Origin of the sequence: Mesorhizobium sp. CAU 1741 (genome assembly GCF_039839275.1) — a bacterium.
In the GTDB taxonomy this organism is placed as follows: domain Bacteria; phylum Pseudomonadota; class Alphaproteobacteria; order Rhizobiales; family Rhizobiaceae; genus Aerobium.
In genome coordinates, this window is the sequence record NZ_JBDOQP010000001.1 from 675,432 (window position 1) to 732,758 (window position 57,327).

The following is a 57,327-nucleotide window of genomic DNA, read 5'->3' on the forward strand; positions in this document are numbered from 1 at the left end:
CGGTGGAAAGTTCTCCGATCAGCCCGCCGAAGTCGAGGCCGGGGCACGACGCTGCCTGCAGCCTCTTGCTGCCGATGCCGCCGATAGCTCGGACATCGTGATGCCGGCGTTCTCCTCCGGCCAGTGGGCCGGCACGTTGCCAGTGACGGCGCAGGCGACCGGGTCGGGAGACTTCATGTTCATGGCCGGAGGCGGAATTCTGGCGCACCCCGATGGTCCGGCAGCCGGCGTAAAGAGCCTGCGCCAGGCGTGGGAGGCGGTATCGGAAGGGCGCGACCTGGCGGAGGCCGCGGCCGCGCGGCCGGAACTTCAGGCAGCGCTTGCCTTCTTCGGGCGATGAGATGGCCGACTACGTCTTCATAGGAGACGATTTTACCGGAGCGTCGGACACGTTGGCGACGCTTTCCGAGCGCGGCGTGCCTTCCCGGTTGTTCATGGTTCACCCGACGCCGGGAGACGCAGCCGGGTTGGACGCCGTAGGTATAGCAACCGATTTAAGGGCACGTACGCCCGGCGAGATCGCGGAGCGGCTCGCGGTTCTGGGGCCGGTCGTTTCGGCCCTGTCGCCGCGTATCGTGCACTACAAGGTGTGCTCAACATTCGATTCCGCGCCGCATGTCGGCAGCATCGGGCAGGCAGTGCTTGCGCTTGAGGCGGCGCTGTCGCCGAGCCGGACGATCGTGCTCGGCGGCCAGCCAAGCCTTGGCCGGTATTGTTTCGAGGGGACACTGTTCGCAAGAGCGCCTGACGGCGGCGTCCACCGCATCGACCGCCACCCTATCATGAGCCGCCATCCCGTGACGCCGATGGCGGAAGCAGACCTTCGCCGGCATCTCGCCAACCAGGGACTGGAAGGGATGGCGCTGCTGCCACATCGCGCGCTGGGCCAGCCGCTCGACGAAATCGCGCGGAGCCTTCAGGAGCATGCCCGCATCCTTGCCGACGCGGCTGACGGTGACGATATCGATCGGCTGGGGCAAGCCCTGCGCGGCCTTGCACGGACTGAAAGACCGCTGCTTGTCGTCGGAGCCAGCAGCGTCGCCGAGGCGGTTTACCCTGCGCCGCCACGCCACGTCGACATCGGCGATGCGGCAATCCAGCCGGTGCCCGGGCCGCGGCTGGTGATCGCCGGCAGCCGATCCGCCGCGACGGCGACACAGGTGGAGCGGGCGCGCAGCTTTGCCAAGGTGCCGCTCGATCGTGCCTCGCTCGCCGTCGCCGATGCGCTTGCCGGGCAATGTGCGTCAATGCTTGCCAACGGGACCAACGTTCTGGTGCATCTGCAGCCCGACGCCGACTACGGCCTTTCCGCCACCGAACTCTCCGAATGGATCGCTGCGCTGGCTGCGGACATTCTCACGCGGCAGCCTGTCGGTGCCATCGCTGTCGCCGGCGGCGACACGTCGAGCGCGGTGGTCCAGAAGCTCGGTTTCCGCAGCCTTTCGTTCGAGACACGCGCCGGCAGTGGTGTCGCGATCTGCAGGGGGCATGCGCCCGGCAGCACGCTCGACAGAGCGCGCCTACTTCTCAAGGGCGGGCAGGTCGGGGAAGCAGACCTGTTCGAACGCTTCGCGACAGGCTGACATCTCAGCGTCATGCCGATAGGCTTTGCTGCATCACGATTCCAAAAACGGGCGATCGATGCGCGCTTCTTCACTCTCATGCCGGAAACGTCGCCCATGACTTTGGCGTCCGAAACACGCCAGCGGGGCAGTGTTGGAGAGGTGTTCATCGCCTTTCTCGGCCTCGGGCTGACCTCATTCGGCGGCCCTATCGCCCATCTGGGCTATTTTCGCGACGCCTTCGTCGTACGGCGCAAATGGCTGAGCGAGCAGGCCTATGCCGACCTCGTCGCATTGTGCCAATTCCTGCCCGGTCCCGCATCGAGCCAGGTTGGCATGGCGCTCGGCCTGCAGCGGGCGGGCCATGCCGGAATGCTGGCGGCGTGGATCGGGTTCACGCTGCCGTCCGCGATGCTGCTGATCGCGTTTGCATATGGGGCGTCGGCGCTCGGCGGCGAGGGCGGCAGCGGTTGGATCGCGGGACTGAAGGCAGCGGCGGTCGCGGTTGTCGCGCATGCCGTGCTGGGCATGGCAAGAAGCCTAGCACCGGACCGTGAACGCGCCACCATCGCCGTTCTCGGCATGGTTGTGGCAATGCTGATGCCGACAGCGGTCGGTCAGGTCGCCGTATTGGTGGCCGGAGGCTTGATCGGCCTGGCGTGGTTGCCGGCCAGCGACACTGGAAACGGGGCGCATGACGACCTTGCCGTTCCCGTTGGCCGTAGGGCCGGCGCGATCTATCTGCTGATCTTCTTCGTGCTGCTTGCCGGCCTGCCGATGCTGGCTGCCGCCACCGACGATGGCATGCTGCGCATGGTCGATGGCTTCTATCGCGCCGGCGCGCTCGTCTTCGGCGGCGGCCATGTGGTGCTGCCGCTTCTGCAGGCCGAAACGGTCGAAACCGGGTTGGTGGGGCGAGAGGCGTTTCTTGCGGGATACGGCGCTGCACAGGCGGTTCCCGGTCCGCTCTTCACCTTTGCCGCCTATCTCGGCGCCGTTCAGCAGACACCGCCGAATGAGGTTGTGGGAGGCGTGATCGCGCTGATCGCGATTTTCGTGCCGTCGGCGCTGCTGATACTGGGTGGGCTGCCTTTCTGGGACGGATTGAGAAAATCGTCTACCGCCCGCAAGGCGCTCATGGGCATAAACGCGGCCGTCGTCGGGCTGCTGGCCGCCGCGCTCTACGATCCGGTCTTCACGCAGGGTATCGCCTCGCCAACCGCGATGGCGATCGCGGCAGCGGCGTTCGTCGCGCTGGCCGCCTGGCAGGTGCCGTCATGGGCGGTGGTGGTTGCCGCCGGTCTCGTTGGTTTCGTGACGCTGTAACGCGCCGCGTCTCAAGGCGAGGCTTGAAACATCTGCGCAAGAACTCAATCATGATCCGTGCGTTGATGTTCCGGAGCATCTGAAGGGAACCGATCCATGAAAGTCACCTATCATATCGTCGAACATGACGGCGGCTGGGCCTACAAGCTTGGCGACGTCTATTCCGAGACCTTTCCAAGCCACGATGCGGCATTGGCTGCGGCGCGGCGCGTCGCCGTGGAGCAACAGCAGCCGGGGCATTCGGCAGGCATTACCTGGGAAGACGCCAAAGGTGAGTGGCACGAGGAAGTGGCCCGTGGCGACGACAGGCCACAAGTCGACGTCGAGGATGGTTGATATCGCGATTCCGGTTTCGCGGACCTGTGCAAGAAAGGCGCCGCGCCGCCAGTAGGCGACCGCAAGATGCTCGCCCTTGGACAGGCCGCACGCTTCTCGCCAATGGCGGTGAATCGCTTGGACATCGATAAATTCGGCGGTGGTTCATACGCAAGCCTCGGGCCGGAGATCTCATCCAGCCCTAAAACTTGACTAACATGATCATGTTTGGCTTATAGGGTGGGCGAGGGGGCGGCAATGAAGGCCCCCGCCAGGAGATCCGCCCGGTGCAGACCAAACCTTTCGGCCCCCGCATGCACAGCGAGATCGAAGGCTTCGTTGTCGTCGGCGAACTGAAATGGCGCGCGTGGGCGGGTATCGTCGCCGACATCTGGGAGGTCGAATGCAGCGCGAGCGCCAACGGCACCTATCTGTCGCCCGACCCGCGCCTCTTCATCCCGATGGACCTGAAAGGGCACGGACGCTTCCTGCTTCGCATGGACGAAGGCGCGCGAAGCTACGCGCATGAGCTTCCCTACTCGATGAGCTACATTCCGGCGGACCAGGAGGTACGCGGCGAGGCGTTGGGGCTGACGCGCATCAAGCATCTCGACCTGCACATGAGCGAAGTCTCCATCAGGCGTCGGTTCGGACGTGCGCTGAGGCGAGAGAACCTGGTCGAACCGCGCCTTGGCCTCGAAGACGAACGGATTGCGACGCTGGCGCGCCTCATTGCCGCGACGCTCGAGGCGGATGAGCCTTGCCACGACCTTTACCTCGACGGGCTGACGAATGCGCTACTTGCAGTGCTCTTCGACGTGCGGCCAGAGACGCGAAAGCGCCGGCCAGCGCTGTCGCGCGCGCAATTGCGGTTGGTCATGGACCATGTCGACGCTCATTGCCTGGAGACGATCCGGCTGAGCGACCTGGCGCGGCTGATCGGCCTTTCGGACACCTACTTTAGTCATGCTTTCAAGGCGGCTGCCGGCGTGCCGCCGCATCGCTGGGTGATGCAGGTCCGGATCGCCAAGGCCCAGGAGATGCTGGCGCGGTCCGACCAGCCTGTCAGTGCCGTGGCGGCGCAATGCGGATTTGCCGACCAGGCACATTTCAACCGCGTGTTTCGATCGGTGGCGGGCACGACCCCGGCGTCGTGGAAGCGCGAAAATCGAGGCGACGGAGAGTGACAATCCTGCATCACTCAACGCTGCAAGCTACAATTGGGACCAAGAATGCTCAATTTTGCCAAGACTGTACAAGCCGTCGCCCTTAAGTGGAAATAAGCAGTCAAGTTTGAAGCCGGTGGGTGCCGGTATCGACTTGATCTGGGGGTAACATGACCATCGGTTTCCATCTTCGCTCCGGACTGGCGGGCAGTGTCGCGGCCGTCGCCATCATCGCGTCGTCCATTGCGCAGGCCCAGGACGGCAACGTGACGCAACTCGAGAGGCTCGTGGTCGAGGGGCAGGGCGGCGAGGCTGAGGAAGCGGGTGGCGTCGGCCCGGTCGAGGGCGTCGTCGCCAAGACGTCGCGCGTCGGTGCCAAGAGCGCGACCGCGCTGCAGGAAATCCCGCAATCCGTTTCCGTCATCGGCCGTGAGGAGATCGACGATCAGGGCGCCCAGAAGGTCGATGAGGCGCTTCGCTACACCGCCGGTGTCTTCTCTCAGCCCTTCGGTCCGGACAGCGACACGAACTGGATGTTCATTCGCGGCTTCCAGGCGACGGCGACGGGCGCGTACATGGACGGGCTGCAGCTCTTCAGCTACGGCTTCGGCGGCTTCTATGTCGACAGCTTCGGCCTGGAGCGCATCGAGGTGCTGAAAGGGCCGGCGTCGGTCCTATATGGCGGTTCCAACCCCGGCGGCATGGTCAATTACGTCAGCAAGCGTCCGGAATTTGCCCGCAAGCGCTATGTGGAAACCGGCGTCAACGATGCCGGCAACGCCTATCTCGGCTTCGACATCGGCGACGTCGTCGATGACACCATCGCGATGCGCATGACCGGCCGGATCGCCGGCGGCGATACATACAGCGACTACCAGGACGGATGGCGCGGCTTTATCTCGCCGTCGATCACCTGGAAGCGCGACGAGGAGACCAGCCTGACGCTGCTGGGCAACTACACGCACATCGACGAGAACCACAATGGCGGCAGCTTCCTGCCCTATGAAGGAACCGTCGTCGACCGTATCTTCGGCGGCGTGAATTACGGTCGCATCGACCGCGATGCCAATTTCACCGAGCCGTCCGTCGATCTTTACGAGCGCGAGCAGGCGTCGATTGGCTATGAATTCGAGCATACGCTGGACAATGACTGGAAGGTGCGTTCGCTGGCCCGCTTCGGCGTGGCGAATGTCGACGAGGTCAGCATCTATCCGGACGGCTGGGCCGATGCGACAAGCCTCAACCGTATCAATTTCGGCCACGACACCACGTCGACGACGTTCCTGATCGACAACCAGATCGAGGGCACGATCGTGACCGGTCCGGCGGAACACCGCATCCTGGCCGGCATCGACTACAAATATTACAACATCGACCAGGTCCAGTCCTCGGCGCTGTTCGGCACGACGCCGCAGATCGATGCCTTCGACCCTGTCTATGGCGCGGCGCTGACGGATCGCGTCAGCTATCTGAACCAGGACCTGACCCAGCAGCAGCTCGGCTTCTACCTGCAGGACCAGATCCGCTTCGGCGGCGGCTGGCTCGCCACGCTCAATGGCCGCTATGACCATGGCTGGCTCGAGGCGCACGACATGGCGACCTACTATTCGCCGGACCAGGATTTGATCCAGGAGCGCAGCAACGGGCGGCTTTCGGGACGCGCCGGCCTCGCCTACGAATTCGCCAACGGCGTCACGCCCTATGCCAGCGTCGCCACCTTCTTCAATCCGATCATCGGTACGGATGCCAATGGCGACCTGTTCGAGCCGGAGGAAGGCGTCCAGTTCGAGGCCGGCGTGAAATACGTGCCGACCTTCATGGATGGGCTCTTCACCTTCTCGGTCTTCGACCTGACGCGCCAGAACGTGCCGTCCAACGTCACGGCGTTCACCCAGCTTCAGACCGGCGAGGTGCGCTCGCGCGGCTTCGAGGCAGAGGCGAAGGTGAACATCACCGAGCAGTTCAAGGTCACCGCGGCGCTGACCGCCTACGACATCGAGATCACCGAAGACGAGGATGTAAGCCTGATCGGCAATACGCCATTCATCGTGCCGGAGGTGATGGCGTCGCTTTCCGCCGACTACACCTTCCGCGGCGATGCCTGGTACGATGGCGTTTCCGTCGGCGGTGGCGTGCGCTATCTCGGCTCGTCCTGGGCCGACAACGCCAACACCCTGAAGGTGCCGGACGCCACGCTGGTGGACCTCAAGATCGGCTATGCGCGCGACAATTGGGGCGTTGACCTGAACGTCACCAACCTTTTCGACGAAACCTATGTCGCAAGCTGCCAGACGGCGGTGACCTGCTCCTACGGCGAAGGCCGTTCCTTCAAGCTGCGCGCGCACGCCACATGGTGAGGCGCGATGGCTGAAGGCGCGGGCGAGCCGCTCTATCGCGCCGAGGCGCTGTCCTTCGCCGTCGATGAGACGCCGATCCTGTCGCCTCTGGCGCTCGACATCCATGGCGGTTCCATGGTCGGCATCATCGGGCCGAACGGATCGGGCAAGAGTACGCTGGTCAAGCTTCTCGCGCGCCAGCAAGCGCCTTCGGGTGGGGTGCTTACGCTGTGCGGACGGCCTGTCGGCAGCTATGGCGACCGCGAGTTTGCCCGCACGGTCGCCTACATGCCCCAGTTCACGCCGCCTGCCGACGGCATGAGTGTGGCGGAACTCGTCGCGCTTGGGCGGTTCCCCTGGCACGGCGCCCTGGGCCGGTTTTCCGACGATGATCGCGCGAAGGTTGCCAAGGCGCTGCGGCGTACGGACCTGACGGATTTTTCCGAGCGGCTGGTCGACAGTCTCTCGGGAGGAGAGCGGCAGCGCTGTTGGCTGGCGATGATGCTCGCACAGGATACGCGCTTCCTGATCCTGGATGAGCCGACCTCGGCGCTGGACATCGCCCATCAGGCAGAGATGCTCGAACTGGTGCGCGCGCAGACCCGTGAGCGGGGCGTCGCGGCGATCGTCGTCCTGCACGACGTCAACATGGCGGCGCGATATTGCGACGAGATCGTCGCGCTCAAGCGCGGCCGCGTCGCCGCCCGTGGTACGCCGGCAGAACTCGTCACGGCCGAGACGCTCGGCGCTCTTTACGGCCTTCCGATGGGTATCTTGCCGCATCCGGCTACCGGGCAGCCGCTCGGCTACGTCGTCTGAGCCATGTCGATCAGCAGGCGCACGCTTCTTGGCTTCGCGGCGTCGGCGCTGGCCGGTCCCGGCATCGCCGCAGCGCCCTCTCGCCTTGCGGTCATAGACTGGGCGTTGCTTGAGACCTGCCTTGCGATGGGGGTGGTGCCGGCTGCGGCGAGCGAATTACGACAGTATCGGCAGATCGTCCGCGAGCCTGCGGCGCCATCGACGGTCGCGGATCTGGGGCTGCGCGGCACGACCAATTTCGAGATGCTGCGCCTCGTGGCGCCGGAGTTGATCGTGATCTCGCAGTTCTACGAATATCAGCGACCTATGCTGGAGCGCGTGGCGCCCGTGCTGAGCCTGCCAAGCTACGAGGCCGGGCGGCCGCCCTACGCATTGCTGGCGGACTCGACGCGGCGTCTGGGCGAGGTGCTCGGTATTCGCGACGCCGCCGATGATTTGATCGCTGAAGCCGGCCGTGATCTCGCGAACGCCCGGCGCCTGGTCTCCGGTCACGCGGCACGGCCGGTGTTCGTCATAAGTCTTGGCGATTCCCGTCACTTCCGGGCATTCGGGGCCGATTCCATGTTCGGCGACGTGCTCGCGCGGCTGGACCTGCGCAACGCCTGGATCGACCCAACCAGCTACAGCGCGGCTGCACCGGTGGGCATCGAGGCACTGGCGCGCGTACCCGACGCCGGAATCGTCGTGATCGAGCCGCTTCCACCGGAGGTCGGTCGCGAACTGCCGCGCAACGCGCTGTGGAACGCGCTGCCGGCGGCGCGCGACGGTCGGGTCGCGATCCTGCCGCCCATCAACCATTTTGGCGGTTTGCCATCGGCACGGCGCTTTGCCGGGCTGATTTCCGCAGCGCTGCAGAACTGGCCGGCCGCATGAGGCGTATGGCGATTGCCCTGTGGGCGGCGCTTGGGCTTCTCGCCACGCTTTTGTTTGCCGTGCGCCTGCATGCCGGCTGGCCCGGCGCGGACGATCCCCTCGGCCTGCAGCGCGTGATCCTGCTGTATTCGACGTTGCCGCGCGCCGCGGTCGCGATCCTCGCCGGCGCCGCACTGGGGCTGTCGGGCTTGCTGCTCCAGCGGGTGCTGCGCAACGCACTCGCCGAGCCGTCGACGCTGGGCATATCGGCCGGCGCGCAACTTGCGATGGCGTTGGCCACCCTGCATGCGCCGTTCCTGATGGCCTGGTCTCCCGGTGCGGTCGCATTCGCCGGCGGTATCGCGGCGGTGTCGCTGGTCCTCGCGTTGAACTGGCGAAGAGGACTGGAGCCGGTGTCGGTGGTGCTGGCCGGCATGATGGTCGCGCTGACCGCCACCTCGCTCAGCGGCGCGCTGATACTCGCCAATGGCGACTATCTGTTCTCGATCTTTATCTGGGGCGGCGGCTCGCTTGTTCAGCAGAGCTGGGAGCCCACCATCGCGATCGGCGGCATGCTGGCGGTGGGCTATGCGGTCGCGTTGCTGATGATCCGGCCGCTTTCGGTGCTCGGCCTCGACGACAGCACAGCCAAGGGGCTGGGCGTCGCGGTCAATGCGGGTCGCCTCGGCGCGATCGCGCTTGCGGTGGGAATTGCCACCACCGTGGCCTCAAGGGTCGGGGTCATCGGCTTCGTCGGTCTCGCGGCGCCGGCGCTGGCGGGGCTTTGTGGCGCGCGAACGCTCGGCCAGCGCCTGGTGGCGGCACCGGTGATCGGCGCGATCCTGCTGTGGCTTGCGGACGGCATGGTGCAACTCCTGTCTGGAACGGGCGGGGAGCGCGTACCGACGGGCGCGGCAACCGCACTGCTCGGCGGACCGCTGCTGCTGTGGATCCTGCCGCGACTGCGGATGATGGAATGGCCGTCGTTGTCGCAACCTGTCGCGGCCGTGCGAAGGTCACGAAAGCCGTGGCGCATTGTCATGCTCGCCGCAGGCGCGGCCGTCGGGGTGGGACTGGTCGCTGTGATCGTGGGCAGCGGCCCCGAGGGAATCGAGATAGCGCACGGCGCGTTGCTCGCCGATCTTGCGCCATGGCGCTATCCCCGCATCCTTGTCGCGGCTGCCTGCGGCATCATGCTGGCGACAGCGGGTGTGATCCTGCAGCGGCTGACCGGCAATCCGCTTGCCAGCCCTGAAGTGCTGGGCGTCGGGGCGGGTGCCGGGGTTGGCCTTGTGGCGGTTCTGGCCGCCGACGTTAGCGCCGGGCTAGGGCCGCAATTTGCCGGCGCAGCGATCGGGGCACTCGCGACGCTTTCTCTGGTGCTGTTGGTCGCCGCATCCGGGCGTTTCGGCCCCGAGCGCATGCTGCTTGGCGGCATCGCCGTCGGGGCGGCCTGCAGCGCGGTCATCACCGCAGTGATCTCGCTCGGCAACATGCAGTCTTACGCGCTGCTGCGCTGGCTGACCGGCTCGACAAGCGAAGCGCAGCCGCTGCATGCGGCGGCCTCGATGGCTGCGGCAATGCTGTTCCTGGGGCTCGCCGCTCCGGCAGTGCGCTGGCTGAACATCCTGCCGCTTGGAGGCGCTACCGCATCAAGCCTGGGCGTGCCGCTCGCGCGCGCCCGCCTTGCGATGATGGTGCTGGCCGCGTTGATGACTGCGACCGCCTCGCTGTTCGTCGGGCCGCTGAGCTTCGTCGGCCTTATTGCCCCGCACCTTGCGCGCCTGATCGGGCTCAATCGTGCCGTCCACCATCTTTTCGGATCCGCCGTTCTCGGTACCTTGCTTCTGGTCTGCGCAGACTGGCTGGCGCGCACCGTCGCATTTCCCTACCAGTTGCCGGTCGGGCTGTTCGCCTCGCTGCTGGGAGGGCCCTATCTCGTCTATCTGCTTTCCAGGGGAACGCCATCGCGCGCCTGAGCGCCTCGCGAACGGCACATGCTTATCGTTTCGCCAATCGTGAAGATGGAAACGATTTCATCCGCTCGCGGTCAACCATAGTGTGAAGACCGATATCATTGCTTCCATGAAAATTAACTGCCCATCCTCCAGTATAGACACGTATACGGAGGCAACAATGGACCGCTTGTTTTATCTCTTGTTCGCGTTCGACGGGCGTATCGGTCGTTTGACCTACCTGTCGGGCCTGATCGTGCAGATCTTCATGATCCTGGCGACGATCGCCGCGCTGATGGTATACTACCATGCCAATCCATTCGGCGCGGTGCCAGACCAGTCGGTTGCGGCGGGATTGGGGGCGCCGGTCTCATTGTTCGTCCTATGGTCGACACTGGCGCTGTCGACCAAGCGCTTCCATGATTGCAACATGTCGGGATGGTGGTACCTGGTCACCTTCATTCCGCTGGTGGGCGCCCTCTGGTGGATCGTCTATATGCTTCTCGTACCCGGGTCCAACGGCGGCAACGACTATGGGTCCAGACCATCACGAAACGACGGCCGGCGGGAAGAGGGCGAGTCGGTGCCCGGCGGTCGGCTCGGCGGTTTCTCGATCGAGCCTGCAATTGCCGGCAATTCCATATCCGCGGCGCGGGGCGCAGGACCTCGATTTACAAACGGCCAGCCTGGAACCTTCGGGCGTCGTGGGCTGTCGTGACGCGGGACGGCACTTCTGCGTAAAATCGGCATGGGCGTGCATTGACGCCCAACCGCGCCGGCGCGATAGACGGGCATGATCCGTCGATTCTTCAGCTACTACAGCCAATGGAAGGGCCTGTTCGCCCTCGACTTCTCGTGCGCGGTGCTTGCCGGCCTGCTCGAGCTGGGGTTTCCGCTCGCGGTCACATGGTTTGTCGATGACCTGCTGCCGACGAGCCAGTGGGGCCTGATCCTTGCCTGCGCGCTCGGCCTTCTGGCGCTCTACGTTGCCAACACCGTGCTTATGGCCGTGGTGGTCTATTGGGGCCACATGCTCGGCATCAACATCGAGACGGAAATGCGCCGCAAGGCGTTCGACCATCTCCAGAAACTGTCCTTTCGCTTCTACGATGAGAACAAGACCGGCCACCTGCTTGCCCGTATGACGAAGGATCTGGAGGAGATCGGCGAAGTCGCGCATCACGGGCCGGAAGACCTCTTTATCGCGATCATGACGCTGATCGGCGCCTTCGCGCTGATGGCGTGGGTGCATCTGCCGCTCGCGCTGATCACGGCGACGATCGTGCCGGTGATGGCATGGGTGACCGCCCGCTATGGCGGCCGCATGACCCAGACATGGCAGGCGCTGTACGGGAGGGTCGGCGACTTCAACGTGCGGCTGGAGGAAAACATCGGCGGCATGCGGGTGGTGCAGGCCTTCGCAAACGAGGACTTCGAGCGGTCGCTGTTCGCGCGCGACAATGCCCGCTATCGGACCACGAAGCTGGCGGCGTACAGGATCATGGCCGCGAGCACCTCGCTGTCCTACATGTCGATGCGGCTGATCCAGCTCGTCGTGATGATCGCAGGCAGCTACTTCGTCATCGGTGGCGATCTTTCCGCAGGCGGCTTCGTCGGCTTCCTGCTCTTGGTCAATGTCTTCGTTCGCCCGATCGAAAAGATCAACGCGGTGATCGAGACGTATCCCAAGGGCATCGCCGGTTTCCAGCGGTACCTGGCGCTGCTGGATACCGAGCCCGACGTCAGCGACGGACCCGGCGCGCGTGCGGTGGAAAGTCTCAAGGGCGACATCACCTATAGGGGCGTTGGTTTCGGCTACGATGCCGACCGCCCGGTGCTGCAGAATGTCGATCTCGACATCAATGCCGGCGAAACGATTGCGTTTGTTGGTCCGTCGGGCGCCGGGAAAACGACGCTATGCTCGCTGCTGCCACGGTTCTATGAAGTGCAGCACGGCACGATCTGCATTGACGGCATCGACGTGCGCAACATGACGCTGGCTTCCTTGCGGGCACAGATCGGCATCGTGCAGCAGGACGTGTTCCTGTTCGGCGGATCGATCCGTGCGAATATCGCCTATGGGCGGCTCGACGCCAGCGATGAGGAGATCGAGCAGGCCGCAAAGCGTGCCCGCCTGGACTCGCTGATCGAGTCCTTGCCCGAGGGCCTCGACACGGTGATCGGCGAGCGGGGGGTGAAGCTCTCCGGCGGGCAGAAGCAGCGGCTTTCGATCGCACGGATATTCCTTAAGAATCCGCCCATCCTGATCCTCGACGAGGCGACGTCGTCGCTCGACACCCAGACCGAACGTGAAATCCAGCGGTCTCTCGCCGAACTGGCGGAAGGCCGCACGACGCTCGTCATCGCCCATCGGCTCGCGACCATCCGCAGTGCGGACCGCATCGTGGTCATAGACAAGTCCGGTGTCGTCGAAGAGGGTGCGCACGACCAATTGATCAAGCGCGGGGGCGTCTACAGCCTCCTGCACGCGGTCGGCTGATGATCTGATTTCCTAGCAGTCCGCGCTTGCCATCTCGTCTTCGTCGGGCGCGGTCGGGGTCACCGCCGCGTCTTCGTCCGGCTCGGAAGGCGCCTGAGGCCCTTGGATCGCAGTCTCGCCGCTGATCGGGTCGAGACCAGACGCGACCTGCGGATGATTTTGCTGCGGCGAGGAGTCAAGCTCCTCCGACTGGCTGGTGCCGATATCTGAGCCGCCGAGCCCGCCGGTCCAGCCGGTGGAGCCGGATCCGCCCGGCGCAGTACCGGAATCTGCACCCGCTACCGGCTGTGTCTCCGATTCCGAGCCTGCGGATTCCACGTCGTCGGTATCTGCCGAGGCAGTCTCTTCGGCTGACGCCTCGTGATCCGGCGCGGCATCATCCAGCGAATCATGCAGTTCACGGGCCGATTTCGTTGGGGCAACGGCGCTCGACAAGTCGACGCAGTCGCCGCGCGCTGCGTCATCCATGTCCTGCTGCTCCTCAACCGCCGCAGTCGGCGCGTCATTTCCCGTCGGAGGCGCCGACTGCGCAAAAGCAAGCGGCGCGGTCATCATCATCGTGCCCGCCAGGGGCAATGCAAACAGGAAGCGTTTCATGCCAGTGCTCTCCTCCGCTATCGGTGGACGATAAACATCTCACACGGGTTTTCGTTGCTTGACGACCCGTACCCCGGGGGCGCCTGCCTCGACGCAGCCGACGATGGCCGCGCGCGGAAATCCGCTGCCGCGTATGTCGCCGACGAGTTTCTCGGCTTCCTCGCTGGCCACCGCGACCAGCAGACCACCCGAGGTCTGCGGGTCGGTCAGGAGGTGCCGCTGCCAGTCGGCGAGGTCATCCGGCAGGGTCACGGCATCCGAATAGCTGTTCCAGTTGCGATGTGACGCGCCCGTCACGCAGCCTTCCTGCGCGAGGGCGGCGGCTTCGTCCAGCAAAGGCAGCGCTTCCAGGTAGAGTTGGACGCTCGCGCCAGCGCCGCGCGACATTTCGAGGGAATGGCCGAGAATGCCGAAACCGGTGACGTCGGTGACCGCGCTGACGGCCGCGTTGGCGGCCAGTCGCGGGCCGATGCGATTGAGCAAGGTGGTGGAGGCAACCATTTCCTCATAGGCGCGATCGGACAGCCGATCCTTCTTGATCGCTGCGGAATAGACGCCGATCCCGATGCCCTTGGTGAGGATCAAGGCGTCGCCAGCCCGCGCACTCGAATTGCGTTTGATGCGGCTCGTCGCACAGGTGCCGATCACGGCCAGTCCATAGACGGGTTCGGGGCAATCGATCGAGTGGCCGCCGGCAACGGGAATGCCCGCTTCGGCACAGATGGAGGCGCCGCCGGCGAGAATCTGGCAAATGTCGGCTGGATCCATCTTGTCGATCGGCATGCCGACGATCGCCAGCGCGAAGATCGGCGTCCCACCCATCGCGTAGACATCCGAGATCGCGTTCGTCGCCGCGATGCGGCCGAAAGTATGGGGGTCGTCGACCATCGGCATGAAAAAGTCGGTCGTGGCAATGATCGACGTCGTGCCGTCAAGATCCCAGACGGCCGCATCGTCCGCCGTCTCGGTCCCCACCAGAAGATTGGCGAAAGGGGCGGAGCGGGGCATTTCGCTCAGCAGATCCTGCAGGACGGCCGGGGCGAGCTTGCAACCGCAGCCGCCGCCATGAGCAAGGCTGGTCAGGCGTACCTCGTCGACAGGGGCGTGCACATAGACCTCCCTAGTGTTGCGGTTACGATACTTACCCAACCACGGCAAAACGTACAGTCATCAGAAAAAACAACTTTAACATGACGCATTCAGTCATATTTTAGTTCTTTTGACAGGACTCGGGCCCGGCTGTAGCATCCTCGATACCCGGTCTGCTTTGGGCGGCTAGAGTACAGAGGGAGGCCTCTTCATGAACATGGAAATCTCCAGGCGCAGCTTCTTGAAGGGAGCTGGCGCGGGTGTCGCGGCGACTACGCTGGGCGCGTTCGGCTTCGGCGAGGCTGAAGCCGCTTTCGTGGAGGGCCTGAGGCCCTACAAGTTGGCCGGGACCACCGAGACCCGCAACACGTGCCCCTATTGCTCGGTCGCCTGCGGCGTCATCATCTACTCAAAGGGCGACATCGACCAGGGAACGGCGCAGGCCGTTCACCTGGAAGGCGACGTCGATCACCCGACAAACCGTGGAACGTTGTGCCCCAAGGGTGCGGCGCTTATGGACTTCATCAATTCGGAGACCCGGCTGACGACACCGAAGGTGCGCCGTGCCGGTTCCGACGCGTTCGAGGAGATTTCCTGGGACGAGGCGTTGGACGGCATCGCGCGCCGGATGAAGGATGATCGCGACGCCAATTTCATCGAACGCAACATGGATGGCGTTCCGGTCAATCGCTGGACGACGACGGGTTTCCTCGCCGCATCGGCGACAACCAATGAGACGGCGTTCCTCACCTACAAGGCGGTACGCTCGACAGGCATCGTCGCGTTCGACAATCAGGCGCGCGTTTGACACGGCCCCACGGTAGCCAGTCTGGCTCCAACTTTCGGTCGTGGTGCAATGACGAATTCGTGGACGGACATCCGTAACACGGACCTCGTCGTCATCATGGGCGGCAATGCCGCCGAAGCCCACCCATGCGGCTTCAAATGGGTCACGGAGGCCAAGGCGAACCGTGGCGCGAAACTCATTGTCGTCGATCCGCGGTTCACGCGTTCGGCATCGGTTGCTGATTATTACGCGCCCATCCGGCAGGGGACCGACATCGCGTTCCTGCTTGGCGTCATCAAATATTGCATCGACAACGACAAGGTGCAGTGGGACTACGTCAACGCGTTCACCAATGCCGGATACATCGTCAAGGAAGGCTTCACCTACCAGGACGGGCTTTTCACCGGTTATGACGCCGAGAAGCGCGAATACGACAGGGGAACCTGGGACTACGAGATCGGTGAGGACGGGTATGCCGTCATCGACGAGACCTTGCAGAATCCGCGCTGCGTCTGGAACCTGCTGAAGGATCACATCGCGGTCTACACGCCCGAGATGGTCGAACGCATCTGCGGCACGCCAAAGGACAAGTTCCTCAAAGTCGCCGAGATGATCTCGGAATGCTCCACGCCGACGAAGACGATGACGTCGATGTACGCGCTGGGCTGGACGCAGCATTCCAAGGGCTCGCAGAACATCCGCTCGATGGCGATGCTGCAGCTCATCCTGGGCAATATCGGCGTACGCGGCGGAGGGATGAACGCGCTTCGCGGGCATTCCAACATCCAGGGGCTGACCGACATCGGCCTGATGTCGAACCTGATCCCGGGATATCTCAACATCCCGACCGAGCGCGAGGTCGACTACGCCACTTATATCGGCTCGCGCGGGTTCAAGCCGCTCCGCCCGAACCAGATGAGCTACTGGCAGAACTATCCGAAGTTCTTCATCTCCTTCCAGAAGGCGATGTGGGGCTCGGCGGCGACCGCGCAAAACGACTTCGCCTATGACTACCTGCCGAAGCTCGACCTACCGGCATACGACGTGCTGCGGGCCTTCGAGATGATGGACCAGGGGCAGATGCATGGCTATTTCTGCCAGGGCTTCAACCCGTTGATGTCATTCCCGGATCGCGGCAAGATCACGCGTTCGCTGTCGAAGCTCACCTATCTCGTGGTGATGGATCCGCTGGAGACGGAAACGTCCCGGTTCTGGGAGAACCATGGCGAGTTCAACGACGTCGACTCCGGCGCGATCCAGACCGAGGTCTATCAGCTCCCCACGAGCTGTTTTGCCGAGGACGAAGGCGCGCTGGTCAATTCCGGTCGTTGGCTGCAATGGCACTGGCCTGCCCAGAACCTGCCCGGCGAGGCCAAACACGACACTTGGATCATTGCGCAACTTCACCTGCGGTTGAAGAAGCTCTATCAGGAGGAGGGCGGACCGTTTCCCGACCCGATCCTCAACCTGCACTGGCCATATGCCGATCCGGAGGACCCGAAGGCGGACGAGATCGCACGTGAACTGAACGGCTATGCCGTCAGCGATCTGCGCGATCCCAACGATGCCAGCACGGTCCAGATTGCCGCCGGCCAGCAGCTTCCGGGCTTCGCCGCATTGCGCGCTGACGGATCGACGGCCTGTGGCTGCTGGATCTATTCCGGGTGCTTCAACCAGAACGGCAACAACATGGCGCGACGGGACAACAGCGACCCCGACGCCACCGGCGCCTATCTGAACTGGGCCTTCGCATGGCCTGCGAACCGGCGCATCCTATATAATCGCGCTTCCGCAGATCTCGACGGCAAGGCATGGGATCCCGATCGCAAGCTGATCGAGTGGGATGGTGCGAAGTGGTCAGGCTATGACGTGCCCGACATCGCGCCGACGGCGAATCCGCGCGAAGTGGGGCCGTTCATCATGAACCCGGAGGGCCAGTCACGGCTCTTCACCAGGGGCATGATGCGCGACGGACCGTTCCCGGCACACTACGAACCGTTCGAGTCGCCCATCGCCAACGTCATCGCGCCTGCGATCCGTGGCAATCCGGTGGCCCGGGTGTTCGAAAGCGACCGGCAAACCTTCGGCGATGCATCGGAATTTCCCTACGCGGCGACGTCCTACAGGCTGACGGAGCATTTCCACTACTGGACGAAGCACGTCTGGGTGAATGCTGTCCTGCAACCGGAGTTCTTCGTCGAGATATCGGAAGCTCTGGCGGAGGAAAAGGGCATCGAAAAGGGCGGCTGGTGCCGGGTCTGGAACAAGCGTGGCTCCATTCACGCCAAGGCGGTGGTGACCAAGCGCATCCAGACGCTGATCTGCGATGGCCAACCGGTACACATCGTCGGAATCCCGCTGCACTGGGGGTTCACCGGCGCAGCGAAGAACGGCATGGGCCCCAACTCGCTGACGCCGTTCGTCGGCGACGCCAACATCGAGACGCCGGAATTCAAGGCGTTCCTGGTCAACATCGAGCCGTCCAGCGGACCGGCGACGGCATAGGGGAGGATCGGCCATGACAATCAACGTCAATCCGCCCGTCGCGCCGGACACGCAGCAGACGATGGGACCACAGGACTATATCCGGCGCTCAGCGTCTTCGGTGCCGGTACCCGAGCGCCAGCTCGAGCCTGTCGCCAAGCTCATCGACGTGTCGAAGTGCATTGGCTGCAAGGCCTGCCAGGCGGCGTGCCTGGAATGGAACGACTTGCGCGAGGAAGTCGGCGTCAACACCGGCGTCTACGAGAATCCGCACGACCTGACGCCCAACACGTTCACGCTGATGCGTTTCACCGAATGGGTGAACCCGGAGACGGACAATCTCGAATGGCTGATCCGCAAGGATGGCTGCATGCATTGCGCCGATCCCGGCTGCCTCAAGGCCTGTCCCGCGCCCGGTGCAATCGTCCAATACTCCAACGGGGTCGTCGACTTCGTGAAGGAAAACTGCATCGGCTGCGGCTATTGCGTGAAGGGGTGCCCATTCGACATCCCGCGTATCTCCAAGGTCGACAACCGCTCGTACAAGTGCACCTTGTGCTCCGACCGTATCGCGGTCGGGCAGGGGCCGGCCTGCGCCAAGGCATGCCCGACCAAGGCGATTGTCTTCGGTACCAAGACAGAGATGAAGGCGCACGCGGCGGAGCGGATCGAAGACCTGAAGTCGCGCGGCTATGCCAATGCGGGACTATATGACCCGCCCGGCGTGGGAGGCACGCATGTGATGTATGTGCTGCACCATGCCGACAAGCCGTCAATTTATGCAGGGCTGCCTGACAACCCGCGCATCTCGCCGCTCGTCGAGGCCTGGAAGGGCGTGACCAAATATGCCGGTCTCGCGGTGATGGGTTTCGCGGCCGCCGCCGGCTTCGTGCATCTGGCCGTGTCGGGACGCAACCGCGTCACGGTCGAGGACGACGAAGAAGCACGGCGCCTGGCCGAACACGCACCGGGGGCCGAACCGCTCGACCCGAGCAAGGAGACCCTGTCATGACCGACAGCACGCTCCAGGGACACAATCGGCAGACACCCGAGGTCAGCAAGAAGGATATCGACCGTGGCGACCGTCTGCGTGTCGGCCGCGCGGTGGTCGTCGATCGCTACGGAAAATGGGCGAGGATCAACCACTGGATCACGGCGATCAGCCTGATCCTGCTGGCGCTTACCGGCCTGTCCCTGTTCCACCCCTCGCTCTACTGGCTAACGGCGCTTTTCGGCGGCGGACAGATCACACGGATGATCCATCCGTGGATCGGGGTGGTACTGTTCTTCTCGTTCCTGGGCCTGTTCATCCGGTTCTTCCGGCTCAACCTGCCGGCGCGTGAAGATGCCCAGTGGGCGGCGCGTATCGGCGACGTGCTCAAGGGCAACGAGGAGAAACTTCCGGAAGTCGGCAAGTACAATGCCGGGCAGAAATTCGTCTTCTGGGCGATGTCGATCCTCATCGTCATCCTGATTGTCTCGGGCCTGGGCGTATGGGAACGGTATTTCTCGCAATACCTGACCGTCGAACAAATGCGCGTCGCGGTGCTGGTGCACGCGATTGCCGCGGTTGCGATCATCTGTGTGTGGATCATCCACGTCTATGCCGCCTTCTGGGTCGCGGGAACGCTGCGCGCCATGACGCGTGGCAATGTCAGCGGTGGATGGGCGTGGCGGCATCATCGCAAATGGCTGCGAGCGCTGGCCGCCTATGGAAAGCGCGACGATCAGACCAAGTAGGCAGTCCAGATCGGCGACGTTGTTTGCCCTGCGTGACATTGTGCCGGGCCGCGTCATAGAATGCCGCGTCGCCTCTGCCGCACGTGGTGGGTGGCTCGGGGAGGAATGAATGCCGCGTAAGATTCCCGTTGCCGGAGACATGACTGCCATCGGCGACGTGAAGACGCCGCCATTCGCGCGGGTGCCTGACCCGATGCGCCTGTTCGAGCGCCGCGCCAAACGCTTCCATCAGCTTTCCGGAGCGGACGGGATCGGTCCGTATCTGGGCTTTCTCGCGGCGATCGCCGAAGCGCAGCAGGCGCTTGCCGAAACCTTGCCGGCCGGCCGGCCCATGGAGGAGCGGACGCTCGATCGTGCGCTCGAGCATGGCATGCCGCCGCTCGACCGCAACGCCTTTCGGCCTGACGACGATTTCGTCTCATTGAGCGACATGCTCTTCGGCAGGCTGGAGCCGATCGATAAGCCAGCCGCGGCGGAAGCTTCACTCGCTGCGGTGCGTGCCTACGATCATGGCCGCATGGCACTCGCGGTCGCCGACCTGATGGCCGATTCCGTGCCGGCCGACGCGATGGCGGAATATGCTTATGTGGCCGCGGCACTGCAGCTTCACTTCGTCCGCGCCGCATCGAGGCTGCCCGAGCGGCGGCTGACATCGGTGGGCGAGGGCGCGTGTCCGGCTTGCGGCGGACCGCCGGTAAGCTCTCTCATCGTCGGATGGCCGCAAGCGGGCGGTGCCCGCTTCTGTTCGTGCGCGCTGTGCGCGACGCTGTGGCATCACGTGCGCATCAAATGCACGATCTGTTCCTCGACCAAAGGCATCCGCTATCAGGAGATCGAAGACGGGCCGGGAACGATCAAGGCGGAGACCTGCAGCGAGTGTGGCTGCTACGTCAAGATGCTCAATCAGCAGAAGGACGTCTCGCTCGATCCCTTCGCCGACGATGTCGGTAGCCTCGGCATCGATCTTCTGATGCGAGAAACCAAGTTCCGGCGCGGTGCGTTCAATCCGTTCCTGCTTGGGTATTGACTGGGCATCGCCGATGAACGCCAGCTTCCGTGCCATCCCCTCCGTCGACGCCGTCTTGCGTTCGTCGGCGGGAGTCTTGGCGGTGGAGCGGTTCGGACGTGTCGAGGCGACGTCCCGCATTCGCGATCTGCTCGATGCCGAGCGCGATGCAATCGCCAAGGGCGCAGCGCCGAGGAATGCTGAAGGTATCGCCGCAATGGCATTCGCGGTGCTCGAAGCGGCCTCCGCTCGTTCGTTGCGGCCAGTCTTCAACCTCACCGGCACGGTGCTCCACACCAATCTCGGTCGTGCGGTGCTGGCCGAAGCGGCCATCGAAGCCACGGTCGATGCGATGCGCGGCGCGGTCGCGCTCGAATACGACCTTGCAACCGGCGGGCGCGGCGAGCGTGACGACCATATGCGCGCGCTCATATGCGAACTGACCGGTGCGGAAGACGCGACGCTCGTCAACAACAATGCGGCGGCGGTGCTGCTGGTGCTGAACACGCTGGCGGGTCACGGTGGCGGCGCGGTCGTCTCGCGCGGCGAGCTGATCGAGATCGGCGGCGCCTTCCGCATGCCCGACATCATGGCGCGCGCCGGCGCGCGGCTGATCGAGATCGGCACGACCAATCGCACGCACGAAAAGGATTACAAGGCCGGGCTCGCACAGGAGGGCGTGTCGCTGATCTTGAAGGTGCACACGTCGAATTATCGCATCGAGGGCTTCACCAAGGAGGTCGATGCGACCGTGCTGGCGCGGCTGGCAGGCGAGGCCGGCGTGCCGCTGGTCAACGATCTCGGCTCGGGAACGCTCATCGACTTGGCATTGTGGGGACTGAGACGGGAGCCAACCGTCCGCGAGGCGGTGGCGGAGGGCGCCGATCTCGTCACCTTCTCCGGCGACAAGCTGCTGGGCGGTCCGCAGGCGGGCTTCATCGTCGGGCGCAAGGACCTGATTGCTGCAATCAATCGCAACCCGATGAAGCGCGCCCTGCGGGTCGACAAGCTGCGGCTCGCCGCGCTGGAAGCGACACTGAAGCTCTACCGCGATCCCGACAGGCTGGCCGAGCGCCTGCCGACGCTGCGCCTGCTGGCGCGCTCGCGCGACGATATCGCCACGCTGGCGAAGGCGATCCTGCCGCGCGCTGCCGCGGCCGTTGGCGCGACTTACGACGTCGTGGCTACTGATTGCGCCAGCCAGATCGGGTCGGGTGCGCTGCCGCTCGACACGCTCCCGTCGGCCGGTATTTCGTTCCGCCCGGTCGATGGCAGCGGAGGGGCGCTTGAATGGCTGGCTACGGCGCTGCGCGGGCTTCCGATCCCGGTGATCGGGCGGATTACCGAGGGCGCTCTCGTGCTCGACCTGCGCTGCTTGGAAGAGGCCGATCGCTTTGCGGACAATCTGGATGGGCTGGCGCATGGGCTGGCTTGACCGGTTCGCACGCGGCAAGGTTCCAGACGATGCCATGGCGACGGCGCTCGCTGCCGCGCAGGCCGGAGATTATGCCGCCGCGTTGTCCATCTGGGAGCCTATGGCGCGGGCCGGCAATGCACGGGCGCAGAACAACATCGCAGCCTGTTTTTCCGGCGGCCACGGCGTTGAGGAAAACGCGGAACTGGCGGCAAAATGGTTCAGGCTGTCTGCCGCGTCCGGCGATCCGGTCGGGCAACGCAATCTAGCGACCTTGCATTTTCGTGGCGACGGCGTGCCGCAGGATGATGACGAGGCGATGCGGCTCTATCGCCTGGCCGCCGGGCAGGGGGACGCGCTTGCGCAGGACATGCTGTCCTGGATGCTCGCCGAACAAGGCGACTACGAAGAAGCGCGCCTCTACGCCGAGCAGGCGGCGGCACAGGGCGTGGCGGCCTCGATGACGAGGCTTGGCAACCTGCATCACGACGCACTGGGCGTGGAGCGCGATGCCGGTGCCGCCGTCGCGTGGTGGACACGCGCGGCGATGCTGGGCGATGCCGACGCACAAGCGATGCTGGGCGCAGCGCACCTGACAGGAGGCGGCGTCGCGGCCGACCCTGTGGCCGCACTTTGCTGGCTGATCCGTGCGCGCGACGGCGGCTCCAAGCTCGCGCACAAGTTCATGCCGGCGGCGACCGGGGCGCTTTCCGGCGAGGAGCGCGCCGAGGCGGCGCGGCGGGCTTCTTCTCCGCTCCCGTCGAGGGGCGTGCCATGATCATCGGCACGGCAGGCCATATCGACCACGGCAAGAGCGCGCTGGTGCGAGCACTGACCGGCGTCGAGCCAGACCGCCTCAAGGAGGAGAAGGCGAGGGGCATTTCGATCGATCTCGGCTTCGCCTACAGAACGCTGGCGAACGGTGCGCGGATCGGATTCATCGACGTGCCAGGGCACGAGCGCTTCATCCATACGATGCTGGCCGGCGCCGGCGGCATCGATTTCGCGCTTCTCGTGGTGGCAGCCGACGATGGCGTCAAGCCGCAGACCCGCGAGCATCTGGCGATCTTGGACCTGCTTGGCGTGCGGCGCGGGATGGTGGCGATCACCAAAGCTGATCTTGCCGACGAGGATCGCCTGCTCGGGGTCGAGATTGAGATCGAGACGCTGCTGGCAGGCAGCAGCCTTGCCGGATCGAAGGTGCTGCCGGTGTCGAGCATGACGGGCATCGGCATGGCCGCACTCGAGGTCGAACTCGCCGACGCGGCGCTGGCGCTGGGCCGGCGCCATGCCGGTGGGCGGTTCCGTATGGCAGTCGACCGCTCCTTCATCATCCAGGGCGCGGGAACCGTCGTCACCGGGACGGTGCTTTCGGGAGAGATCGCCTTGGGTGATGCGGTGACGGTAAGCCCGAGCGGGCTGAGCGCGCGTGTGCGCTCGATCCATGCCCAGAACGAGAAGGCACAGACGGGCCGGGCCGGCGACCGCTGCGCGCTCAACCTGGCAGGCGAGTCCATCAGCCGCGACGCCATTGCGCGGGGCGACATGGTCGTCGACCCGTCGCTGCATGCGCCCACGGCGCGCATCGACGCCGAACTCGACGTGTTGTCGACCGAACCTCGCCCGATCGGCCAGTGGTTTCCCGTCCACCTTCATCACGCGGCGAGCCAGGTGCCGGCGCGGATCGTCCTGCTCAGCGACGAGGCGATTTCGGCGGGTAGCAGGAGCATTGTGCAACTTGTGCTCGATCGGCCGATCGCGGCGGCGGTTGGCGACCGCTTCGTCGTTCGCGACACGTCGGCGCAACGCACGATCGGTGGCGGGCGCTTTCTCGATATACGTGCGCCGGCGCGCCGGCGGCGTTCTCCGGAGCGCAAGGCACAGTTGCGGGCGATGTCGCTTCACGAGCCGCAGGCGGTAATGGATGCGCTGCTCTCCGCGCCGCCCTATCTGGTCGACCTCGAACGTTTCGCGCAAGACCGGGCGCTCGGTGTCGTGGCGATCGAACGGCTCGCGCAGGATGTCGTGCGAATTCCGCCAGACGGCGGATCGTTTGTCATGGCAGCGGCGCGATGGATGCTGATGCGGCGACAAATCCTTGCCGATCTGGACGCGTACCATGCGGAAAACCCTGACCAGCCGGGCATGGGGCTGGAGCGCCTTCGCGTGGCGGGGGACATCCGTCCGCCAGCGCCGGTGTTTCGCCTGATGCTGCAAGGCTTGCAGCGCGAGGGCGCCATCTCGCTTGACGGTGCATGGGTGCGGTTGCCGCAGCATGTCGTGCGGTTTGCTCCGGAAGAAGAGCAGACCTGGCATCAGGTGCAGCCGCATCTTGTTGGGGAAGACCGGTTCCGGCCGCCGCGAACACGCGATCTCGCGACCATGCTGGACACGCCCGAACAGACAATGCGGACTATCTTGAAGCGCGCCAGCCGGATGGGGCTGGTGCATGAGGTGGCCCATGACTGCTTCTTCGCACGACCGGTGCTGGCACAGATCGTCGTCATCTTGCAGGATATCGCGTCGAACAAGGCGAGCGGCGCGTTCGTCGCCGCCGATCTTCGCGATAGGCTCGACAACGGCCGCAAGGTGGCCATCGAAATTCTCGAATTTCTCGATCGCCACGGCGTTACGCTGCGGCGCAGCGATCTGCGACGGCTCAACCCGCACCGGCTTGACCTTTTCGGGCCAGCCGGCGAAGCGGAACAGATTGGAAGAGAATCGTCCCCGGTGGGGCGTCCGGACTTCAAATCCGGGTGGGGCCGCGAGACGGTCCCAGGTGGGTTCGACTCCCACTCTCCTCCGCCAGCGTCGCGGAGCGCCACATGAACGAGGACCACCCCTTCATCGCCGCGCTGCGCGCCGAGGCAGCCAGATGCGAGGAGGCGGAAACCGAGTTCCGGCGAACGATGAACGCTCGTCTGGCGGCGCTGACGCAGGCGCGCGCCTTCGCGAACCGGCGCATGAACCTGATGCGCTCGATGCTCGATGTGGTGACGCGCTGCGAAGATCGTGATGTCGCGGTGGCCAGCGCGCTGTCCGTGTTGCGCGGCAGGCTCGGCTGGCGTGACGACAGCCCGGCGCGCGACGACGTGCTGAGCGAATATGCGAAGCTGGCCGGAGCGGGTTTCGACGCGACGCATCAACCGGAGGCGCCGGCCGAAGCCAGCGCCGAACCCGTCGATGTTGGCGAAGCCCTGGAGGCGTTCGAGCAATGGTATGTCGGCGCCCGCGGCAAGCCGTTCTGGGTCCTGTTCGAGCACTACATGCCGGAGACGCAGCTTGTCGACTTCTGAGGAACGCCCATCCCGCTTCGATGCCTGGCTGCCGGCAGAATACCGTGCGCGCGGCGATTTCACCGTGCTCGTCGTGCTTGTAGCCATCGGCGAAACCTCGATCGACCTGCTGCGCTCGACCTTCATCAACGTCATCGGCGACGAGACGCGGTGGCGCGAGGTCAGGGCGTTGCTGGAAGGTGCTGGCGTTGCGTGGGATGGCGCGGCGTTCTTTCCGGTCGACAGCTTCATTCGCGGTGCGGTGCCCAATGAGTTGGCCCGGTCTGAATTGCGCGACCTTGAAGCGCGGCTGCGTGAAGACCGCATGTTGCTCAATGAGGGGCATTTCTTCGACCGCAAGGGCAGGCGCATGAAAGTCGAGGAGAGCGACGAACCCGGTTCGGCCGCCATGCATGGCTGACGGCGATCGACTCGTCAGCCGAGTTCAAGGGTGGTGATGGCGAAGACACCGTCGAGCGCGATGACCGGCTTGGGACCGCGATACATGCGAGTGGTTGCAAAGCCGGGTTCCAGGCCCTCGTCCTGCAACCATTCGCCGAAACGTTCGGCGGTGTCCGGAACGTCGAGATGGATCGCGTCGTCGCAACGTGCAGCAAGCGCGGCCAGCAGAGATCGCGCCGTCCTCTCGTCGCGGGCAAAGAGCGGGCCGATCTTGTAGCCCTCCCGGCATTGCCGGGCGACGCCATAGCCAGCAACGGTCCCGTCTTCCGTGTGCGTCAGGGCAATGTGCGGCGGTTCGAGCCAAGCTTGCAGAAAGGACGGTCTGGCTGCGGGGAAGAAGCTGCGGTCGAAACTCTCGACCAGCCTGAAATCCGCGGTGAGAATGGCGTCGCTGTCGGATGGCGGCAGGGTCTTGAGGCGGCCGCTGTAGCGCAGCGTGCCATAGGACGGGAGGAACCCCATGCTGCCATAGTTCGCCTGTTGTGCGGGCACGGCGTCGAGCCCGATCGTGCGCGATCCCAGCCGTGCCATTCCTGCGTCCCATACGGCTCGGCCATGGCCGAGCCCGCGCATGGCGGGATCGCAGATGTAGAGGCCGATAAAGCCAAACCTATCGTCATAGGCGAGGGCGGAGATGCCGGCGACCATCCTGTCGTCGACGAATGCGCCGAGGAAGCCTTCAGGATCGGCCGACCGAAAGGCCGCGGCGTCCGCGATGCCCGGATTCCAGCCTTCGCCGGCGGCCCAGTCGACCAGCACATCGATGTCGGGCTGGGCCAGGGTGCGTATCCGCGGCGCGGGCGCCATCGTCAATTCGTCGCCTCGCACAGCGAGAATTCGGAGAGGAGTCCGTCAAACGGCTTCGCCGAGGGCGGTGCGTAGGCGCCGCGCTTGCTCGTGGATAGTCCCAGCGAGACCAAGGCCTCGGCCTGCTTAACGGCCGCGCTGACGCCATCGACGACCGGCACGCCGAACTCCCGCTGCAGGCTGGCGGCGAGATCGGCCATGCCTGCGCAGCCCAGCACGATCGCCTCCGCGCGATCTTCTTCGAGCGCCAGCGCGATCTCGTTGCGAAGCTTGCCGACGGCGCCGGAAGTCGGGTCCTCAAGCGCCAGCACCGGCACGCCAGCCACCCGGACGCGGGCCTTTCGCGCCATGCCGTAGCGCCGCACGAGATCTTCCACGGGCACCCGCGAGCGTTCGCTGGTTGTGACGACGGTGAACCTGCTGGCGATGATGGAGGTAAGGGAAAGCGCCGCTTCGCAGATGCCCAGCACGGGAATGTTCGCCATCGCGCGCGCGGCATCGAGCCCGGTATCGTCGAAGCAGGCGATGATCGCGGCTTCGGCCCCTTCGCGTTCGCCGCGTCGGATGGCCTCCAGCAGCCCGGGAACGGCAAAGGCCTCGTCGTAGTAGCCCTCGATGGAGGCCGGCCCCATCGTCGAGGTCAGGGGGTCGACAATCGTCCCTGTCGCGGCAGCGGCGCGCGCTGCGGTCGCGATCGTCTGCGTCATGGAGGCGGTCGTGTTCGGATTGACGACGAGAATGCGCATGATCGGTCCCGGTCAGCCCCGCAGCCTGCGCCGTCCGAGCCAGACGATGATGCCGAGCGTGACGGCGATCACGAGGAAGGAAAAGACGGTGGTCACCGTGCCGAGCGCGTAGAGCACCGGCGTGGTGACGTTGGTGGTCATGCCGTAAATCTCCAGCGGCAGGGTATTGTAGGTGCCCGATGTCATCAGCGTGCGCGCGAACTCGTCATAGGAAAGTGTAAAGCCGAACAGGCCGACGCCGATGAGCGATGGCGCGATCATTGGCAACAGCACGTGGCGGAAGGTCTGCCACGAACTTGCTCCCAGGTCACGGGCCGCTTCTTCGTAGGCCGGTGAAAAGCGGTTGAAGACGGCGAACATGATGAGGACGCCGAAGGGCAGCGTCCAGGTCAGGTGGGCGCCGAAGCCGGACGAGTACCATGCGGGGCGAAGGCCCAATTGCTGAAACATCACGCCGATGCCAAGCGATATGATGATCGAAGGCACGACGAGGCTGGCGACGGAAAGATAGAACAGCGCTGTCGCACCGATGAACCGGCGGCGGAAGGCGAGCCCCGCGAGAAGCGAGACCAGCACCGTGACCAGCATCACGCCGATGCCGAGCGCGAGGGAACGGCGGAAAGAACCGCCGAAATCACCCACCGCCTGCTGCTGGGTCAGGTTCCAGAACCAGTGCAGCGACACGCCGTTGAGCGGGAAGGTCAGGCCGCCGCTCGGCCCCTGGAAAGACAGGATCAGGATCGCCGACAGCGGACCGTAGAGAAATAGCACGAATAGGGCGAAGAAGCCCGTCAGGACCCAGAATTCGAAGCCGCGCTTGTCACCGCCCATGTCAGAGCTCCTTGCGGATGTCGACGACGCGCAGGATGGCGGCGACCATGAGCAGCACGATGATCAGCAGGACCACCGCGTTGGCGGCCGCCGCCGGATACTGCAGCAGCGACATCTGGTTGCGCATCATCAGCGCGACGGAGGCGCTCTGGCCGCCCGACATCACGAGCACGGTGATGAAGTCGGCCATCACCAGCGTGACCACGAAGATGGTGCCGATGGCCATGCCGGGTTTCGCCAGGGGGATGATGACATTGGTGAGGATCTGCAGCGAGGTGGCGCCGGCATCGCGCGCCGCCTCGATCAGCGAGCGATCGATGCGCATCAGCGTGTTGAAGATCGGCGTGACCATGAACAGCGTGTAGAGGTGCACCATCGCCAGCACGACCGCGAAATCGGAATAGAGCAGCCATTCGACCGGCGCCTGGATCAGGCCCATTTCGAGCAAGGTCGAGTTGACGAGACCGTTGCGGCCGAGCACCGGGATCCAGGAGATCATGCGGATGATGTTCGACGTCAGGAAGGGTACCGTGCAGACGAGGAAAAGTACCATCTGCATCGTCGTGGTGCGGATGTGAAAGGCGAGGTAGTAGGCGACCCAGAAACCGATGACGAGCGTCAGCGCCCAGACCATCACTGCGTATTTGATGGTGTTGCCATATGTCCGCCAGGTCACCCAGGAGCCAAGCGCTTCTTCGTAGTTGAGCAGGATGAGATCGGGATAAAGCCGCGCAAAGTCGTAGTCCCAGAAACTCACCACGGCGATCATCAGCACCGGCGCAAGCAGGAATGCGCACAGGATGATCGTGAGCGGCGCCGCTTGGATATAGGCCACGAACGCTGCGAGCGACACGCCGCGCCTGGTAGCGGGGCCGGGCGTCGCGGTGGTTTCGTCTTCGACGGCAACGGTCAATGCTGTGCCTCCGGCAGGAAAAGTGGCGGGTGCCGCTGATGGCGGCACCCGATTTCATCAGGCCGCGATGAACTCGTTCCAGCGGCGGACCATGTAGCGGTCCTCGTCCATCACCGAGTTCCAGCATGCCACGGCACCCATGCGCTCCTCGAAGGAGCCGCCGTCACGCACCGCGCCTGCCTTTTCCATGACCGAGCCATCGGGGGCGAGGATGTCGCCCTGCGCCGGCTTGCCCTCGACCCAGAAGCCCCATTCGTCTTCCGACATGAACTCCTTGGCGGTGTCCATGGCGGCCGAATAGTAGCCCTGGCGGTTGAGGTAGGCGCCGACCCAGCCGGACAGGTACCAGTCGATGTATTCGTAGGCCGCGTCGAGCTTGGCGCCTTCCAGGTGCTTGGCAAGGCCGATGCCGCCGCCCCAAGAGCGGTAGCCTTCCTTTAGCGGCTGGTAGACGCATGGCACGCCGCGCGACCGCACTGCGGCCACGGCCGGCGACCACATCGACTGGATGACCACCTCGCCCGAGGACATGAGATTGACGCTTTCGTCGAAGGACTTCCAGAAGGCGCGGAACTGGCCGTCCTGCTTGGCCTTGATGAGGAAGTCGATCGTCTTGTCGATCTCCTCCGTGGTCATGTTGCCCTTGTCGCCATAGGTCATCTCGCCCATGGCTTCGATGATCATCGCGGCGTCCATGATGCCGATCGACGGCACGTTGATGATGGCGGTCTTGCCCTTGAATTTTGGGTCCATGATGTCGGCCCAGGTGGTGATATCCTTGCCGACCAGGTCGGGGCGGATACCGAGCGTGTCGGCGTTGTAGATGGTGGGCACCATCGTCATCCACTCGGTCGGCTCGCTGGCGAACTCGGTCGAGTCCTTCGAAGGCACGAAGCCGACGGTGTGCGGCGCGGTGCCCTGCGCGATGACGCTGTCCGGCGTGAGCTTGCCGTTGATGAAGAGCGGTACGATCTTGTCGTAATATTTCAGCCTGGAGACTTCCATCGGCTGCATCACCCCTGCCGGGAACACCTTCTTGGCGATCCAGTATTCGATGTCGGCGATGTCATAGCTGTCGGGCTGCGTCACGGCGCGCTGCGCGGCGGCGTCGGAGTCCGTGGCCGTCATCTCCAGCGTGATGCCGAGGTCTTCCTTGCACTTCTGGGCGATTGCGTTGAGGTTGGATACGCCGGTGCCGAACTGCCGCAGCGTGATCGGATTCTGCGCCCAGATGGTCGGAAAGCCGGTGATGATGCCGGAGCCCGCCGCGAAGCCGGCTGCGGCGGCGCCGGACTTGAGCAGCGTGCGCCGTGAGACATTGGTAGGTGATTTGCTGGTCTTCGTCATGGCTGGTTCCCCTTTGTTGGTGCCTTTGGGTGGTTCACGAATCGAGCCGGCCAAGGAGGATCGCGTCCCCCTCGTTCCATGCCAGCGGCACGGCTTCGCCGACATTGACCGGACGGGCGAAGAATTCGGTGTCGGACAGGATGGCGATGAAGTCCTCCACGCCTGCCCCGCTGACGGTGAGTTTCACGGACGAGCCGCGATATTCGACGTTGGAGACGATCCCGGTGAAGCCGAGGCCGTCCCCCGCCTCGGTCGAAACGCGCACGCGATCGTTGCGGATGGCGATGTCTGCCGGCTCGCCGATATGGCGTGATCCGCCTGCGGCGACGAACACGCTGCCATCCGGCACTTCGAGGCGGGCGCGATCTCCATCATGATCGGCGATGCGGCCGGAGATCACATTGTGGTCGCCCATGAACCGCGCGACGAAGGCCGTGGCTGGCTTTTCGAACACCGTGCGCGGATGCGCCGCCTGTTCGATGCGACCGTCATTCATCACCACGATGACGTCGGCCAGCGCCATCGCCTCTTCCTGGCTGTGGGTGACGTGGACGAAGGTGATACCGAGCTGCTTTTGCAGCTTCTTCAATTCGGCGCGCACGCGGATCTTGAGGAACGGGTCGAGCGCTGACAGCGGCTCGTCAAGAAGCAGGGCCTCGGGATCGGTGATCAGCGCCCGGGCGAGGGCGACGCGCTGCTGCTGGCCGCCGGAAAGCTGCGCCGGCCGCCGCGATGCGAAGTCCACCATGTGAACGAGCTTGAGGACATCCATGGCGCGTGAATGGCGCTCGTCCTTGCCCATGCCCTTCATCTTGAGGCTGAAGGCGACATTGTCGATGACGTCCAGATGCGGGAAGAGCGCGTAGGACTGGAACATCATCGCGGTGCCGCGCCGCGCCGGGGGCAGGTCGGTCACGACGGTGTTGCCGAGCCGGATGTCGCCAGACGTAATGCTCTCGTGGCCGGCGATCATGCGCAGTGTCGTCGACTTGCCGCAGCCGGACGGGCCGAGCAGGCAGCAATAGCTGCCGGCCGGTATCTTGAGGCTGATGGCATGCACCGCCGTCGTCGTGCCGTAGACCTTCGAAACGGAAGCAATGTCGATTGTCGCGGCTTTGCTCATGCCTGGCTCTCCAGTTCACAAAAGGTAAAGCATCATGTGTGCCAGTTCGTCGGTTGGATCGATAAGTCACTGTTTGAAAATCGTTTTTCTGAAACGAGCCGAGAAATGCGAGATCTTGGGTTTTACTGCACTGCACAAAAACTAAGCGATTGTCTCCGATGCAATGTTTGAATCGTATGCAATCCGCACGCAGGATCGTGCGCGGTTTTTCGCTTCCTTTCCGTGCGGTTCAGAGTAGAAAGAAGCGAACCGTTCAGGCTGAGCCCGCATGTCCATCCCCGACGCAATCGTTTCCGAGATCGAGACCAACGGCGAAGACCGCGCGCTGGCAATCCGCGACCAGCTTCGCGATGCGATCATGGACCGGCGGCTGGCGCCCGCGACGAAGCTTGCGGAAAGCGAAGTCGGGGCCCTGTTCGATGCCAGCCGGACGATCGCACGGTCCGCGCTGCAGATGCTTGCCTTCGACGGGCTGGTGCGCATCGAGCGCAATCGCGGCGCGTTCGTCGCCAACCCGTCGCCCGAGGAGGCAAGGCAGGTCTTCGCATCGCGCCGCCTGATCGAGGGCGGGATCGCGACGGAGGCCTGTGCGCGTATCATTCCTGCCGATGTCGAGGTGCTGAGGGAGCATCTGGCACGCGAGCGCCGATTCATGAACGAGCGCGGCCCGCATGCGCGGCGCTCGGAGATCAAGGCGTCGGGCGAATTCCATCTCAAGCTGGCCGAGATCGGCGGCAACGCGATCCTCTTCCGCTTCATGGAAGAGCTGGTCGCACGATCGTCTCTGGTGATCGCGCTGTATGGCCGCTCGGGCGTCTCACGTTGCGGCCATGACGAGCATGAAGAGCTGATCGAGGCGCTTGCCGGCCGCGACGCCGAACGCGCCCATGGGCTGATACTGCGGCACATTGATCACATCGAGGCTGACCTGGATCTTGCCGTGACGGGGAGCAGTTCGCTCAAGGCTGCACTGACCCGGTGAGCATGGCGGCAACGCTTGATGGTTGCGAACGAACCGGAAACAGAGTTCATTCCGGTGCATGACCCTTGCGCTTCGTGATTCGCCTGAAATCCTGCCTGCTCCCGTCGACGACTATCTCGCGACACTGAACGCCGGGCAGCGTGCGGCGGTCGAGCATGGCGCCGGCGGCGTTGCCGGACCATTGCTGGTCATTGCCGGCGCCGGTTCCGGCAAGACCAACACGCTGGCGCATCGCGTGGCGCATCTCATCGTCAACGGCGCCGATCCGCGCCGCATCCTGCTGATGACCTTCTCACGTCGTGCGGCCTCCGAAATGCGAAGCCGGGTCCAGCGCATCGCGGCGCGTGTGATGGGCGACAAGGCGGCGACGCTGACGGAAGGGCTGACCTGGGCAGGTACCTTCCATGCTGTCGGCGCGCGTTTGCTGCGGGACTATGCGCTGGAGATCGGGCTCGACCCGGCCTTCACCATTCACGACCGCGAAGATTCCGCCGACCTGATGAACCTCGTGCGGCATGATCTCGGCCTGTCGAAGACGGAGAACCGGTTTCCCGCCAAGGGCACATGCCTTGCCATCTATTCCCGCGTGGTGAATGCGCAGGCAGAGCTCGAACCCCTGCTGGCCAAGAATTTCCCATGGTGCATCGGCTGGGCTGACGAGTTGAAACAGCTCTTCGCCGCCTATGTCGATGCCAAGCAGGCACAGAACGTGCTCGATTATGACGACCTGCTTTTGTGGTGGGCTCAGATGTGCAGCGAGCCGGCCATCGCACAGCATCTGGGCGGACGCTTCGATCATATCCTCGTGGACGAATACCAGGACACCAACCGCCTGCAGGCGTCGATCCTGCTGGCACTGAGGCCCGATGGACATGGTCTGACCGTCGTCGGCGACGATGCCCAGTCGATCTATTCCTTCCGTGCAGCGGAAGTGCGCAACATCCTCGACTTCCCGGCGCATTTCGCAGAGCCGGCACGCGTCGTCACCCTCGACCGCAACTATCGCTCGACGACCGCGATCCTCGATGCCGCCAATGCCGTGATCGGCGAGGCTCCAGAGCGCTTCACCAAGAACCTGTGGACCGAACGGCGCTCGTCCGACAAGCCGCAACTGATTACCGTCCGCGACGAGACCGAACAGGCGAACTATGTCGCCGACATGGTGCTCGAAGCGCGCGAGGAAGGCATAGCGCTGAAGCAGCAATCGGTGCTTTTCCGCGCCGCGCACCATTCCGGGCCGCTCGAGATCGAACTGACTCGCCGCAACATTCCGTTCGTCAAGTTCGGCGGGCTGAAGTTCCTCGATTCCGCGCATGTCAAGGATGTGCTGGCGGTCCTGCGCTTTGCCGAGAATCCAAAAGACCGAGTTGCCGCGTTTCGCGTCATGCAGCTCGTGCCCGGCATCGGCCCATCGGCCGCCGCCAATGCGCTGGATGCAATGGAACGCTCGCTCGATCCGGTGCTGGGACTGCAGTTCTTCCGCGCGCCAGGGCGCGCCGACGCCGACTGGCCGGGCTTTGTCGAGCTCTTCGCCGGGCTGCGCGCAAAGCCCGCATGGCCAGCCGATCTCGAGCGGGTGCGGTTGTGGTACGAGCCGCATCTGGAGCGCATGCATGAGGACGCGACGGCGCGGCGAGGGGACCTGCTGCAGCTCGAACAGATCGCGGCCGGCTATCCGTCACGCGAGCGCTTCCTGACCGACCTCACGCTCGATCCCCCGGATGCGACCAGCGACGAGGCGGGACCGCCGCATCTGGATGAGGACTATCTCATTCTCTCGACCATCCATTCCGCCAAGGGGCAGGAATGGACCAAGGTCTTCGTCCTCAACGCCGTCGACGGGTGCATTCCTTCGGACCTTGCGGTGGGAGAGCGCGACGAGATCGAGGAGGAGCGCCGGCTGCTCTATGTGGCAATGACGCGGGCAAAGGACAGCCTGCATCTGGTCACGCCGCAGCGCTTCTTCGTGCACGGGCAGGCCGCGCGCGGGGACCGGCATGTCTATGCCTCGCGGACCCGCTTCATTCCCGAGCACGTGCTCGACAGGTTTGCGCGCACCTCATGGCCGCCGCCATCGCAGTCGGCGAACGGCCGGGCACCTCAACCTGATATCCGCGTCGACCTCAAGGCGCGGATGCGCGGCATGTGGCGGTAGCGAGCCGGCACGGTTTGCATTGCAGGCAGATGCTATGCCGCAATGAAGCGCACGGGCAGCCGCTCGTAGCCTCTCAGGACGTTGTTGATGGCAAGTTGAGGTTCTCCAACCTCGATACGGGCTACCCGCTTGACCATCGCGGCCAGGATGCTGCGCATTTCGAGGCGCGCCAACTGCATTCCGGCGCATGCATGGATGCCGTGGCCGAAACCGACATGGTCGATGAGGACGCGCCTGACATCGAATTCGTCGGGGTGCTCCCACTGCCGTTCGTCCCGGTTTGCTGACGCATAGAGGATCAGGACCCTGTCGCCTGCTTGTATCGTTACATCGCCGAGCTGGTGGTCGTTGGCGGCAAGCCGAGTGAAGCCGCGGATCGGCGATTCCAGGCGAACCGCTTCGTTGATTGCGTTCGCGATCAGTGCCGGTTCCTCGCGGACCTGCCGCCACTGGTCGGGGTGCGTGCCGAGCAGGTACAAGAGATGGCCCGTGGCGTAAATCGTGGTATCGAGGCTGGGACCGAGATAGTCACGCATCAACATCTGCACCTGCGTGGGCTCTATGAGCCCTGCATCGGCGGCGTCGTAGAGCATGGCTACCCAGCCGCCCGGCCGCACGCGATCACGGGTCGCATGGTTGACTGTATAGGCGCGCATCTCGGTGATGATCGGAAGTGCTGCTTGCGCGCGCGCATTGGCGCCGCCGAGCATGTCGAAGACGGCGCTTGCCCAGCGAAGCATGTTTTCTCGCCCGTGCTCCGGCATGCCGACCAGTTCCGACACGATCGACACCGGCAGGTACTGGGCCAGATCGGCCATGCCGTCGAAGGTTTGGCACTCGACCAGCCGTTCGACCAACGCGTCGGCGGTTTCGGCGATGCGGTCCTTCACCTCGTTCAACGCCCGGAGACTAAGCGGCGCCGCAACGATACGCCGTAGCTGGTCATGCAGCGGCGGGTCTGACGCCAGCAGATTGCCGGGGGCAATGCTGTTTGCCGCAGGATTGCCGGCGACGCCGTGGCCGGAGCGGAACGTCTCGTGGTCGGCAAGGCACGCGCGCACGTCGGCGTGCCGTCCGATCGCCCAGAGATCGTTTGCCGGAAGCCATACCGCTGCGCCCAGGTCGCGGATGCGCGCATAGTGGGGATAGGGGTCCTGGATGACGACCTCGGAGTAAAGGTCCACCTCGTAAGCAGGCGCGGCTTTTCGGTCGGCGGATGATGATGCCATGGGGTTGAAGCTCCTCCTCGATTGCGCGGACTCCCATCATTCTGCAGACCACGAAACGAGCAACTTCCGGAGAACATGTGTTCGAGGAGCGGACAATCGTCCGCGCGCTATGCCCTTCCGCAATCAAAGACGTAAGGTCGTCGGATAATGTTGGATTGTTCCCGCTCCCTTCCACTAACGGGGGATGCGGAGAGTGTGGAACGTCAGCACTGAGACGAAGCGACTTGAAGCGAGCGATGCCCATGACACTCACATTCTTTCATTCTCCCGGAAGCTGCTCCATCGGCATCCATTTGTTGCTGAACGAGGTTGGCGCATCGTTCGAGACACGCGTTGTCAATGTTCGTGAAAAGCAACAGTTCAAACCGGAGTATCTTGCCGTAAATCCGAAGGGAAAGGTGCCTGCGCTTGCGATCTCAGACAGTCAGACGCTGACCGAATTTCAGGCCATCGCCTTCTGGATCGCCAACAGCTTCCCGGCAGCGGGCCTATGGCCGGACGAACTGATCGCGCGCACCAGAACGCTGGAGGCGCTCGACTACATCGTGGCAAGTGTCCACATGCGCGGCTTTACCTTCGTCAAGCAGCCGCACAAGTTTCATGACGACCCAGCCGCGCAGGAGGCGATCAAGGCCTGGGGTCGCAGTGAGGTGATTAGGGGCCTCAGGAACCTTTCGAACATGCTTGGCGAGAAGGACTACCTGCTGGGGGATTTCGGCCTCCCCGACGCCGCATTGTTCTACGTGCTGCATTGGGCCGAGTTGGACGGCTTCGACATTCCGGACAACCTTGTCCGTTGCCTTGCACGGCTGCGAGAAAGACCGGCTGTGGCGCAGATGCGCGCCCAAGGCTGATGTCTCCAGCCGTGTCAGTCGGCAGACAGCCACTTGTGCGCATTCGCGAGCAACGCGTCGGCTTCGGGTGAGCCGTCGACGACGATGTCGGGTCGCAACTGGCGGCCCGTCTGGCGCAAGCGGTAGCCGAGATAGCGATAGGCCTCCGGGATGTCGGAAAAGTCGGTTTCGCTCATGAACCGGTCGAAGGCAGCGGACGGAACGACCGGATCGAGACGGTCCTTCTCATAGACGGCGACGCGCTCGACGATGCGCCAGCCGCGCTCCGTCCGGATGACACGGTCGACGAAACGTGCGTAGCTGGTGTTGTCGACGGCAATTCCGGAGAAGGTCGCGCGACCGAGAATCTGGACGTTCATCTCCGCCGTCGCACGATCGCCCTGGACGCGGATCAGCGGAGTGCCGATCAGGTGCTTGCCTCTCGGCGAGATCGCCTTGTGCGTGGCCCGGCAGCGATCGATGAAGTCATGGATCGTGCCTTCGAACCAGGAGACCGAAATCCGGCCGTCGTCCGTGAACGTTTCCATAAGTGCCGGCCAGAGCCCCTGGTCTCGATAGAGGCCCCAGGCCTGTGCGAGCTGGGTGATCAGAACAAGGTCGGCGGCGCGGTTCATGTGAGTGTCCTCCCGAATTTGATGCAGCCGACGGTATCGGTGACCCGCGGTGCCATTCAGCCCCCGGCGACGACCTGTCCACGATGCGGACGGCAATCGACCCAACGTGGACAGTGCCTGCGGCGGCCCGCTTTAAGTGTGCAAACATTGATTGCGCGACAAGCACAGGAGCGTTCGCCCCATGACGAGTTATCCGGCCAGAGTCCCGGTGGTGATCGTTGGCGCAGGCCCGACCGGACTGACGGCTGCCAATCTTCTTGCCGCCTACGGGGTCGAGTGCTTGGTCCTAGACCGCGAGCCCGGCCCGATGAACCTGCCGCGCGCGATCGTGCTGGACGATGAGGGCGCGCGCACCCTGCAGGTGTTCGGCCTCGACGAGAGCTATGTTAAGCGGACGACGCCTGCCATCGGGTCGAAATATTTCACCGACGACGGCAACTGCTTCGCGGAAACAGGCGCTGGAGCGCAATCCTATGGATTTGCCAAGCGGCAGTACATCTACCAGCCGGAACTGGAAGATGCCCTGCGCGAGGGCTTCGTGCAGCGGGCGCCGGGCAGGGTTCGGTTCTCGTCCAACGTAGTCGACATCGCCGATCGTGGTGATCACGCCGTGGTGCATGTGGAAGACGCGGACGGTGGCAGGCATCAGATAACGACCGATTGGGTCCTTGCCTGCGATGGCGGACGCAGCCCGATCCGCGAGCGCCTCAATATCCGGATGTCGGGCACCACCTACCATCAGGACTGGATCGTGATCGACATGAGCGACGATCCCGACCGGTCGCTCTTCTCGAAATTCTTCTGCAGCAGCGTGCGCCCCACGGTGAGCGTGCCGGCGCCCAATGGCGGGCGCCGCTACGAGTTCATGGTGCACCCCGGCGAGACCCGAGAGCAGGTGCTGCAGCCGGACTTTCTGGCCGAGCTGCTGAAGCCGTACCGGCCCTATCGGGAAGAAGACGTTCTGCGCAAGACAGTCTACACATTCCATGCGCGTATCGCCGAGCGCTTTCGGCAGAACCGCATCCTGCTGCTCGGAGATGCCGCCCATCTCACCCCGCCATTCGCCGGGCAGGGGATGAATGCGGGGCTGCGTGATGCCCATAACGTGGCATGGAAGGTCGCGGCGACATTCGGTGGCGCCGATGCTGGCATCCTCGACACCTACGATGCGGAACGCAGGAAGCCAGCCTGGGACATGATCCTCGTGGCGGTGACGATGGGCAGTTTCGTCATGCCCGCAAGCGCCGAGGAACTGAAATTCCGCGACATGTTGCTCAAGGCCCTCGACCCATTTCCTGCGGTCCGCGACTACCTGATCCAGATGCGTTTCAAGCCGAAGCCGCGCTACCATGACGGCCTGTTCCTGGACCTCGACGACCCTGAACTGGAGGCGAGCCTGGTGGGCGAAATGATCCCGCAACCGACGATCGGCGCCGGCGAGCGCCGCCGCCTGCTGGACAGGGATCTCGGCCCCGGATTCGCGCTCGTCTCGCAAAGCGAGGCGGGGCGGAGGGCTCTCGACGGTCTCGATCTCCAGGAATTGTTCGGGCTGCCGCTCGCCAAGTTTCATCTCGACCCGCAACCGCGCGTACGTCCCCTTGGAGATGCTCCGGTGGACGAACGGACACGAATCTTGCGGCCGCTGCTCACCCACCGCGATCAGATCATGCTGGTGCGGCCAGACCGCTATTGCGCGGCGGCGTTCCAGCCGGACAGTCTGGGCGTGGAACTGGCGCGCTATTCGGCGTTGTGTTCGGCGGCCAGCCGCGCCAGTTCCGACGAGATCGAGGTCGCCGCCGAAATGAGCGCTTCCTTGTGAAGGCGTAGGGCTTCCTCGAATTTAAGCGCGGTTCCGATCCAGATCATGGTCAGGCACGCGGTCGGGCGGTCGCCGACGAAGATCGGTGCCGAGATGCTCATGGTTCGAGCGTTGAAACCCTTGATGCGGAAGCCGACGCCGAGGTCGCGCGTCCGTTCGAGAATGTAGTCCAGCGGCCCGTCCTCGTGGAAATTGACGGCATCGGCGCCGAGTTTCTCCCTTAGTCCGGCAAGAATCTGCTGGCGCTCGCGCTCCGGCACGAAGGCCAGATGCGCACGCCCTCCGGCGGTTTCAAGAACCGGCAGTTCACGGCCAACCATGCCGTGATCGACCGAGAACGGGCTGATGTTGTGGGTCGATTCCCGTATCGCCATCCGGTAGTCGCGGAACGTGACGAGATCGAGCGGCCACAGAATCTTGCGCCCGAGCCGCATCATCTGCGGAACCGCCACCTGCGCCACCCAGTCTTCGTCGCGAAAGCCCGAGCTCAGCGACTTCGTCTGCAGGGTCGGCCGCCAGGCGTCTTCCGATGGTCCGCGCACCACCAACCCGAGGCCCTCGAGCGTTTCCAGCAGTCGGTAGGCCGTCGGCCGCGGAATGCCAACCATCTTCGCTACGTCGGCCGCCTTGAGTCCGTTGTTGCGATTGATCGCCTGCAAGACTTCGAGCCCGCGCTGCAGCGAACGGACCGCACCGAATGTAGAAATTGTATCTCCTCCAGCACTGTTCACGATACGGACAGTTGGGAACGGCAACGTTGCAAGGCCGCTCCTGCGTGTCAAGACTGCCGGCAGGACCGTTGGACCGTCGCGGTTGAGGGAGGAAACCAATGGATCAGATTGACCGCCGGTTGCGCGGTGCTGCGAGGGTCGTCGCGCTCATCGGCTTCTTCGGACTGCTTCTTCTGGCGGCGATGACCACGCTGGACGTGCTGTTACGCTGGCTTTTCCAGGCGCCCATTCACGGTGTCAACGATGTGAGTTCGGTTGTCATGGCCGTCGTGATTGCAGCGTGCATTCCCGCCAATCTGGCGATGAAGCAGAATATTACCGTCGAAGTATTCGGCGCGCTTGCCGGCCCGCGACTGCATCGCTTCTTCGATGCATTGGCAAGCGTCGCCACGCTGATCTTCATGGTGCTCGTGGCTTGGCGGTTCATTCCTTATGCCGAAGGCCTGCGCGAAACGGGCGACCGAACCTGGGTGCTCGCATGGCCATTGTGGCCGTGGTGGATGGCGTCCACCGCGCTGATGATATTCGCCGCGATCGTGCAGGCGATTGTCACGCTTGCAGACCTGCGGGCGATGATCCTCGGTATTGCGCCGGAAAACGATGACGCCTCGGACGAGCCAAGCCCCGCCGACACTCTTTTCTGACGCGCGGCATCTCCCGCAACGAACGAAGGATTTTCCCTTTGGATCCACTTCTCATTGCCCTTGCGGGCTTTGCGGTCATGCTGCTGATGATCTTCGTTCACGTGCCGATTGGCGTCGCGATGGCGCTTGTCGGTGTGACAGGCTTCGCGTCGATCGTTGGCTGGGGCCCCGCTGTCACCCTCATGGCGAGCGAGCCTGCCTCGGCGATGGCCAATCTGGACCTCGCGGTGATTCCGCTTTTCATGCTCATGGGCAGCCTGGCAACTGCCGCCGGCCTCGCCTCGGACGTCTACAACCTCGCCTACGCCCTCATTGGGCATAGGCGAGGGGGCCTGGCGTCGACGACCATCGTGGCAAGCGCCGGGTTCGGCGCGATCTGCGGCTCTGGCGTCGCCACAACGGCGACGTTCGGCCGGGTCGCGATGCCGGAGATGCTGCAGCGCGGCTACAAGCCCGACCTTGCGGCGGGTTCGATCGCGGCAGGCGGAACGCTGGGTATCATCGTTCCGCCGTCGAGCATGATGATCCTCTACGCGGTGTTGACCGAGCAGTCGGTTTTAGACCTCTTTTCAGCCGCCATCATTCCGGCGCTTATGGCCATCGTGTTCTACATGATCGCGATCCAGATCAAGCTGATCCTGGATCCCGAGGCTGGCCTGCCCGGCGAGAAGGCGAGTTTTCGCGAACGCATGGCGGCGATAGGCCGCGCATGGGGCGTGCTGCTGATGTTCGTGGTGGTGATGGGCGGCATCTATTCCGGCATATTCACCGTCAACGAAGCCGCGGCAGTGGGCGTCATATTCGCGTTCGTGCTGGCGCTGTTGCGGGGAAAGCTCGACTGGAAGACGCTCGTCGGCGTCCTTGCGGAGGCCAGCGCCGGAACCGCGATGATCTACATCATGGTCTTCGGCGCGACGATATTCTCGTATTTCATGGCGGTGACGGGCGCGGCCTCGTTCATGATCGGCGTCATCGCCGACCTGCCGATCCCGCCGATCGCGATCCTGATGATGCTTCTGGTGCTCTACATATTCCTCGGCGCGTTTTTCGACGAGGTAGCCGCCATGGTTATCACGCTGCCTCTGGTGATCCCCCTGATACAGTCGTTCGGCTACGACCTGGTATGGTGGGGGATCATCAATGTGGTGGTGATCGGCATCGGCATGATGGCGCCGCCTATCGGCATCAACGTCATGGTGCTGAATTCGATGTACAAGTCGATCAGCCTGCGCACGATCTATCGTGGCATCATGCCGTTCCTGTTCGCCGAACTTATCCGATTGACGCTGCTGACACTGTTTCCGCAGCTCACCCTCTGGTTGCCGAGCATCATGGGCTGATCCATGTCCGCCATGTGGACATATCACAGAGCTGCCGTGCCGATCGCGGAACCGCGCTCTACGCTTTCATCATTCAGAAGTAATAACGCAGGGAGGATGCGATGACGTATTTGAACAAGCTGCTTGGAGCAGCGGCTTTGCTTGGTATCACGGCATTTCCGGCAACCGCCGAAACGCTGCGCTTTTCGAGCTTCGAGCCTCCGGTGGCGCACGTCACCAAGGAGATCCTGACCCCGTGGGCGGAGGACGTGAGCGCTGCTTCGAATGGTGAACTGACGATCCAGATGTTTCCCGGCGGCTCACTGGGGCGCAATCCGGCCCAGCAGTTGCAGATGGTCGAGGATGGCGTTGCTGACATCGCCTGGGTTATCCCCGGCTATTCGCCCGGCCGTTTCCAGGAGAGCACGGTGGCAGAACTGCCATTCCTGATCCCCAGCTCGACAGTGGGCTCGCCGGCGATGTGGAAAATGTACGAGGATGGCCATTTCAAGGGCGACTTCAACAAGCTGAAAATGCTCGGCATCTTCGTGTCCTATCCAAACTCGATCGCATCGACGGCGCCTGTCGAGGCACCCGAGGACATGAAGGGCATGAACGTGCGCGCGCCCGGGCCGACGATGCTTTCGGCGGTCGAGGCGCTCGGCGCCGTTCCGGTCGGCGGTATCACCGGCCCTACGGTGGCCGAGAGCATCAGCCGTGGGTTGATCGGCGCGACGTTTACCCAGTGGGGCGCCATCGAGACCTTCCGCATGGGCGACGTGATCTCGCACTTCAACACCGCGCCGCTCGGCGCCACCCCGATGCTGGTGGTCATGAACAGGGCGAAATACGACAGCCTGTCGGACGAGGCCAAGGCGGCGATCGACAAGTTCTCCGGCGCGGCATTCTCGGAGCGGTTCGGCAAGTCGTTCGACGACAATATCGCCGAAGCTCGCGACGAGTTGCTCGCCCAGGGCAACATTACGGTATCCGAGCCCGACGAGGCCCAGACCCAAGCATGGCGCGACGCCGTTGCAATCGCGACCGAACAGTGGATCGAGCAGAACGAAAACGGCCAGGCGATCTACGACGCTTTCACCACGGCCATCGAGGAAGAAGCCGCGCGTGTGAACTGAGCACGCGTTGAAACGGCGCCGCCTGGACACTCGGGCGGTGCCGCTTGGAAGGTTAGGATCATGGCGCTTGCATCGCTTGGATATATCGGGGTTCGATCGTCGAAGGCGGCGGACTGGCAGGATTTCGCGACCCAACTGCTCGGCATGCAGCAGGTCGATGCCGGCGGCAAGGTTCGTGCTTTCCGCATGGACGATCGCAAGCAGCGCCTGATCGTGAGCGGAGACGGCGATGAAGGCCTCGACTTCATGGGATGGGAAGTCGAGAGCCCTGCCGCGCTCGACGCACTTGCCGGACGGCTGGAGAATGCCGGCGTCGTCGTCAGGCTGGAAACCGCTGCACTTGCCGACCAGCGGCACGTCGCACGGCTTATCTCGTTCCGCGATCCCGAAGGCAACAAGCTGGAAGCGTTTTGCGGTCCCGCGATCGCCAGTGAGCCGTTTCTTGCGGGCAGGGCGATTTCCGGCTTCAAGACGGGTTCGCTCGGCATGGGGCACGCCGTGCTGCACGCACGCGACGTGGACGTGCTGCTTCCTTTCTACCGCGACTTGCTAGGCTTCAACGTCACCGACTACGGGCTGAAGCCGTTCAAGCTGTATTTCTTCCACCTAAACGGCCGTCATCACAGCTTCGCCATGGTTGGCACCGGCCGACAAGGCATGCATCATTTCATGGTCGAGTTGCTGTCGCTCGACGATGTCGGTCAAGGATACGATCTCGCCCAGACCGAGGAGGGGCGGGTCGCCTATACGCTTGGCCGGCATTCCAACGATCACATGACCAGCTTCTATGCCAACTCGCCGTCTGGCTTCTTCGTCGAGTATGGCTGGGGCGCGCGGGTGATCGATCCGGAGACCTGGGAACCGCACGAGACCTTCGACGGGCCAAGCTACTGGGGCCACGACAGGCTTTACATGGCCGAGGACTCGCCTGATCGCACACGGCTCCGCGAGATGCGGCTCGAGGCGGCCAGACGCGGCATGCGCGCTGCCGATCCCGCGCCCAGCTGCGCCTGGCTCGACGCGATCGTCGCCAACGAGTAGCGAGCCGGCCGCAGCCAACTTTTTCAACAAACTTCAAGCACTTGCAGGAGACCAGCGATGCGCGTCTGTTCATATCTCATGGCCGATGGAACCCCGTCATACGGGGTGGTCGACGGCACAACGCTGATTGATGCGGGAGCGGAACTGCGCGCCCGGTTCAGCGACCTTCGAGCGGTCCTCGCTGCGGATGCGCTGGCAAACTTGCCTGAAAAGGCCGCAGGCGACCGGATCGAGCTTTCCGGCGTGACTCTGCTGCCGCCTGTCCCGAACCCGGACAAGATCATTTGCATCGGCCTGAACTACATGACCCACATCAAGGAAACCGGGCGTGACGCGCCGGCGAAGCCGTCGATCTTCACCCGCTACCCGTCATCCATGGTGGGACATGACGTGGACCTGATACGGCCGAAGGCATCGGACTGGTTCGACTTCGAGGGCGAGCTTGCAGTCGTCATCGGCAAGGCGGGCCGTGCGATTCCCGCCGCCCGCGCCTATGAGCACGTTGCCGGTTATAGCTGCTTCAATGATGGCTCGGTGCGCGACTTCCAGCGCCATACGACCCAGTTCTGGGCCGGGAAGAATTTTGATCGCAGCGGCTCGATGGGACCATGGCTCGTCAGCGCGGACGCGTTCGGCGATCCGGCGGCGCAGTCGATGACGACGACGCTCAATGGCGAAGTGATGCAGTCCACGCCGATCTCCGACCTTGCCTTCGACGTGCCAGCGCTGATCGAGTACATCTCCACCGTGACCGAACTGCTGCCTGGCGACATCATCGCCACCGGTACGCCGAGTGGTGTCGGCCTTTTCCGCGAACCAAAGCTGTTCATGAAGGCGGGCGACCGCGTCGAGGTCGAGATCAGCGGCATCGGCGTGCTCTCCAACGCCATCGTCGACGAGGGCTGAAACCTCCTCCGCGATTGTCGAGCGTCCATCAATGCGCGGTCACGGGAACTCCGGGGCCGCGCAGCGACTTGTTGGAGCAGTTCCAACCAGGAGGCCCACATGATGGACGGCAATGATCGGGAGACGGGTGCGCGGACGACCCGCATCGACAATCGTCCCACACAGACGGACCAGAATGCCGGCATGCCCAAGAAGCCGAAACCCTACGGGCTGACCGAATCCGTCGACGACGTCGAGGAAAAGACTCGCCATTCGGATGGGCAGAACCCCAGCGCCACCGATGGCGAACGAACGAGTGCGGACTGCTCCGCGCGCAGCGGCGCCAAGGGCTGAGCTGCAACAATTGCCGGATGCCTCACTCAGTGGCTTCTTCGCCCGCGATGCGGTCACCGTCGCGCGCGAGATGGTCGGTGCCGAACTTTTCGTCGACGGCATCGGCGGCATCATCGTCGAGACAGAAGCCTATGCGCGTGACGATCCCGCCTCGCACAGTTTTCGCGGCCAGACACGCCGCAACACGGCAATGTTCAGCGAGCGGGGTACGAGCTATGTCTACCGCTCGTACGGCATCCACTGGTGCCTCAACGCGGTCTGCCTGCCGGGCAGTGCGGTCCTTTTGCGGGCGATCGAACCCACTGTGGGCATCGCGCTGATGGAAGCGCGTCGCTGTGTCACCGCTCCACGGCTGCTTTGCGCCGGACCGGGCAGGCTGGCCCAGGCGCTCGGGATCGACGGATCCGTGGACGGCATGTCGATGTTGCGCAAGCCCTTCGAGTTCTACCTGAAGCCGCCATCGGCTGACGTGGTCAGCGGACCGCGGATCGGCATTTCCCGTGCAGTCGAGCAGCCATGGCGCTTCGGGCTGAAGGGATCACCATTCCTGAGCCGCTCGTTTCGTCAGTGAGGCAACGATGGTGGTAGCCACTCCTAGCGTGGCTCGGGCGTCAGGTTGAGGTATGTCGGATCAAAACCGGTGGCGCGCGCCAGGGCATCGAAATCACGCACCGTGACGTTCGTATGGTCCCAGGCGACGAGATCGGTCGCGCGAAGCTCCTGAACCGTTCGGTTCGTATGGACCAGGGACAGTCCGAGGATGTCGGAAAGCTCCGATTGAGTGATGGGAAAACGAAACCGCCCGTTGGCCGCAAGGCCCACCGCCTCGAGCCTGAGATAGAGTTCGCATATCAGATGTCCCAGGCGCTGGAGAGGCGTGTGGCGGCCGAGAAGGGCCGTCATCTTGCGCTGGATCGAGGCGTCGATGGTTGTGGAAAGCCACAGCATGCGGGTCAGATGCGGTGCGGTCTCGCTGATTGCCCGCAATTCGCCATGGGGTACGAAAACAACGGTGCAGTCGCTCAGCGCGACGACGCTGTGATCCATTACCCGCAGCAGCAGCCCGTGCAGGTCGACGAAATCGCCCGGCACATGCAACGCCGTCAACTGGCGTTTGCCATTGGCCCTGCTGACGGCGCGGGCCGCGAAACCGGAGACCAGAAGGCAACTTGCCGGAGGCCGGCTGTGTTCCGCGATGATCTCCGCACCCTTGGCGTACTGGGCCGGTCGCTGGCTAAGCCGTGCAAGCAAATCCATCTCTTCCGGTAGGAGCGTGTCGCGACGTGACAGCGAACGGCAGAGGATATCGATTGCTGGGCTCATTGGGTGTCCTCAATTCAATGCCGCAAGACGCGGCTCGTCCCTTCGACAACGCGGGAACCGTCTCGCGGGTTCGCGCATTCGATGTGCGTCCTTACAGCGATTGAACCGGCAGGGCCAACGATGCGATATTATTTCGACGTCAACGATGGAGCCGCCGTGTCGGTCGATGAACTCGGAATCGACTGCGCGGACCTCGCGCAGGTCCGCTACCGTGCCATCGATGCCTTGCCCGATCTGGCGCGCGACGAACTCCCCAATGGCGACGATCGTGTTCTGTCCGTTTCTGTGCGTGACGAGGCCGGGCGCCGCGTCTTCAGTTGTTCCCTTACACTGAAGGTAAGCTGGCCGTGAGTCCGTCGGCGGGGTCCTGTATCAAATCTTACAGGAACACGCACCCGGCGATGACGTTCTGATGTGGCTCCGACAGTGGAGCGTGCAAGACATCTGAAAAGGGACATGACAATGGCCAAGGAAAAGACGCTGGAAGACCTCTTCCACGATACGCTGAAGGACATCTACTACGCCGAGAAAAAGATCCTCAAGACGCTGCCGAAGATGAAGCGGGCAGCACAGTCGGAGGAGCTGAAGGCGGCGTTCGAGAAGCATCATCAGGAGACCGAGGGCCAGATCGAGCGGCTGCAGCAGGTGTTCGAGATCATCGGCAAGCGCGCCCAGGGCAAGACCTGCGACGCCATCGAAGGCATCATCGCCGAAGGCGAGGAGATCATCGACGAATTCAAGGGCACGGCTGCGCTGGACGCAGGCCTGATTTCGTCCGCCCAGGCGGTCGAGCATTACGAGATCACCCGCTATGGCACGCTCAAGCGCTGGGCGACCGAACTCGGCATGGCGGATGCCGCCAAGCTGCTCGACGCGACCTTGCAGGAAGAGTCGAAGACGGATGGCGACCTGACCAAGCTCGCGGACGCCTCGGCCAACGACCGCGCGAAGGCGAAGAAGGCAGCCTGACCGCCGGGGGCCCGAAATGGCGGCCTGGTCCAGAACCGGGCCGCCATCTGCTTAGGTCGCTTCGGGCATCAGGGCTCGACGAAACCCAGGACGGTGAAGCGGAGATCATCCTGCGATATCGAAGCACCTTCGACGACGAATGCACCCTTTCGAACTGCGTGTGCAGCAATGAAGTCGAAGCGGATTTCCCTCGTTGACGGCTCCTGGCCATCGATCGAAATTTCAGCCTGGACGCCAATGTCAGCCGCCGCCTCGTCGCCCGTGTTGGCGACCGTGACCATCACCAGGGTGCCCGTTTCCAGTTCCTCCAATCGATCAACGATCACGGTGAATTCGGCCGGCCTGCTGGCACCGAAGATCGCCTCGTGAGCGAGGAAGACAAGCACCGCCGCGACGACCGCTGCCGATACGGCGCCGAACACCCATTCGACCAAAGGGCGACTCTTGTTGTCATCGTCGCTCATCGCCTGCGCTCCTAGAGGATCAACCGCGCGGCTGCCGCGCCGATCGCCGATGGAAATGCCAGGACCACGGTCGCCATAACGATACCGTCGATCTGCAGCCCGTCCGTGCGCGCAAAAATCCACAGCAGATACAGGCTCACGGTCAGCGCGGTGACGTATCCGGGTAGCGTCAACCTGATCAGCGGGCTCCACCACGGTTCGTCCGGTGAGATGGGAGAGCCGCCGGCGAAGCCGACGGCAAAGACGAAGCCGTGCATCAATGCGATGGAGAGCATCGCGAGACCAAGCGCGTGCCACTCGGTCATCTGATAGGAAATCAGCATCATCTCGTCGGTAGGGGCGACATTGAACCCGAGGAAGAGCGCACCGATCGCCATCAGGAAAATCTCGCCGCCGTAAGACTCGTGCTTTCGCCGGTCGGTGTCCTCGTCCGAGCTGTCCGCGACGAATTGGCTCTTGGCGAGCAAGGCGCCGATCGACGCCGGCACCATCTGGATGGCGACCTTGCCGATCGCCTCGTCAAGGCCGGTCGACGTCGTTATCGTGCCGAAGAGAACGAGCAGGGCGATGCAGACGATCGCCGCCACGCCGAGCGCGATGAGGCTGTCGAGGAAGTCGTCCCGCCAGCGCCGTGTGCTTTCGAAGCCGATCTGGCGCGACAGCAAAACGAGCAGCGGCAATGTCGTTGCAATCAGCACCAGAAGCCGTGCGCGATCGAGATAAATCCCCAGCCACCACAACTCCATCGTCATGAGCATGGGCAACGAGAAAACCAGCGCGCCACCGCCCGCGCGTCCAAAATCGCGCAATGCGCGTCGCGACCCAGGCCGCGATGCAACTGACTGTGAATTCAACAACGTTCCTCCGGATAGCGGCTTAAACCTTCTACGATATGAACGGTTCCCGGGCCATCATTATGCGGAAGCGATGTTATGCGGAAGCGATGAGAATGACGCCCGTGGCCACCACCAGCGCAGCGAGCACGCGGCCCTTCCATGGACGCTCACCGAACATCAGCACGCCGATGAGGGCTGCGATGATGACGCTGGATTCGCGCACCGCCGAGACCGCCGCGATCGGCGCAAACGTCTTGGCATAAAGCACCAGCCCATAGGCCAGCACCGACAGTGCGCCGCCGATCAGGCCGACCGAGAACGCGCTCCAGTCCACGTTCTGGCGGCGGGCCAGCCGTGGTCCCAGGACCGCGAGCACCACCGGCGCCTCGAGGAAGAACAGCCAGCCCATATAGCCGGTCGGGCTTTCCGACCAACGCACGCCGATACCGTCGGCCACCGAATATGCCGAGATGCTGAGGCCAAGGAAAACCGCGAACATCACCGCCGTGCGGTCGGCGCTGGCAGCGCCGCGCTGGATGGCGAGGAGGCCGATGCCGATGCAGATTGCGGCGAGCCCCGCCCATCCGGTGGACGTCAAGGTCTCTCCGACGATGAGATAGGCGCCCAGGGCCACCAGAGCCGGGGCGAGGCCACGCGAAATCGGGTAGACCTGACTGAGGTCTCCCAGGCGATAAGCCTGAAAGAGCAGGAGGTAATAGAGATAGTGGATGATTGTCGACGCGAACAAGGACGGCCAGCTCGCCGGCGCTGGCGGGGCGGAGACGGCGATCAGCAACAAGCCGCCGACAGTATGCATGGCAGCAACCGCCGCAAGGGTGAGCGCGCGGTCTCCGGCGTTCTTGACGATGGCGTTCCAGCTCGCGTGCATGAACGCGGCTGACAGCACGAGTGTGAGCGCGAAGGCAGACATTTCAGTTGCCGAAACGGTGGTCGTACGCTTTATCGACCGCAGGCTCGGTGCGTTTGCCTGACCGGCGCGCGATGACACGCGAGATAGAGGAAGACACGCGGCCAAACTCCTGGAAAAACAGCGGATCGGTGGCTTCTGAAGCGAAGCGGGCAGGGCGCGAACCTAGACAAGAGAAGTGCCGGCGACAAGTGAGCCGTCTAAGCTTTGCACCGGGATCGTGCCGATGCCGCTAGGACACGAGCTTCCCGGACAGATCAGCCAGTTTGCGCACGATCCCTTCACGGCCATAGGCAAAGAGTTTCGCGTCGGCATCATCGCCGCCCGCAATCGTGGTCGCGATGATCTCCGACGCGATCTGCGAGAAGGTGATGCCGTTGCCGCCATATCCCTGGACGGCGAAAACGCCGCGATGGCCGGGTAGCTCGCCCATGTAGGGCAGGCCGGTCGTCGTCGTGCCGAAGGAACCCGCCCATGCGAATTCGGGGGTAGTATCAAGCTGCGGAAACAGATCCTTGAGCTTGGCGGCGATCCGCGCGGTCTTTTCGGGCAGACGTTCGTCGCGTGCAGCTTCGTCCACGATGTCGTCGTCTTCTCCGCCACAAATCACCCGCCCGTCATACGTTGCGCGCATGTACAGATAAGGATCGGAGGCTTCCCAGATGAATGCCGGGCCGGGCCACAATGAACTCTTCTGCGGTTTCGTGGCGATCGCGTAGGTGGAGATGACCGAATGGGTGCTTGAGGGCACGATGGGCAGAAGCTCGTAGCCGGTTGCCAGTACCACCTGGCTGGAGGTCACCGTGGGGCCGTCCTTGGTTCGGGTCACCATCGTGCCCGAGCCGGACTCGATGCCCGTGACCTCCACCGACGTGTAGAACCGCGCCTTGCGTTCAAGCGATTTGCCCAGCAGCCCTGCCACGAGCTTTCGCGGGTCCAGCGCAATGTTGTCGTGGCTCAGTATCGCGCCCTTGCGCTTGATGCCGAACTTCTCTTCCAGCACCGCTGGCGTCAGATAGGTGGCCCGGATGCCGGCGCTGCGCCGCGCGTCGGCTTCTTCGCGCAACTGACCGGGATCGAGTTCGTTGCCGGCGAGATAGAGGGATTGAGTGGAGGCTGCGTTGCAGTTGATGCCGAGTTCCTCGATGCGTCCGCGCAGACTGGTCACGGCCAGTCGCGACCTGCGCCATGCCTGTTGCGCGCTGGTTCGCCCGATCATGCCGGTCAACGCTGTCAGCGGCTGATCGATCTCGAACTGCACCAGCGCCGTCGTGGCAGGGGTCGAGCCCTGCATCGTTCCGCGCCGCCGATCGACGGCGACCACCGAAAGCCCCTGAGCCGTCAGGGCCTCTGCGATCATCGCGCCGCTGATACCAAGCCCCACGACAAGCACATCGCATTTGATGTCGCGCGAAAGCGTGTCGGTCGGGATGCGCGGCGCGCGGTAGGCCGTCCAGACGGGGGTGCCGGTCCGCAAATCAAGCTTTCGGGTCATTTCAGGCTACCGATCCGGAGAGAAGGGGCCGACGCGGCTCGACTGGAAACAGTCAATGACCGGATCGGGAAGCGTCGCTCCACAACATCGGCAGAACCTTCCGGTTCCATGCCTGCCTTTCGGATGTATCGGGCTAGGCGTTGGAACCGCGGATCGCGTCGATCACAGCATCCGTGACTTCCCGCGTCGTCGCCTTGCCTCCGACGTCCGGCGTCAGGATGCCCGCCTCGCAGACCTTCTCGACTGCCGCCATCAGTCTCGCCGCGGCGTCGGCTTCACCGAGATGTTCCAGCATCTGGGCGCCCGTCCAGAACGTCGCGACCGGATTGGCGATGCCCTTGCCAGTGATGTCGAATGCCGAGCCGTGGATCGGCTCGAACATCGACGGGAAGCGGCGTTCGGGATCAATATTGGCGGTAGGTGCGACGCCAAGGCTGCCGGCGAGCGCGCCCGCAAGGTCCGACAGAATGTCGGCATGCAGGTTGGTTGCAACGATCGTATCGAGACTTTGAGGCTTCAGTGTCATGCGCACCGTCATGGCATCCACGAGCATCTTGTCCCAGGTGACGTCCGGAAATTCGGTCGCGACTTCCGCCGCGATCTCGTCCCACATCACCATGCCGTGGCGCTGGGCGTTCGACTTCGTCACCACGGTCAGCAGCTTGCGCGGCCTCGCCTGCGCCAGCTTGAACGCATAGCGCATGATGCGCGTCACGCCGACCCGCGTGAAGATGGCGACCTCGGTTCCGACTTCTTCCGGCATGCCGCGATGCGCCCGGCCGCCATGGCCGGAATATTCGCCCTCGGAGTTCTCGCGCACGATGACCCAGTCGAGGTCGCCCGGTCCGCAGTTGCGCAGCGGCGGGGTGATACCCGGCAGGATCCGCGTAGGGCGGACGTTTGCATACTGGTCGAAGCCCTGGCAGATCGGCAGCCGAAGGCCCCACAGCGTGATGTGATCGGGCACGTCCGGGGCGCCAACGGCTCCAAAGTAGATTGCGTCGAAGGGCTTGAGCTGCTCAAGGCCGTCCTTCGGCATCATCTCGCCGTGCTTCTTGTAGTAGTCGGAGCCCCAGTCGAAGGACTGCACCTTGAAGGTCACGTCCCCCATGCGCGATTCGAGTGCCTGAAGAACTGCTTGTCCTGCCTCGATGACCTCCGGGCCGATGCCGTCGGCGGGAATTGTTGCGATTGTGTATTGGCGCATTGCGGTCTCCTCGAAAACTCCGGCGCGCGCGGTAATCGGCATTTCGGTCCCCCACGCCCGAGAGGACTTTTGATGCGCGGGTGTTTACAATTCAACGCTCAATGAATCATATAAAAGAACGATATAATCGGGGGGCCGCGTGAATTTCCTACAATTGCGATGCTTTCTGGCCGTTGCCGACACGCTCCATTTCGGACGCGCGGCCCAGAAACTCGATATGCTGCCGGCTTCTTTGGGGCGCCACGTCAAGCTGCTCGAGGAAAGTCTCGGCACCCGCCTGATCGCGCGCACGACCCGCAACGTGACGCTCACGGAAGCGGGCGCGTCGCTCGTCGAGGGCGCGCGGGACCTCGTCGAACGTGCCTCTATGCTGGAGGCGCATTTTCGAGACTACGAGCGCCAGAGGGCCAGTGTCCTTCGCGTCGGCGCAATCGACAGTGTTGCCGCCGGTCTGCTGCCGCAACTGCTTCAGGATTTTCGCGCAGAACATCCGGGTATCGAGATCGAACTGCTGGAACAGAAAACGATCAGGCTCTTGCCAAGGCTTCTGTCCGGTCGCCTGGACATCGCATTTGTCCGTCCGCCCGAAGTGCGTGATCCACGGCTTGCGTTCAAGACGCTGTTTTCCGAGACGGCAGTCGTCGCGGTGCATCGCGGCCATCGCCTTGCCGGCAAGTCGACCATCGGCGTCGACGAGATGGCAGATGAGCCGCTGATCGTTCCGGACCGGCGCTCACGCCCGCACAGCCACGACCTGACGATCAAGCTGTTCCTCGAAGCCGGCCTTACCGCGCGCATCGTCCAGATCGCAGACGAAAAACAGACGATCGTCAACCTCGTAAGCACCGGCATCGGATTGGCGATCGTGCCTCGCTGGGCGTCGCGGCTCGCTGTTGCCGGCGTGTGTTTCGTGCCGCTGGCGCCAACGGAGGGAGCCGCGATGAGCAAGCTGGCGCTTTCCGCCACATGGCTGCGTGGGGTGCGGGATCCCTCGCGCGACAAGTTGCTCGAAACGCTCGATCGCCACATTGGCGCCTACGAGGCCACGGCCTGACAGGCTATTGGCAGTCGCCTGGTCGATTAAAGACAAAATTTATATAATCTTTGGCTGGTTGAGCATTTTACCTTGGGCGCATTAGCGTGTAAGTCATCAGGTCGACGCCATGGGAGAGGCATCGACATACTATAACTGGGAGGAACACGATGATGAACTATCTCACCAAAGCTCTGACTGTCGCCGTTCTGGCGGGAATGGCTGCTCTGCCTGCTGCCGCGCAGGAGCGCGAAGGCTGGCCGAACAATCTGGTGATCGGTACCGGCAGCCAGGGCGGCGCGTATTTCGTCTACGGCAGCGGGTTCGGCACGTTGATCGGCGAGACGCTCGATCTCGGCGCCAGCGTCGAGATTACCGGAGGTCCGGTGCAGAACGTGACGCTGGTCCAGACCGGCGACCATGACATGGGCTTCGTCACCATGGGCCCCGCCTACGAGGCGTTCACCGGCAAGGGCGAGCTGATGCCCGGCGTTGAACATACCGCCATCCGTGCCCTGTTCCCGATGTATCAGACTCCGCTTCAGGCGGCCGTGCTGGCGAATTCCGGGATCAAGTCCTTTGCCGACATGGACGGAAAGCGTGTCGGTGTCGGTCCTGCTACCGGTACCTCTGCGACCTACTGGCCACGGTATTTCGAAGCGGCCGGCATGGACGTGACGATCAGCAGCGCCGGCGCAAACGACACCGCCGGTCAGCTCAAGGACGGACTGATTGATGCGTTCGTCTATGCGGCAGGCATCCCCACCGGCGCCTACGCCCAGTTGGCAGTCGAGAACGACGTGATCTTCATCTCCATGACGGACGAGGAGCGGAATACGTTCCTGGAAGCCGAGCCCGCCATGGCGCGGTTCACGATTCCGGCCGGCACCTATGAAGACCAGCCGGAGGACGTGGAAACCGTCTCGCTATGGAATTTCGCCATCGCGAATGAATCCATGCCCGAAAGCCTGGCCTACGAGATCACCAAGCTGGCGATGGAAAACCCCGACCGCATGAAGCAGATTCACGCTGCGGCGGTGGAGACATTGCCGGAAAACGCCGAGTTCAACAGCTTCATGAAATTCCATCCCGGCGCGGTGAAGTGGTTCGAAGAAAACGGCCACACGATTCCTGACGAGCTGAAATAGCGCCAGGTCCTGGTGATTGAACGCAGCCATGGCGGGGCCTAGCCCCGCCATCCCTTAATCGCACCAGAACCGGACACCACCATGTCTGACAGGGCATCGAACGGGAATGCCAGTTCGGCGGCAGGGGCGGAAAAGCGCCTGTCGGAGATCGAGCATCAGACGGCCGCAGCAAGTGTCGACGAGGAGCCGGTAGTCGGCAACCAGCGAGTCTTCCTCTCCTACCGGCACTGGATGGTTGCGATCGGCTGCGTCGCTTACTCGGTCTTCCATCTGCTGGTCATGAATGTGTGGCCACTCGAAACCTGGGCCTTCAGGCTCATGCATGTCGGCGGCGGCCTCGTGCTGGGCTTCCTGATCTTCGGCCCGAGGATGATGGCGGACGGCGCCGCCGCGCGGCGCGACCTCGTCGACAAGGTGCTGCTGGTCTGCGCCGCCGCGGCGGTCGGCTACGGATTTGTGATGGTCGCCGCGATCTGGCTTGGCTGGGCCGCCGGGATCGCAGAGGTGCCGCCAGGCTGGGCGATAAACAGTTTTGGCATTCCGCTGACGGTTGGGACCAGCATCGCCGTGCTGCACGGCTGGCTTTATCCGGACCCAAGGGGTGACCGGACCTCGGCTGCCGACTGGGTGCTCGTGCTCGCGACTGTGGCATCAATTGGTTACATCATCTTCTTTGCACGCCAGTTGCAGATGCGAGCCGGCATGCCGATGGCATTGCCGGGCGACATGTGGGCGGCAATCACCGGCGTAATACTCATAGCGGAGCTTACCCGGCGCGTTGCTGGGCTCGCTTTGGTCATCATCGCTGGCGTTTTCGTCGCCTATTCTTTTCTTGGTCCGTGGCTTCCCGGAATCCTTCAGCATCGCGGCTATGACGCAAAGCGTTTCTTCACATACATCTTCACCGACAACGGTATCCTCGGAGCGCCGATCGCGATCTCCTCGACCTACATCATCCTGTTCGTGATCTTCGCCGCATTCCTGCAGGCGTCGCGCGTGGGGGAGTATTTCGTCAATGTCGCGTTTGCCGCTGCCGGCGACAAGCGCGGTGGACCAGCCAAGGTGGCGATTTTCGCCTCAGGCCTGATGGGCATGATCAATGGTACGTCCGCCGGGAACGTCGTTGCAACCGGAAGCCTGACGATCCCGCTGATGAAAAAGGTCGGGTACAAGCCGCAGACAGCCGCGTCGGTCGAAGCGGCTGCCTCCTCGGGCGGGCAGATCATGCCGCCGATCATGGGCGCCGGCGCCTTTATCATGGCCGAGATCACCGGCATTCCTTACACGGAAATCGTCTATGCGGCGATCGTGCCGGCGATCATCTATTTCGTGTCGGTCTATTTCATGGTCGACCTGGCAGCCCAGAAATACAACATGGCCGGACTGCCTCGCTCCGAGCTTCCGAAGCTGGGGCCACTGTTGCGGCAGATCTACCTGTTCACGCCGATCATCGTGCTCCTCTATGCGCTCTTCGCGGGATACTCGGTCATCCGGGCGGGGACGCTCGCCATGTTCGCTGCCGTCGTGGTCTCCTGGCTGACGCCCAATCGGATGGGACCGAGGCAGCTTTTCCATGCGCTCGAAATGGGTGCGCGGATGACGCTGCAACTCGTCGCGGTCTGCGCTGCCGCAGGCATCATCGTCGGGGTGATTGCGCTGACGGGTATCGGCTCCCGGTTTTCCGCCGTGCTGCTGACGCTTGCCGACCAGAGCCAGATTCTCGCGCTGTTCTTTGCCATGTGCGTGTCGGTGGTGCTGGGAATGGGCATGCCGACGACCGCCGCCTACGCCGTCGCTGCGAGCGTCATCGCGCCGGGCATCATCAACCTTGGCGTCGAGCCTTTGACCGCGCATTTCTTCATCTTCTATTTCGCGGTAATGTCGGCAATCACACCGCCTGTCGCGCTGGCCGCCTATGCTGGCGCCGCACTTGCGGGCTCCGACCCGATGAAGACGAGCGTCGAAAGCTTCAAGATCGGCCTGGCGGCTTTCATCGTGCCGTACATGTTCTTCTATTCGGACGCGATGCTGCTCAACGGCGCCTGGTATGAAATCCTTCACGTCACCGTCACTGCCATCTTCGGCGTATACATGCTGTCGGCCACCGTGCAAGGCTGGTTCCTCGGCCGTGCCGGTCCGATCGTGAGGATCGGAACGCTGATTGCCGGCCTGGCGATGATCGAGGGCGGCTGGCTCACCGATGTGATTGGCTTCGCCATTGCCGTGATCCTTGTGCTCGTGCAGAAGCGCGTCGTCAGCACCGTTGATGTGGCGCGAGGCGCCGACTAGGCCGGCCGGCCTGGCACGATATTTTTCGGGCCGTTGGTCTGGCAATTATGCGCCGTTCGGCGCCGGCGATCTGGCAGTCGTCGGGTCGCGGCCTTATGCTGCGTCCATGACCACGCCTTCCGACGACCAGATTGCCATGCTCGCAAACGCGCTCGACACGTTTTCGCGTCGATACAAGTTGACCGACACCGGCGCGGACAGGCCGTTGACCGAACTGGACAACCAGGTCCTGCTTTTCGTGGCTGGTCATCCGTCATGCGGGCCTACGGACGTGGCACGTTTCCTCGACGTGGCGGCGACGACCATCTCGTCGGCAACGGACCGGCTGGTCAAACGCGGCCTGCTGAACCGGCAGCGCCTCGAGGGCGACAGGCGGGCCGTGGCGCTGACCTTGTCGGAAGACGGTGAAGCCTATGTCTC

The 57,327-nt window shown here is 63.8% G+C and carries 53 protein-coding genes, 1 tRNA gene and 1 pseudogene (2 of these 55 running past the window's edge); 38 read left to right on the forward strand and 17 right to left on the reverse strand.

What is annotated here, in order from left to right; all coding sequences use genetic code 11:
* The 11 genes from AAFN84_RS03300 to AAFN84_RS03350 form a co-directional block, all read left to right on the forward strand.
* On the forward strand, positions 1-340 hold the 3' portion of the coding sequence (locus AAFN84_RS03300) for a ribulose-bisphosphate carboxylase large subunit family protein (protein ID WP_347513080.1). 941 nt of this gene lie to the left of the window's left edge; only the last 340 of its 1,281 coding nucleotides appear in the window; the start codon falls outside the window, past its left edge; it ends in the stop codon at positions 338-340.
* 1 nt (position 341) lies between these two features.
* Positions 342-1,583: a four-carbon acid sugar kinase family protein gene (locus tag AAFN84_RS03305; RefSeq protein WP_347513081.1), complete on the forward strand. Its 1,242-nt coding sequence runs from the start codon at positions 342-344 to the stop codon at positions 1,581-1,583.
* Between the two features lie 96 nt (positions 1,584-1,679).
* Complete coding sequence (gene chrA, locus AAFN84_RS03310) at positions 1,680-2,888, forward strand: chromate efflux transporter (protein ID WP_347513082.1); 1,209 nt, start codon at positions 1,680-1,682, stop codon at positions 2,886-2,888.
* A 96-nt stretch (positions 2,889-2,984) separates the two neighbouring features.
* A complete protein-coding gene (locus tag AAFN84_RS03315; RefSeq protein ID WP_347513083.1) occupies positions 2,985-3,224 on the forward strand; it encodes a DUF2188 domain-containing protein in 240 nt (79 codons plus the stop codon).
* A gap of 266 nt (positions 3,225-3,490) precedes the next feature.
* Positions 3,491-4,390, forward strand: a complete 900-nt coding sequence (locus AAFN84_RS03320) for an AraC family transcriptional regulator (RefSeq protein ID WP_347513084.1) — start codon at positions 3,491-3,493, stop codon at positions 4,388-4,390.
* Positions 4,391-4,539: 149 nt separating this feature from the next.
* Entirely contained in the window at positions 4,540-6,726 is a 2,187-nt protein-coding gene (locus tag AAFN84_RS03325) for a TonB-dependent siderophore receptor (RefSeq protein WP_347513085.1), read from the forward strand.
* A 6-nt stretch (positions 6,727-6,732) separates the two neighbouring features.
* Positions 6,733-7,524 (forward strand): ATP-binding cassette domain-containing protein, encoded by a 792-nt coding sequence (locus AAFN84_RS03330; RefSeq protein WP_347513086.1) that lies wholly within the window; start codon positions 6,733-6,735, stop codon positions 7,522-7,524.
* Positions 7,525-7,527: 3 nt separating this feature from the next.
* A complete protein-coding gene (locus tag AAFN84_RS03335; protein WP_347513087.1) occupies positions 7,528-8,397 on the forward strand; it encodes an ABC transporter substrate-binding protein in 870 nt (289 codons plus the stop codon).
* A gap of 5 nt (positions 8,398-8,402) precedes the next feature.
* On the forward strand, positions 8,403-10,355 hold the full coding sequence (fhuB, locus tag AAFN84_RS03340; protein WP_347513088.1) for a Fe(3+)-hydroxamate ABC transporter permease FhuB: 1,953 nt from the start codon (positions 8,403-8,405) through the stop codon (positions 10,353-10,355).
* Positions 10,356-10,512: 157 nt separating this feature from the next.
* Positions 10,513-11,049, forward strand: a complete 537-nt coding sequence (locus AAFN84_RS03345) for a DUF805 domain-containing protein (RefSeq protein WP_347513089.1) — start codon at positions 10,513-10,515, stop codon at positions 11,047-11,049.
* A 75-nt stretch (positions 11,050-11,124) separates the two neighbouring features.
* Complete coding sequence (locus AAFN84_RS03350) at positions 11,125-12,831, forward strand: ABC transporter ATP-binding protein (protein WP_347513090.1); 1,707 nt, start codon at positions 11,125-11,127, stop codon at positions 12,829-12,831.
* A gap of 12 nt (positions 12,832-12,843) precedes the next feature.
* Here the strand turns inward: AAFN84_RS03350 and AAFN84_RS03355 are convergent, their stop codons facing one another.
* Entirely contained in the window at positions 12,844-13,428 is a 585-nt protein-coding gene (locus AAFN84_RS03355) for a hypothetical protein (RefSeq protein ID WP_347513091.1), read from the reverse strand.
* Positions 13,429-13,467: 39 nt separating this feature from the next.
* Entirely contained in the window at positions 13,468-14,538 is a 1,071-nt protein-coding gene (gene selD / locus AAFN84_RS03360; protein WP_347513092.1) for a selenide, water dikinase SelD, read from the reverse strand.
* Between the two features lie 190 nt (positions 14,539-14,728).
* On the opposite strand from selD, the gene fdnG reads away from it, so the two are divergent.
* From fdnG to AAFN84_RS03410, 10 genes and pseudogenes are all read left to right on the forward strand, one after another.
* Complete coding sequence (gene fdnG, locus AAFN84_RS03365) at positions 14,729-17,809, forward strand: formate dehydrogenase-N subunit alpha (RefSeq protein WP_347513093.1); 3,081 nt, start codon at positions 14,729-14,731, stop codon at positions 17,807-17,809.
* A 13-nt stretch (positions 17,810-17,822) separates the two neighbouring features.
* Positions 17,823-18,800, forward strand: coding sequence for a formate dehydrogenase subunit beta (gene fdxH / locus AAFN84_RS03370; protein ID WP_347513094.1), 978 nt, complete (start codon positions 17,823-17,825; stop codon positions 18,798-18,800).
* On the forward strand, positions 18,797-19,528 hold the full coding sequence (locus AAFN84_RS03375; RefSeq protein ID WP_347513095.1) for a formate dehydrogenase subunit gamma: 732 nt from the start codon (positions 18,797-18,799) through the stop codon (positions 19,526-19,528). Before fdxH ends, AAFN84_RS03375 begins: the two co-directional genes overlap by 4 nt.
* 109 nt (positions 19,529-19,637) lie before the next feature.
* Complete coding sequence (fdhE, locus tag AAFN84_RS03380) at positions 19,638-20,555, forward strand: formate dehydrogenase accessory protein FdhE (protein WP_347513096.1); 918 nt, start codon at positions 19,638-19,640, stop codon at positions 20,553-20,555.
* Between the two features lie 13 nt (positions 20,556-20,568).
* Complete coding sequence (selA, locus tag AAFN84_RS03385) at positions 20,569-21,969, forward strand: L-seryl-tRNA(Sec) selenium transferase (RefSeq protein ID WP_347513097.1); 1,401 nt, start codon at positions 20,569-20,571, stop codon at positions 21,967-21,969.
* Entirely contained in the window at positions 21,956-22,726 is a 771-nt protein-coding gene (locus tag AAFN84_RS03390) for a tetratricopeptide repeat protein (protein ID WP_347513098.1), read from the forward strand. The genes selA and AAFN84_RS03390 overlap by 14 nt, the downstream gene beginning before the upstream one ends.
* Positions 22,723-24,549: pseudogene (gene selB / locus AAFN84_RS03395) on the forward strand (selenocysteine-specific translation elongation factor); the annotation flags it as partial. The gene AAFN84_RS03390 and the pseudogene selB, both read left to right, overlap by 4 nt.
* Before the next feature lie 111 nt (positions 24,550-24,660).
* Positions 24,661-24,756, forward strand: a tRNA-Sec gene (locus tag AAFN84_RS03400).
* A gap of 17 nt (positions 24,757-24,773) precedes the next feature.
* The gene (locus AAFN84_RS03405) at positions 24,774-25,244 is read left to right on the forward strand and encodes a hypothetical protein (RefSeq protein WP_347513099.1); all 471 of its coding nucleotides are present in this window, start codon (positions 24,774-24,776) and stop codon (positions 25,242-25,244) included.
* Positions 25,231-25,644 (forward strand): hypothetical protein, encoded by a 414-nt coding sequence (locus AAFN84_RS03410; RefSeq protein ID WP_347513100.1) that lies wholly within the window; start codon positions 25,231-25,233, stop codon positions 25,642-25,644. Before AAFN84_RS03405 ends, AAFN84_RS03410 begins: the two co-directional genes overlap by 14 nt.
* A gap of 14 nt (positions 25,645-25,658) precedes the next feature.
* Here the strand turns inward: AAFN84_RS03410 and AAFN84_RS03415 are convergent, their stop codons facing one another.
* From AAFN84_RS03415 to AAFN84_RS03440, 6 genes are all read right to left on the reverse strand, one after another.
* Entirely contained in the window at positions 25,659-26,492 is an 834-nt protein-coding gene (locus tag AAFN84_RS03415; protein WP_347513101.1) for a GNAT family N-acetyltransferase, read from the reverse strand.
* A 2-nt stretch (positions 26,493-26,494) separates the two neighbouring features.
* Complete coding sequence (locus AAFN84_RS03420) at positions 26,495-27,238, reverse strand: aspartate/glutamate racemase family protein (protein WP_347513102.1); 744 nt, start codon at positions 27,236-27,238, stop codon at positions 26,495-26,497.
* A 12-nt stretch (positions 27,239-27,250) separates the two neighbouring features.
* Positions 27,251-28,069 (reverse strand): ABC transporter permease, encoded by an 819-nt coding sequence (locus AAFN84_RS03425; RefSeq protein ID WP_347513103.1) that lies wholly within the window; start codon positions 28,067-28,069, stop codon positions 27,251-27,253.
* A gap of 1 nt (position 28,070) precedes the next feature.
* Positions 28,071-28,922, reverse strand: coding sequence for an ABC transporter permease (locus AAFN84_RS03430; protein WP_347513781.1), 852 nt, complete (start codon positions 28,920-28,922; stop codon positions 28,071-28,073).
* 117 nt (positions 28,923-29,039) lie between these two features.
* Positions 29,040-30,329 (reverse strand): PotD/PotF family extracellular solute-binding protein, encoded by a 1,290-nt coding sequence (locus AAFN84_RS03435; protein ID WP_347513104.1) that lies wholly within the window; start codon positions 30,327-30,329, stop codon positions 29,040-29,042.
* 34 nt (positions 30,330-30,363) lie between these two features.
* Positions 30,364-31,452, reverse strand: coding sequence for an ABC transporter ATP-binding protein (locus tag AAFN84_RS03440; RefSeq protein ID WP_347513105.1), 1,089 nt, complete (start codon positions 31,450-31,452; stop codon positions 30,364-30,366).
* Between the two features lie 268 nt (positions 31,453-31,720).
* Between AAFN84_RS03440 and AAFN84_RS03445 the strand changes: the two genes are divergently transcribed.
* Positions 31,721-32,434: a GntR family transcriptional regulator gene (locus AAFN84_RS03445; RefSeq protein WP_347513106.1), complete on the forward strand. Its 714-nt coding sequence runs from the start codon at positions 31,721-31,723 to the stop codon at positions 32,432-32,434.
* Between the two features lie 58 nt (positions 32,435-32,492).
* On the forward strand, positions 32,493-34,589 hold the full coding sequence (locus tag AAFN84_RS03450; RefSeq protein WP_347513107.1) for an ATP-dependent helicase: 2,097 nt from the start codon (positions 32,493-32,495) through the stop codon (positions 34,587-34,589).
* A gap of 32 nt (positions 34,590-34,621) precedes the next feature.
* Here AAFN84_RS03450 and AAFN84_RS03455 read toward each other — a convergent pair whose 3' ends face one another.
* Positions 34,622-35,818 carry a cytochrome P450 gene (locus AAFN84_RS03455; RefSeq protein ID WP_347513108.1) on the reverse strand — a complete coding sequence of 399 codons (1,197 nt, stop codon included), beginning with the start codon at positions 35,816-35,818 and terminating at the stop codon, positions 34,622-34,624.
* 242 nt (positions 35,819-36,060) lie between these two features.
* Between AAFN84_RS03455 and AAFN84_RS03460 the strand changes: the two genes are divergently transcribed.
* On the forward strand, positions 36,061-36,672 hold the full coding sequence (locus tag AAFN84_RS03460; protein WP_347513109.1) for a glutathione S-transferase N-terminal domain-containing protein: 612 nt from the start codon (positions 36,061-36,063) through the stop codon (positions 36,670-36,672).
* A 14-nt stretch (positions 36,673-36,686) separates the two neighbouring features.
* Here the strand turns inward: AAFN84_RS03460 and AAFN84_RS03465 are convergent, their stop codons facing one another.
* Positions 36,687-37,286 (reverse strand): nuclear transport factor 2 family protein, encoded by a 600-nt coding sequence (locus AAFN84_RS03465; RefSeq protein ID WP_347513110.1) that lies wholly within the window; start codon positions 37,284-37,286, stop codon positions 36,687-36,689.
* A gap of 181 nt (positions 37,287-37,467) precedes the next feature.
* Between AAFN84_RS03465 and AAFN84_RS03470 the strand changes: the two genes are divergently transcribed.
* Complete coding sequence (locus AAFN84_RS03470; RefSeq protein ID WP_347513111.1) at positions 37,468-39,105, forward strand: bifunctional 3-(3-hydroxy-phenyl)propionate/3-hydroxycinnamic acid hydroxylase; 1,638 nt, start codon at positions 37,468-37,470, stop codon at positions 39,103-39,105.
* On the opposite strand, the gene AAFN84_RS03475 is transcribed toward AAFN84_RS03470, so the two are convergent.
* Positions 39,024-39,836 (reverse strand): helix-turn-helix domain-containing protein, encoded by an 813-nt coding sequence (locus AAFN84_RS03475; protein WP_347513112.1) that lies wholly within the window; start codon positions 39,834-39,836, stop codon positions 39,024-39,026. The two genes, AAFN84_RS03470 and AAFN84_RS03475, sit on opposite strands and share 82 nt — an antisense overlap.
* 98 nt (positions 39,837-39,934) lie before the next feature.
* On the opposite strand from AAFN84_RS03475, the gene AAFN84_RS03480 reads away from it, so the two are divergent.
* The 7 genes from AAFN84_RS03480 to AAFN84_RS03510 all read left to right on the forward strand — a co-directional run bounded on the left by AAFN84_RS03480 (position 39,935) and on the right by AAFN84_RS03510 (position 45,786).
* On the forward strand, positions 39,935-40,480 hold the full coding sequence (locus AAFN84_RS03480) for a TRAP transporter small permease (protein ID WP_347513113.1): 546 nt from the start codon (positions 39,935-39,937) through the stop codon (positions 40,478-40,480).
* A gap of 38 nt (positions 40,481-40,518) precedes the next feature.
* Positions 40,519-41,820 carry a TRAP transporter large permease gene (locus AAFN84_RS03485; protein WP_347513114.1) on the forward strand — a complete coding sequence of 434 codons (1,302 nt, stop codon included), beginning with the start codon at positions 40,519-40,521 and terminating at the stop codon, positions 41,818-41,820.
* 101 nt (positions 41,821-41,921) lie between these two features.
* Positions 41,922-42,935 carry a TRAP transporter substrate-binding protein gene (locus AAFN84_RS03490; protein WP_347513115.1) on the forward strand — a complete coding sequence of 338 codons (1,014 nt, stop codon included), beginning with the start codon at positions 41,922-41,924 and terminating at the stop codon, positions 42,933-42,935.
* Between the two features lie 60 nt (positions 42,936-42,995).
* A complete protein-coding gene (locus AAFN84_RS03495; protein WP_347513116.1) occupies positions 42,996-43,976 on the forward strand; it encodes a VOC family protein in 981 nt (326 codons plus the stop codon).
* A gap of 57 nt (positions 43,977-44,033) precedes the next feature.
* Entirely contained in the window at positions 44,034-44,882 is an 849-nt protein-coding gene (locus tag AAFN84_RS03500; protein WP_347513117.1) for a fumarylacetoacetate hydrolase family protein, read from the forward strand.
* 99 nt (positions 44,883-44,981) lie between these two features.
* The gene (locus AAFN84_RS03505) at positions 44,982-45,215 is read left to right on the forward strand and encodes a hypothetical protein (RefSeq protein ID WP_347513118.1); all 234 of its coding nucleotides are present in this window, start codon (positions 44,982-44,984) and stop codon (positions 45,213-45,215) included.
* A gap of 10 nt (positions 45,216-45,225) precedes the next feature.
* A complete protein-coding gene (locus AAFN84_RS03510; RefSeq protein WP_347513119.1) occupies positions 45,226-45,786 on the forward strand; it encodes a DNA-3-methyladenine glycosylase in 561 nt (186 codons plus the stop codon).
* Positions 45,787-45,809: 23 nt separating this feature from the next.
* On the opposite strand, the gene AAFN84_RS03515 is transcribed toward AAFN84_RS03510, so the two are convergent.
* Positions 45,810-46,538, reverse strand: a complete 729-nt coding sequence (locus AAFN84_RS03515) for a Crp/Fnr family transcriptional regulator (RefSeq protein ID WP_347513120.1) — start codon at positions 46,536-46,538, stop codon at positions 45,810-45,812.
* Between the two features lie 120 nt (positions 46,539-46,658).
* Between AAFN84_RS03515 and AAFN84_RS03520 the strand changes: the two genes are divergently transcribed.
* On the forward strand, positions 46,659-46,889 hold the full coding sequence (locus tag AAFN84_RS03520; RefSeq protein ID WP_347513121.1) for a hypothetical protein: 231 nt from the start codon (positions 46,659-46,661) through the stop codon (positions 46,887-46,889).
* Positions 46,890-47,000: 111 nt separating this feature from the next.
* Positions 47,001-47,507, forward strand: a complete 507-nt coding sequence (locus tag AAFN84_RS03525; protein ID WP_347513122.1) for a ferritin-like domain-containing protein — start codon at positions 47,001-47,003, stop codon at positions 47,505-47,507.
* Between the two features lie 68 nt (positions 47,508-47,575).
* Here the strand turns inward: AAFN84_RS03525 and AAFN84_RS03530 are convergent, their stop codons facing one another.
* The 5 genes from AAFN84_RS03530 to AAFN84_RS03550 form a co-directional block, all read right to left on the reverse strand.
* Positions 47,576-47,971 (reverse strand): hypothetical protein, encoded by a 396-nt coding sequence (locus AAFN84_RS03530; protein WP_347513123.1) that lies wholly within the window; start codon positions 47,969-47,971, stop codon positions 47,576-47,578.
* Positions 47,972-47,982: 11 nt separating this feature from the next.
* Positions 47,983-48,825, reverse strand: coding sequence for a TIGR02587 family membrane protein (locus AAFN84_RS03535; RefSeq protein ID WP_347513124.1), 843 nt, complete (start codon positions 48,823-48,825; stop codon positions 47,983-47,985).
* A gap of 76 nt (positions 48,826-48,901) precedes the next feature.
* Positions 48,902-49,738 (reverse strand): EamA family transporter, encoded by an 837-nt coding sequence (locus tag AAFN84_RS03540; RefSeq protein ID WP_347513125.1) that lies wholly within the window; start codon positions 49,736-49,738, stop codon positions 48,902-48,904.
* Positions 49,739-49,967: 229 nt separating this feature from the next.
* Positions 49,968-51,230 (reverse strand): FAD-dependent oxidoreductase, encoded by a 1,263-nt coding sequence (locus tag AAFN84_RS03545; protein WP_347513126.1) that lies wholly within the window; start codon positions 51,228-51,230, stop codon positions 49,968-49,970.
* Positions 51,231-51,363: 133 nt separating this feature from the next.
* Positions 51,364-52,437, reverse strand: a complete 1,074-nt coding sequence (locus AAFN84_RS03550) for a tartrate dehydrogenase (RefSeq protein ID WP_347513127.1) — start codon at positions 52,435-52,437, stop codon at positions 51,364-51,366.
* A 139-nt stretch (positions 52,438-52,576) separates the two neighbouring features.
* On the opposite strand from AAFN84_RS03550, the gene AAFN84_RS03555 reads away from it, so the two are divergent.
* From AAFN84_RS03555 to AAFN84_RS03570, 4 genes are all read left to right on the forward strand, one after another.
* The gene (locus AAFN84_RS03555) at positions 52,577-53,491 is read left to right on the forward strand and encodes a LysR family transcriptional regulator (protein WP_347513128.1); all 915 of its coding nucleotides are present in this window, start codon (positions 52,577-52,579) and stop codon (positions 53,489-53,491) included.
* Positions 53,492-53,643: 152 nt separating this feature from the next.
* Positions 53,644-54,618, forward strand: a complete 975-nt coding sequence (locus AAFN84_RS03560; protein WP_347513129.1) for a TAXI family TRAP transporter solute-binding subunit — start codon at positions 53,644-53,646, stop codon at positions 54,616-54,618.
* 81 nt (positions 54,619-54,699) lie between these two features.
* Entirely contained in the window at positions 54,700-56,907 is a 2,208-nt protein-coding gene (locus tag AAFN84_RS03565; protein WP_347513130.1) for a TRAP transporter permease, read from the forward strand.
* A gap of 106 nt (positions 56,908-57,013) precedes the next feature.
* A protein-coding gene (locus tag AAFN84_RS03570) for a MarR family winged helix-turn-helix transcriptional regulator (RefSeq protein ID WP_347513131.1) crosses the window boundary here: on the forward strand, positions 57,014-57,327 show its 5' portion. It continues 115 nt past the right edge of the window; 314 of the gene's 429 nt are visible here — the first part of the coding sequence; it begins with the start codon at positions 57,014-57,016; its stop codon lies off the right edge, out of view.

Bases quoted from the DNA above. Each gene is read 5' to 3' on its own strand.
- AAFN84_RS03415 (WP_347513101.1), bottom strand. From the start codon at position 26,492: ATGGCGCCCGCGCCGCGGATACGCACCCTGGCCCAGCCCGACATCGAT.
- AAFN84_RS03545 (WP_347513126.1), bottom strand. From the start codon at position 51,230: ATGACCCGAAAGCTTGATTTGCGGACCGGCACCCCCGTCTGGACGGCC.
- AAFN84_RS03350 (WP_347513090.1), top strand. From the start codon at position 11,125: ATGATCCGTCGATTCTTCAGCTACTACAGCCAATGGAAGGGCCTGTTC.
- AAFN84_RS03335 (WP_347513087.1), top strand. From the start codon at position 7,528: ATGTCGATCAGCAGGCGCACGCTTCTTGGCTTCGCGGCGTCGGCGCTG.
- AAFN84_RS03490 (WP_347513115.1), top strand. From the start codon at position 41,922: ATGACGTATTTGAACAAGCTGCTTGGAGCAGCGGCTTTGCTTGGTATC.
- AAFN84_RS03355 (WP_347513091.1), bottom strand. From the start codon at position 13,428: ATGAAACGCTTCCTGTTTGCATTGCCCCTGGCGGGCACGATGATGATG.
- fdxH (WP_347513094.1), top strand. From the start codon at position 17,823: ATGACAATCAACGTCAATCCGCCCGTCGCGCCGGACACGCAGCAGACG.
- fhuB (WP_347513088.1), top strand. From the start codon at position 8,403: ATGGCGATTGCCCTGTGGGCGGCGCTTGGGCTTCTCGCCACGCTTTTG.
- AAFN84_RS03440 (WP_347513105.1), bottom strand. From the start codon at position 31,452: ATGAGCAAAGCCGCGACAATCGACATTGCTTCCGTTTCGAAGGTCTAC.
- AAFN84_RS03530 (WP_347513123.1), bottom strand. From the start codon at position 47,971: ATGAGCGACGATGACAACAAGAGTCGCCCTTTGGTCGAATGGGTGTTC.
- fdhE (WP_347513096.1), top strand. From the start codon at position 19,638: ATGCCGCGTAAGATTCCCGTTGCCGGAGACATGACTGCCATCGGCGAC.
- AAFN84_RS03460 (WP_347513109.1), top strand. From the start codon at position 36,061: ATGACACTCACATTCTTTCATTCTCCCGGAAGCTGCTCCATCGGCATC.
- AAFN84_RS03520 (WP_347513121.1), top strand. From the start codon at position 46,659: ATGCGATATTATTTCGACGTCAACGATGGAGCCGCCGTGTCGGTCGAT.
- AAFN84_RS03515 (WP_347513120.1), bottom strand. From the start codon at position 46,538: ATGAGCCCAGCAATCGATATCCTCTGCCGTTCGCTGTCACGTCGCGAC.
- AAFN84_RS03525 (WP_347513122.1), top strand. From the start codon at position 47,001: ATGGCCAAGGAAAAGACGCTGGAAGACCTCTTCCACGATACGCTGAAG.
- AAFN84_RS03420 (WP_347513102.1), bottom strand. From the start codon at position 27,238: ATGCGCATTCTCGTCGTCAATCCGAACACGACCGCCTCCATGACGCAG.
- AAFN84_RS03325 (WP_347513085.1), top strand. From the start codon at position 4,540: ATGACCATCGGTTTCCATCTTCGCTCCGGACTGGCGGGCAGTGTCGCG.
- AAFN84_RS03305 (WP_347513081.1), top strand. From the start codon at position 342: ATGGCCGACTACGTCTTCATAGGAGACGATTTTACCGGAGCGTCGGAC.
- AAFN84_RS03480 (WP_347513113.1), top strand. From the start codon at position 39,935: ATGGATCAGATTGACCGCCGGTTGCGCGGTGCTGCGAGGGTCGTCGCG.
- AAFN84_RS03315 (WP_347513083.1), top strand. From the start codon at position 2,985: ATGAAAGTCACCTATCATATCGTCGAACATGACGGCGGCTGGGCCTAC.
- AAFN84_RS03435 (WP_347513104.1), bottom strand. From the start codon at position 30,329: ATGACGAAGACCAGCAAATCACCTACCAATGTCTCACGGCGCACGCTG.
- selA (WP_347513097.1), top strand. From the start codon at position 20,569: ATGAACGCCAGCTTCCGTGCCATCCCCTCCGTCGACGCCGTCTTGCGT.
- AAFN84_RS03505 (WP_347513118.1), top strand. From the start codon at position 44,982: ATGATGGACGGCAATGATCGGGAGACGGGTGCGCGGACGACCCGCATC.
- AAFN84_RS03345 (WP_347513089.1), top strand. From the start codon at position 10,513: ATGGACCGCTTGTTTTATCTCTTGTTCGCGTTCGACGGGCGTATCGGT.
- AAFN84_RS03390 (WP_347513098.1), top strand. From the start codon at position 21,956: ATGGGCTGGCTTGACCGGTTCGCACGCGGCAAGGTTCCAGACGATGCC.
- AAFN84_RS03560 (WP_347513129.1), top strand. From the start codon at position 53,644: ATGAACTATCTCACCAAAGCTCTGACTGTCGCCGTTCTGGCGGGAATG.
- AAFN84_RS03565 (WP_347513130.1), top strand. From the start codon at position 54,700: ATGTCTGACAGGGCATCGAACGGGAATGCCAGTTCGGCGGCAGGGGCG.
- AAFN84_RS03455 (WP_347513108.1), bottom strand. From the start codon at position 35,818: ATGGCATCATCATCCGCCGACCGAAAAGCCGCGCCTGCTTACGAGGTG.
- AAFN84_RS03425 (WP_347513103.1), bottom strand. From the start codon at position 28,069: ATGGGCGGTGACAAGCGCGGCTTCGAATTCTGGGTCCTGACGGGCTTC.
- AAFN84_RS03470 (WP_347513111.1), top strand. From the start codon at position 37,468: ATGACGAGTTATCCGGCCAGAGTCCCGGTGGTGATCGTTGGCGCAGGC.
- AAFN84_RS03550 (WP_347513127.1), bottom strand. From the start codon at position 52,437: ATGCGCCAATACACAATCGCAACAATTCCCGCCGACGGCATCGGCCCG.
- AAFN84_RS03445 (WP_347513106.1), top strand. From the start codon at position 31,721: ATGTCCATCCCCGACGCAATCGTTTCCGAGATCGAGACCAACGGCGAA.
- AAFN84_RS03375 (WP_347513095.1), top strand. From the start codon at position 18,797: ATGACCGACAGCACGCTCCAGGGACACAATCGGCAGACACCCGAGGTC.
- AAFN84_RS03450 (WP_347513107.1), top strand. From the start codon at position 32,493: ATGACCCTTGCGCTTCGTGATTCGCCTGAAATCCTGCCTGCTCCCGTC.
- AAFN84_RS03330 (WP_347513086.1), top strand. From the start codon at position 6,733: ATGGCTGAAGGCGCGGGCGAGCCGCTCTATCGCGCCGAGGCGCTGTCC.
- AAFN84_RS03405 (WP_347513099.1), top strand. From the start codon at position 24,774: ATGAACGAGGACCACCCCTTCATCGCCGCGCTGCGCGCCGAGGCAGCC.
- AAFN84_RS03500 (WP_347513117.1), top strand. From the start codon at position 44,034: ATGCGCGTCTGTTCATATCTCATGGCCGATGGAACCCCGTCATACGGG.
- AAFN84_RS03465 (WP_347513110.1), bottom strand. From the start codon at position 37,286: ATGAACCGCGCCGCCGACCTTGTTCTGATCACCCAGCTCGCACAGGCC.
- chrA (WP_347513082.1), top strand. From the start codon at position 1,680: ATGACTTTGGCGTCCGAAACACGCCAGCGGGGCAGTGTTGGAGAGGTG.
- AAFN84_RS03540 (WP_347513125.1), bottom strand. From the start codon at position 49,738: ATGTCTGCCTTCGCGCTCACACTCGTGCTGTCAGCCGCGTTCATGCAC.
- AAFN84_RS03495 (WP_347513116.1), top strand. From the start codon at position 42,996: ATGGCGCTTGCATCGCTTGGATATATCGGGGTTCGATCGTCGAAGGCG.